44 protein-coding genes, 1 pseudogene and 1 riboswitch (1 of these 46 only partly in view) are annotated in these 57671 nt (G+C 41.8%); of the genes and pseudogenes, 25 read left to right on the forward strand and 20 right to left on the reverse strand.

The features are described from left to right. Positions 1-550, forward strand: a pseudogene (locus tag HMPREF3208_RS04270) (hypothetical protein); the annotation flags it as partial. A 4-nt stretch (positions 551-554) separates the two neighbouring features. Then, complete coding sequence (locus HMPREF3208_RS04275; protein WP_064347389.1) at positions 555-4367, forward strand: hypothetical protein; 3813 nt, start codon at positions 555-557, stop codon at positions 4365-4367. Between the two features lie 164 nt (positions 4368-4531). Here HMPREF3208_RS04275 and HMPREF3208_RS04280 read toward each other — a convergent pair whose 3' ends face one another. From HMPREF3208_RS04280 to HMPREF3208_RS04290, 3 genes are all read right to left on the reverse strand, one after another. After that, entirely contained in the window at positions 4532-4837 is a 306-nt protein-coding gene (locus tag HMPREF3208_RS04280; protein ID WP_064347391.1) for a YhbY family RNA-binding protein, read from the reverse strand. 210 nt (positions 4838-5047) lie between these two features. Next, a complete protein-coding gene (locus HMPREF3208_RS04285; protein WP_064347393.1) occupies positions 5048-7381 on the reverse strand; it encodes an energy-coupling factor transporter ATPase in 2334 nt (777 codons plus the stop codon). Positions 7382-7401: 20 nt separating this feature from the next. After that, entirely contained in the window at positions 7402-7971 is a 570-nt protein-coding gene (locus HMPREF3208_RS04290; protein ID WP_064347394.1) for an ECF transporter S component, read from the reverse strand. A 6-nt stretch (positions 7972-7977) separates the two neighbouring features. Next, positions 7978-8124: riboswitch (FMN riboswitch) on the reverse strand. A 72-nt stretch (positions 8125-8196) separates the two neighbouring features. Between HMPREF3208_RS04290 and HMPREF3208_RS04295 the strand changes: the two genes are divergently transcribed. From HMPREF3208_RS04295 to HMPREF3208_RS04305, 3 genes are all read left to right on the forward strand, one after another. Continuing rightward, on the forward strand, positions 8197-9228 hold the full coding sequence (locus tag HMPREF3208_RS04295; RefSeq protein WP_081091179.1) for a glycosyltransferase family 2 protein: 1032 nt from the start codon (positions 8197-8199) through the stop codon (positions 9226-9228). Positions 9229-9324: 96 nt separating this feature from the next. Next, entirely contained in the window at positions 9325-10095 is a 771-nt protein-coding gene (gene ppgK, locus HMPREF3208_RS04300; protein ID WP_016636647.1) for a polyphosphate--glucose phosphotransferase, read from the forward strand. An 88-nt stretch (positions 10096-10183) separates the two neighbouring features. Then, entirely contained in the window at positions 10184-11374 is a 1191-nt protein-coding gene (locus tag HMPREF3208_RS04305; protein ID WP_064347400.1) for a pyridoxal phosphate-dependent aminotransferase, read from the forward strand. Positions 11375-11392: 18 nt separating this feature from the next. On the opposite strand, the gene HMPREF3208_RS04310 is transcribed toward HMPREF3208_RS04305, so the two are convergent. Both HMPREF3208_RS04310 and HMPREF3208_RS04315 read right to left on the reverse strand, forming a co-directional pair. Continuing rightward, positions 11393-13627: a beta-carotene 15,15'-monooxygenase gene (locus HMPREF3208_RS04310; protein WP_081091180.1), complete on the reverse strand. Its 2235-nt coding sequence runs from the start codon at positions 13625-13627 to the stop codon at positions 11393-11395. 48 nt (positions 13628-13675) lie between these two features. Next, a complete protein-coding gene (locus HMPREF3208_RS04315) occupies positions 13676-15277 on the reverse strand; it encodes an ABC-F family ATP-binding cassette domain-containing protein (protein WP_064347402.1) in 1602 nt (533 codons plus the stop codon). Positions 15278-15539: 262 nt separating this feature from the next. On the opposite strand from HMPREF3208_RS04315, the gene uvrA reads away from it, so the two are divergent. Both uvrA and uvrC read left to right on the forward strand, forming a co-directional pair. Further along, positions 15540-18494, forward strand: coding sequence for an excinuclease ABC subunit UvrA (uvrA, locus tag HMPREF3208_RS04320; protein ID WP_196227882.1), 2955 nt, complete (start codon positions 15540-15542; stop codon positions 18492-18494). Between the two features lie 147 nt (positions 18495-18641). After that, a complete protein-coding gene (uvrC, locus tag HMPREF3208_RS04325; protein WP_016636642.1) occupies positions 18642-20897 on the forward strand; it encodes an excinuclease ABC subunit UvrC in 2256 nt (751 codons plus the stop codon). Positions 20898-21177: 280 nt separating this feature from the next. Here uvrC and HMPREF3208_RS04330 read toward each other — a convergent pair whose 3' ends face one another. After that, on the reverse strand, positions 21178-21762 hold the full coding sequence (locus HMPREF3208_RS04330; RefSeq protein ID WP_016636641.1) for a hypothetical protein: 585 nt from the start codon (positions 21760-21762) through the stop codon (positions 21178-21180). A gap of 402 nt (positions 21763-22164) precedes the next feature. On the opposite strand from HMPREF3208_RS04330, the gene HMPREF3208_RS04335 reads away from it, so the two are divergent. The 17 genes from HMPREF3208_RS04335 (at position 22165) to HMPREF3208_RS04415 (ending at position 37320) form a co-directional block, all read left to right on the forward strand. Further along, entirely contained in the window at positions 22165-23295 is a 1131-nt protein-coding gene (locus HMPREF3208_RS04335; RefSeq protein ID WP_016636640.1) for a GuaB3 family IMP dehydrogenase-related protein, read from the forward strand. A 318-nt stretch (positions 23296-23613) separates the two neighbouring features. Then, positions 23614-25674, forward strand: a complete 2061-nt coding sequence (locus tag HMPREF3208_RS04340) for an AMP-dependent synthetase/ligase (protein ID WP_064347404.1) — start codon at positions 23614-23616, stop codon at positions 25672-25674. A 47-nt stretch (positions 25675-25721) separates the two neighbouring features. Continuing rightward, positions 25722-26210 (forward strand): peptide deformylase, encoded by a 489-nt coding sequence (locus HMPREF3208_RS04345; protein WP_016636638.1) that lies wholly within the window; start codon positions 25722-25724, stop codon positions 26208-26210. Positions 26211-26517: 307 nt separating this feature from the next. After that, positions 26518-27336 (forward strand): 30S ribosomal protein S2, encoded by an 819-nt coding sequence (gene rpsB / locus HMPREF3208_RS04350; protein ID WP_032814360.1) that lies wholly within the window; start codon positions 26518-26520, stop codon positions 27334-27336. Positions 27337-27436: 100 nt separating this feature from the next. After that, the gene (gene tsf, locus HMPREF3208_RS04355; protein WP_064347406.1) at positions 27437-28288 is read left to right on the forward strand and encodes a translation elongation factor Ts; all 852 of its coding nucleotides are present in this window, start codon (positions 27437-27439) and stop codon (positions 28286-28288) included. 286 nt (positions 28289-28574) lie between these two features. Next, positions 28575-29324 (forward strand): UMP kinase, encoded by a 750-nt coding sequence (pyrH, locus tag HMPREF3208_RS04360; protein ID WP_032814353.1) that lies wholly within the window; start codon positions 28575-28577, stop codon positions 29322-29324. 131 nt (positions 29325-29455) lie between these two features. Then, positions 29456-30010: a ribosome recycling factor gene (gene frr, locus HMPREF3208_RS04365; protein ID WP_016636634.1), complete on the forward strand. Its 555-nt coding sequence runs from the start codon at positions 29456-29458 to the stop codon at positions 30008-30010. 51 nt (positions 30011-30061) lie between these two features. Next, entirely contained in the window at positions 30062-31084 is a 1023-nt protein-coding gene (locus HMPREF3208_RS04370) for a phosphatidate cytidylyltransferase (protein WP_016636633.1), read from the forward strand. A gap of 45 nt (positions 31085-31129) precedes the next feature. Further along, the gene (gene lgt / locus HMPREF3208_RS04375; protein ID WP_064347408.1) at positions 31130-32047 is read left to right on the forward strand and encodes a prolipoprotein diacylglyceryl transferase; all 918 of its coding nucleotides are present in this window, start codon (positions 31130-31132) and stop codon (positions 32045-32047) included. 80 nt (positions 32048-32127) lie between these two features. Further along, complete coding sequence (gene rpe / locus HMPREF3208_RS04380; RefSeq protein ID WP_032814362.1) at positions 32128-32793, forward strand: ribulose-phosphate 3-epimerase; 666 nt, start codon at positions 32128-32130, stop codon at positions 32791-32793. Positions 32794-32917: 124 nt separating this feature from the next. Next, a complete protein-coding gene (locus HMPREF3208_RS04385; protein ID WP_016636630.1) occupies positions 32918-33532 on the forward strand; it encodes a CDP-alcohol phosphatidyltransferase family protein in 615 nt (204 codons plus the stop codon). Between the two features lie 6 nt (positions 33533-33538). Then, on the forward strand, positions 33539-34582 hold the full coding sequence (locus HMPREF3208_RS04390; RefSeq protein WP_064347410.1) for a DUF881 domain-containing protein: 1044 nt from the start codon (positions 33539-33541) through the stop codon (positions 34580-34582). Positions 34583-34584: 2 nt separating this feature from the next. After that, positions 34585-34917, forward strand: coding sequence for a small basic family protein (locus HMPREF3208_RS04395; protein WP_016636628.1), 333 nt, complete (start codon positions 34585-34587; stop codon positions 34915-34917). Between the two features lie 3 nt (positions 34918-34920). Continuing rightward, positions 34921-35757, forward strand: coding sequence for a DUF881 domain-containing protein (locus tag HMPREF3208_RS04400; protein ID WP_016636627.1), 837 nt, complete (start codon positions 34921-34923; stop codon positions 35755-35757). A gap of 18 nt (positions 35758-35775) precedes the next feature. Continuing rightward, positions 35776-36216: an FHA domain-containing protein gene (locus HMPREF3208_RS04405; protein ID WP_016636626.1), complete on the forward strand. Its 441-nt coding sequence runs from the start codon at positions 35776-35778 to the stop codon at positions 36214-36216. Beyond that, positions 36194-36844, forward strand: a complete 651-nt coding sequence (locus HMPREF3208_RS04410) for a MerR family transcriptional regulator (RefSeq protein ID WP_016636625.1) — start codon at positions 36194-36196, stop codon at positions 36842-36844. The genes HMPREF3208_RS04405 and HMPREF3208_RS04410 overlap by 23 nt, the downstream gene beginning before the upstream one ends. A gap of 89 nt (positions 36845-36933) precedes the next feature. Beyond that, positions 36934-37320 carry a hypothetical protein gene (locus HMPREF3208_RS04415; protein ID WP_064347412.1) on the forward strand — a complete coding sequence of 129 codons (387 nt, stop codon included), beginning with the start codon at positions 36934-36936 and terminating at the stop codon, positions 37318-37320. Positions 37321-37464: 144 nt separating this feature from the next. Here HMPREF3208_RS04415 and HMPREF3208_RS04420 read toward each other — a convergent pair whose 3' ends face one another. The 12 genes from HMPREF3208_RS04420 to hisS all read right to left on the reverse strand — a co-directional run bounded on the left by HMPREF3208_RS04420 (position 37465) and on the right by hisS (position 52564). Then, positions 37465-38205 carry an HAD hydrolase-like protein gene (locus tag HMPREF3208_RS04420; protein WP_016636623.1) on the reverse strand — a complete coding sequence of 247 codons (741 nt, stop codon included), beginning with the start codon at positions 38203-38205 and terminating at the stop codon, positions 37465-37467. Then, the gene (locus tag HMPREF3208_RS04425; RefSeq protein WP_016636622.1) at positions 38198-38545 is read right to left on the reverse strand and encodes an RNA polymerase-binding protein RbpA; all 348 of its coding nucleotides are present in this window, start codon (positions 38543-38545) and stop codon (positions 38198-38200) included. Before HMPREF3208_RS04425 ends, HMPREF3208_RS04420 begins: the two co-directional genes overlap by 8 nt. 95 nt (positions 38546-38640) lie before the next feature. Beyond that, positions 38641-41142 carry a DEAD/DEAH box helicase gene (locus HMPREF3208_RS04430; protein ID WP_419471011.1) on the reverse strand — a complete coding sequence of 834 codons (2502 nt, stop codon included), beginning with the start codon at positions 41140-41142 and terminating at the stop codon, positions 38641-38643. Between the two features lie 226 nt (positions 41143-41368). After that, positions 41369-41707 (reverse strand): hypothetical protein, encoded by a 339-nt coding sequence (locus HMPREF3208_RS04435; RefSeq protein ID WP_016636620.1) that lies wholly within the window; start codon positions 41705-41707, stop codon positions 41369-41371. A 1-nt stretch (position 41708) separates the two neighbouring features. Beyond that, complete coding sequence (locus tag HMPREF3208_RS04440) at positions 41709-43634, reverse strand: helix-turn-helix transcriptional regulator (protein WP_016636619.1); 1926 nt, start codon at positions 43632-43634, stop codon at positions 41709-41711. 295 nt (positions 43635-43929) lie between these two features. Then, a complete protein-coding gene (locus HMPREF3208_RS04445; RefSeq protein ID WP_016636618.1) occupies positions 43930-45357 on the reverse strand; it encodes a UTP--glucose-1-phosphate uridylyltransferase in 1428 nt (475 codons plus the stop codon). 224 nt (positions 45358-45581) lie between these two features. Then, entirely contained in the window at positions 45582-46724 is a 1143-nt protein-coding gene (locus HMPREF3208_RS04450) for an amino acid ABC transporter permease (protein ID WP_032818717.1), read from the reverse strand. A 5-nt stretch (positions 46725-46729) separates the two neighbouring features. Next, a complete protein-coding gene (locus HMPREF3208_RS04455) occupies positions 46730-47407 on the reverse strand; it encodes an ABC transporter permease subunit (RefSeq protein WP_016636616.1) in 678 nt (225 codons plus the stop codon). 1 nt (position 47408) lies between these two features. Next, positions 47409-48242 (reverse strand): glutamate ABC transporter substrate-binding protein, encoded by an 834-nt coding sequence (locus HMPREF3208_RS04460; protein ID WP_050567760.1) that lies wholly within the window; start codon positions 48240-48242, stop codon positions 47409-47411. A gap of 73 nt (positions 48243-48315) precedes the next feature. Beyond that, positions 48316-49086 carry an amino acid ABC transporter ATP-binding protein gene (locus HMPREF3208_RS04465; protein WP_032814368.1) on the reverse strand — a complete coding sequence of 257 codons (771 nt, stop codon included), beginning with the start codon at positions 49084-49086 and terminating at the stop codon, positions 48316-48318. A 188-nt stretch (positions 49087-49274) separates the two neighbouring features. After that, complete coding sequence (gene aspS, locus HMPREF3208_RS04470; RefSeq protein ID WP_064347415.1) at positions 49275-51071, reverse strand: aspartate--tRNA ligase; 1797 nt, start codon at positions 51069-51071, stop codon at positions 49275-49277. A 92-nt stretch (positions 51072-51163) separates the two neighbouring features. Continuing rightward, on the reverse strand, positions 51164-52564 hold the full coding sequence (gene hisS / locus HMPREF3208_RS04475) for a histidine--tRNA ligase (protein WP_064347417.1): 1401 nt from the start codon (positions 52562-52564) through the stop codon (positions 51164-51166). Between the two features lie 95 nt (positions 52565-52659). On the opposite strand from hisS, the gene HMPREF3208_RS04480 reads away from it, so the two are divergent. Then, positions 52660-54030, forward strand: a complete 1371-nt coding sequence (locus HMPREF3208_RS04480; RefSeq protein ID WP_016636611.1) for a DUF349 domain-containing protein — start codon at positions 52660-52662, stop codon at positions 54028-54030. A gap of 113 nt (positions 54031-54143) precedes the next feature. Here the strand turns inward: HMPREF3208_RS04480 and HMPREF3208_RS04485 are convergent, their stop codons facing one another. Both HMPREF3208_RS04485 and ligA read right to left on the reverse strand, forming a co-directional pair. After that, positions 54144-55277, reverse strand: a complete 1134-nt coding sequence (locus HMPREF3208_RS04485; RefSeq protein ID WP_016636610.1) for an Mrp/NBP35 family ATP-binding protein — start codon at positions 55275-55277, stop codon at positions 54144-54146. Positions 55278-55281: 4 nt separating this feature from the next. Continuing rightward, a protein-coding gene (gene ligA / locus HMPREF3208_RS04490; protein ID WP_016636609.1) for an NAD-dependent DNA ligase LigA crosses the window boundary here: on the reverse strand, positions 55282-57671 show its 3' portion. The gene runs 529 nt beyond the window's last position; 2390 of the gene's 2919 nt are visible here — the last part of the coding sequence; its start codon lies off the right edge, out of view; the stop codon is at positions 55282-55284.

Here is a 57671-nt window from a genome sequence, read left to right on the forward strand (position 1 = left end):
GGGGGGGGGTGCTCACAGTTTAGCTTTACAAGCGGTGAAGAAGCGCGATAATCAACTTATTTTTGTTACATGTGCTGATGCTAATAATGTAATTCTTCAAGAATCTAAGCTTACAGTGTCGTTGGCTGGTGGATTAAAGATTCAAGAGCAGCATAGCAATAAAACTGATAATACTGATCATAATAATACGCAAGATAATCATGATTCGTATTCTTCAAGCAGTGATAATAATAATCAAAATGCAAGCTCTGAAAATAACAGTTCTCATGTGTCAGATAAGTCTCATAATAACGGCTCAGCTATAGATAAAGGAAACGAGACTCAATCTGCTCATAATAATGCAAACAATTCTAATAACAATTCAAATTCAAATATTCATGATGGTTCACATTCGTCTTCTCAAGTAGCAAAACGGAAACATTTTGTTAGCGTATTGTCAGCTACAGGTGTGGGTATGACGTGCATTGTGTTAGTTGCGGCAATAGCGGCTTCTGTAGGAATGAGTATGCGATTGAACGTCAATGGTGTGCATGCTAAGAAGGAGAAGTGAGAAGATGAAACGCAATACAATTTTTTGCAATATCATGCGTATGATTCACAATACTGCTTTTGTTTATAAAGCATTTGTGAGTTTGATAACATTTTCTATGATTGTTTGTATCGCTCCAGCAAATATTGCTTATGCTAATGATGCAAATGCTGACAGTGAAACGAATATTAATGTTGATGCCCGTGCCAGGGTTCCGTATCTTGAAGCATCGAATGAATCCAAAGATAGCAAGGATAATTCTATATCGACAGACAGTAATGCAACGCTTGGTTTACCTGGCGCGCATGGATACAGTAGTGCACTGGTTCGCGTGAGTGTATTCAATGCGAATAATGATACAACTGTGTATGTTGATGGTGCTCCTGCATTACAAGTAGCTGCAAAACACGATGCTTCACAAACAGTGTTAGCTCATGTTGCAGATGGTAAGCTTCATGTGTATGCTTCTCAAACAGTTCAGGCTCGTGTTGAAGTTGTTGCATTCTTACAATCAAAAACTGTTGCAGCAGCTAAGAATCAGAAGCCAGCTTATGTTCCTGGCGCAACTGTTTCTTTAGCGAAACCAGTAACTCGTATGGATACTAATCAGAAAGTATCCTGCACAAGTATGAGTTCATCTGCACATTGCAAAGTTGGATTACTTGGCTTAGGTAATATTCCTGGAGAGTATGTGCGAGCAGCATATGTGACTATGAAAGTTGCTATGAAAAATGCTGGAAATGTTAAGGTAGCTGGGCAAGAGATAGCTCTTCCACAAGGTGATTCTGTAGTTTCTACAATAGTTGTTCCAAGTTCTATAGATGGCTCAATTAGTGTTGAATCAGAAAATGCTGCTTCTGCTGAGTTGTATGTACGCGGATGGGTTGCAGGAGCTATGCCAAGTATGGCTCATGCTAACGTAACTGGAAGTTTTGTGCCGTCAATTGCTAAGAATTGGGTTGAATCAACAACAGAAAAAGATAAAACTTCTACTGTTGCTTTAGGTAAACAATCAAACGATAGTGCCTTTGAACTTGCCTTAGTTAGTGCTCATGCTTCTGGTAAACGTGCATTTGTTGAGTATGGTAAACCTGTTCAAGGCAGATCTACTGGTGCAGTAGTTGACGCGAAAGAAGGAGCACTACCTCAGCTTGATTTCGTGGACACTGACGCAACCAATGCGAAAGTATCTGCTCGAGGAAGTAACGTATCTTCTCAAGTTTTGATGCTCGGTAGCATTCTTGGCAGTAGGGTTCAAAACGATAAGGCTGAAACTGTTACTGTGAAATGGACTTCTCCTAAGGAAAATGCTTCTATTGATTTCTCTAAGGGTAAGAAGTTAACAATTTCTGGTACTGTTGACGCAGCTTCGTCAGTTGACTATGTGAATGTAACTGTTCATTCTTCTGATAATAAGACAGTTGATTTAGGTAATGCTGCTGTTTCTTACGATGCTCATGGCAAAGCAATATGGAGTATGGAGATTACCATACCGGTTGCTGGTAAGAATGCTATACACGTTAAAGCTGTATCTCGTACCAACAATAGTTTCGGTACTGCTCAGCGTGACGTGAATACTCAACTGCCGGATGCTAAGAAAACTATTATTAGTGACAAAGCTAAAGTTGTGATGCCTGACGAGTTGAGCAATGATATTACTGCTGTTAATCCTGATTCATTAGTGTTTAACAAGAAGCCTCAATACAAGGCTGGTGATATTTTAGCTTCCACTCCTGGAAAGAATGCTCCGAGGGGCTTCTTACGTAAGGTTGTTGGTGTAACACAGCAAGGTAATACTTGGGTTGTTGTTACTGAACCTGCAATGCTCACAGATGCTATTTATCAAGCGGATATTAGCGAAGATAGACCATTTTCTACTGCAAGGCAACTCACAGTTGATGATAGTAGCGCTCATATCGACAGTAACTATACTGAGCTGGTAAAAAAACCTGGCTCGATGATCTCTGTTAGCGATTCCACTAAACCAAGTAATCGTGATATTGATGTGGACAAGAATCCACTTGATAAAACCATTTCTGCTTCATGCTATGCTGGTTGGCAACACAAAGATGAAAAAACTCAATCAAAGGCTACTTGTAGCCAAAATGATGAGGAAGTGAAGAAAGCCATTATTGAAGCAGACATGGAAGCTAAACAGTCTGCTGGCGCTTCAGTGTTTGCTAAATATTCAGCTTCTTTTGGTTTGCATTTTGAATTGCATGTTCGTTTCTTGGGAAGAGTAGAAAAATTTGAAACCTACCTGTATTTCAAATCAAATACAAACGTTGATGCAAAAGCATGGGGTGCTATAAATAGGTCATTTAATAATGAGCTAGGTAAGTTAAATTCTGATTTTGTGATTACAGTAGGTTTTATTCCTATTACTGTAAATGTCGAAACAAAGTTAGGAATTAAAGGTAATTTCAATGCTAAAGTTAATGCCAGTACTAATCCACACTGGTCGCAGGATATAAAGTTAGGCGTTAGCTACGAGAATAACTCTTGGAATCTGATTAATGAATCAAATAATAAATTAGATAATGCTGCTAAACAAGCCTGTGGCAATAGTATCAAAGCAAATGGTTCTTTAGATACTGGAGTTGGCTTGTGGGTTAAACCGACATTGTACATCTTTGATTCTGCAGGCGTTGGTCTGGATGGATCAATTGATGCCATTTTGCATGGCGAATTTAAGACTAATGATTCAGGGGATGCGCATGCTGCTCAAGCGTGGATGAAACTATCCCTTAAGCCTGTCGTAGCTGCAAGTGTGCATTTGCGTATCACTCGTTATGGTCCAAATTTGCTTTCTAAAGAATTAGCTAGTTGGACGCATGAATATGAGTTATTCAACAATAAGGATAATCCGTGGACGATTGGTAATTGCTCTGCCGATACTGCATCTCAATCACAAAATGAGATTAGCGATGCAGTTCTTGCTCAAGCTGGTCGCGCTTATAAAGACGTGCTAGCTAATCTCAACGGCAAGTATAAATTCGGTGATGCAGATAAGTATTACTACTCTCTTTGGGATATTAATAATGATAAAATACCTGATTTAATTGTTACTGCTACAAAATCTGAAAAATCTATAGAGTCAAGTGATGGATATATTGAAGGTTACAGTCCAACATCAGCTCGAGTATTTTCATATGATGGGAAAAAATTAGTTACGCCTTCAACAATACTTAGTTATGGTTTTGCAACCATGATGTTTGACAAAAATCACAATGGTATTGTTTTCCTCGAAAATAAAGTACCAGATGGTGGTTATTCTGAGATCCATAACTGGTTGGAAGATCCTCATTTCCCATGGGGAAAAACAATATATAAACTGCAAAATAATGATTTTGTTAAAAAAACTTATCTTGTTGAATATCCTATCGACACAAATCTAACCAAGGGTAGTAATGAGTTAGGTAAAGTAACTGCACCAAATTATTTGGAATCTGATGATCTTAGTGAAATTAATAAGTTAATTAATATAACTAAGTTAACTTCTAAAGAACGTCAGCATGAAGCAGAAGTGCTGAAATGGCGAGAAAAGGGTTATCAAGTCTTCTCTGGAAGAATGTCTGATCGTAGTACATTTATGTTTGACAAACGCCTGCTCATTGTTACTAATTTTCATGGAACTGAATCTGGTTTTTCAGCTCCAGGAACTAGATTGACAAAAGGTCTGATCTTCTACAAAGATTATGTTGATAGGTATCTTTCAACTTATGTAAAAACTGGAAATAGATTTACTATAGCAATTAACGATTCCAGATACTGTTCTTGGGATGAAGATCTTGCTGAAACTCCAGCAGTTGATGATGAACTGCATATCGTTCCATGATATGTAAACATAGCAAATATTTGGTTATTTTAATAAAATAACCAAATATGCTTAAATGAAAACAAAATGCTCCATGAATGTCGAACTGCCTCTGCAGTTTTGCAATCATGGAGCATTTTTATTTACGAAGTATCGCAAAAATATAAAAATACTAAGAGAGAGTTTTATTCACGCACGAGCATAATGTGGTCAACGTTGTCGAGTGGAGAGACGCGGAACAGCACAAAACGATTGCCGATGACTTGCACAACTTCAGCGCCAAGCTTTTGAGCAAGTTCGTCAGCAGCTTCTTTGGCGCTTAATCCGGAACCATCTTGCACAGCGCACTTCATGAGCTCGTGATACTGCATGGTTTCGTCTGCTTGTTTCACAGCTGCATCAGTGATATCGTTTTTTCCCACATACAACAGTGGACTTAACGTATTAGCGAGCGCGCGCAGTTGCTTCGTCTGCTTTTTCGTCAATGCCATAAGGCGTCCTTTCAAATACCCAGTATAGGTAATCTTAAAAGTAGTACTTCAGGTACATCAGTGTTATATAAGTGCTTAACGGATTATACAGTATCTTGCGAACTGTTGCATGCGCTAATATAAATTTATTTATCGCGTATTTATCGCACATTTATCCCGTATTTATTGCGCGTGCTGCAAAAGTGTGAAATATTTTCAAAATTTTTATTATCAAGGTAGCATGTTGCACACAATAATCGCGCTTACAACACAAAGAGTAACTACTAGTAGCAGCACGTCTTTGATACGTATTTTCCATGAGTACAAGTGAGTTCTTTCAGCTCCAGGCGTGTAGCAGCGTGCATCTAATGCGAGCACAAGAGTGTCAGCATGGCGAATGACTCCTGCAAAACCTGGCACTATTAAAGCTGTTATAGCGTGTACTCGTTGTTTAAAAGAACCATCTCGAATGCTACTTCCGCGAGCGATTTGCGCTAGTGCCACAGAGTGCGCTTCTGCACTGAGTGTTGGTAAGAATCGTAGCGCTAGGCTCATAATAAGTGCTATTTCTTGCGTTGGTATTCCAATATGTCGAAGTGGTGATAGTAATCGTGTGCAAGATTCGCTCAGCGTTGTTTGACTCATTGTTAGTACTAGAATTGCTCCAATGATAATAACAAGCGAGAATCGTGTTGCAAAAAGTATTGCGTAATTAATTCCATCAGTTGTAATAGGAATAGTTGCAATATTTGCTAGTACTGTGCCGGTTCGCACTGTCAGAATGTTCAGTAGTCCGGAGAAAACAAATACTGCAATAATCATGTGCAGTGAAGCAATAAGCTTAACAAATGGTATTTTTGCAGCAACAGTTAGTGTAAATGTCGTAAAAGCAAGAATAGCTAGCTGTATGTAGTTAGTAATGCTAAAAGCACTTAGCATAAGAATAAAGCATGATAGCAGTGTTGCGCGTGGGTCAAAAGATTGAAGTAGTGAAGTTGTTTTTGCTTTTGTGGAACTTTCTTTCTTTATGCTATTTTCAGTATTTTCAGTATTGTTTGCTTTATTGTTTGCTTTTAATGTTACTAATCTTGCGCCTAAATCTTCTGCTTCTTGAAGATTATGCGTAATAAGTATAATGGTTACGCCTTGATTGTGTAGCATTTCAAGAATTTCTCGAATACGCAACGCAGCTTCAAAATCTAATCCGGCTGTTGGCTCATCCAGTACGAGCACGCGTGGCTTGTAAGCGAGAACGCCAGCTATTGCAACAAGACGCTGCTGACCTCCAGAAAGCGCAAAAGGTGATTTTTCAGCCAAGTTCTCAAGGTTCAGTAAGCGTAGGGTTTCATCCACGCGTTCTTTGAGAGCATTGCCTTTTAGCCCAAAATTTTTTGGTCCGTAAGCAACATCATTTCGTACTGTATCAGCAAAAAGCTGTTGTTCGGGGAGCTGCATAACGTAGCCAATTGTTTGATGTAGTTTTTGTCGTATTATTCTAGATGTTTTAGCTTTAACAGATATGCCATGCACTGTTATGTTTCCTGAATTGGCTTTTAATAATCCGCACATTGTTTTGGCAAGAGTTGATTTGCCGCAGCCGTTTTCGCCCATTATTGCAATTGTTTCTCCGCTTGTAACAGTGAGTGAATAATTATTAATAACAGCTGGCGAAGTTTTATCATATTGAACAGTTAGTCCGGAAATTTCTACAGCGATATCTGACTTATTTTCTTTGCATCTACTATCTGTTAAGTTTTTGTTCTTGCTCATGTTAGTTACATGATTATTTGCCAACTCAATATGAGAAAAGTAAGTTTTTAAACCATTCAAGCTTACTTCTTTGAGGATGCCATTTTTTAGTAAAAGTATGCGATTTGCGCGCTTGCATTCCTCAAAATTGTGTGTAATTTGAACGATAGTAGTGCCATTTTTGTGCAAATTATCGAATAATGCATCTACGTCTTTGCGTGCGAACGAGTCGAGCATAGAAGTAGGTTCGTCAAGAACAAGCAGTTTAGAATTCATCGCAATAGCACTTGCTAAGGCTACTCGTTGCTGCTGTCCGCCGCTCATAGTGCTAGGGTCATCGTAACGCTTATCTTCCATATGAACGGTTTTTAAAGCCTCGTTGATATGCTTATGCATTGTTTCTTGAGGGAATTGCAAATTTTCTAGTCCGAAGGCAACATCTTCTTCAGTAATTGTAGTAATAACCTGATCTTCAGGACTTTGGAAAAGTGCGCCAATATATTTTCGCGCGTTTTTGTAAGCATCAGCATAAGCAGTAGTATTTTCAAACACTTTTTCGCCGCACAATTCAACATAGCCGCTATCTGGAGCGACTAGTCCTGCAATAATTTTTGCCAATGTTGATTTACCAGAACCGTTTTTGCCAACAATCGCTACGCGTTCACCAGGGTGAATTGTAAGATTTAGTTGCTCAAGCGTCCAAGTTTTTCCATCATCGTAGCTAAAGCAAATATTTCGCAACACTACTTGTGCATTGTTTTCAATCATGTGCTTTTTAGCTTCGTTCGTACTGCTGCTTGTGCTGATATTATGCATAACTATGCTGCTTAGGATGATTAGTTATTTTTGTGTAGTAGGTTGGAAATTGGTTTGTAAATAAGCATAGTTACTGCTACGTGCAAAGCAAGTTTAATAATATTAAACGGCAGTAATGCTGGAAGAATAAGAGCCGCAACTTGCGAAACAGTCATATGGGCGTAAAGCGGTGTAATAACAAGGTTTCCTGCTATTGCGAGCGCAATTGCAACAATAGAGCCTGCCAAAAGTGCAATGATTGCGCCTTTTCTGGTGTGCATTTTCTTGTACACGATTGCTGCTGTAACGCTAGCTCCTAAAGAAACTAGTACTGCCATAACTGTGCCGAGTGGATTGGTAAACAAGTGCGGTGCAAAGCCGAGTATGCTTACGATTGCTGCAGCTGCAGGACCATACGCGAATCCTGCAACTAGGCACACGATTCCAGAAGGATCATATTTTAAATACGACAAGTCTGGAATAAGTGGAAATTCTATGAAGCTTACTGCCATTGAAAGTGCTACAAATAGCGCATATTTTGCGATTTTCTCACTAGACCAGCGTGCGTTTGAAGAGTTTATTTGGTGATTATTGGTATGAGAAATGCCCATGATGGGTCTCCGTTTCTTTCATCCGGACTGTAACCGTTGGCTTCGGAATTTAACCGAATCAGCAGCTTGTAAGCCGCTCGCGGGCTTCAAAAACGCATGAAACACGTATTTTGTTACCGCCAGTAAGGATTTTCACCTTCCCTGAAACTAACTATTCTTTTGTATCTCATGCTAAGAACATTGTTGCAATCATTGTGTGGCGAGGGTAGGTGCGAGAATACAAGTATGAGCAATATGGGAACAAAGAAAATTGTGCGCAGTAAAGCTAAGAGTATTGATAAGCTTGCTGTTGTTGTAGTTACGTATAAGCGTCAAGAACTTTTGGAGAATTTATTCCATTCTTTTGAATGTTTGAACGAGTGTCCTTGGCGAATTGTTGTTGTGGACAATGAGTGCAGCGATAAGACTCGCGAAATGGTTGCTCGTCTTGAAGCTTCTTTAACTAATCGTTGGGGAAATGCAGAAAAGGACGCTGAAGGCAATTGTTTTCACGTTGTTTACGCTCCTCAAACTGAAAATCTTGGTGGAGCCGGTGGTTTTAGTGCTGGTGTAAAGAAGGCTTACGAACTTGGAGCTAAGTGGTTCTGGGTTATGGATGATGATGTTGAAACAGTGCCTGAATCTATTGAGCGTCTTGCTCCTTGGACGAAGCGTCACGCTGTTATTCAAGGAAGCCGCTTAGATTATGATGGTGGTAATTTCTACTGGCAGTATGATTTTTTGGTTCCTCTTGGTATACCGAATCCTATTGCTCCAGCCGCTTTCGGAAGAGCTGGTTATCGTGTGATGAATACGATGTGCTTTGAGGGTGGTTTGATTCGTCGCGATATTGTTGAAAAAATCGGCTTCCCAGATTCTCGCTACTTTATTTACTGGGATGATACTACCTATGGGTATCTTGCTAGTAAAGTTACGAATCCTATTGTTATTCCTGATATTATTCTTCGTCGTACTCGCGATATTCCTAATTGGGATATCGCTGGAGTGCGTCAACTCAACTCAACATCAGATATGAACCGTTACCATATTATGCGAAATCGTGGGTTTATGGCTCGCTACTTTATGGTTCATGGTGATTTTCGCCCGTTGATGTTTGCGCTTGGAACTGCTTTAACAGCTGCTAAAGAGCTTATTCGTTTGGTTGCTGTTGACCGTGAGCATATTGTTTCTGGTATTACCAAATTATTCACCGGTTGGTTGGCTTCTCGTAAGATTTTGCACGACGGAACGTGGAAACCTATGCCGCCAATAGCATAGAAGCTACCAACATAGTAAGCGTGTCGCACTGAATATACGGTAGAATACTGTTGAATATCCTGTTACAGCACACATTCAGAGGGGAGTGTTAGTGAGATGATTGACACTGCACAAGCATTTGGCGTCGATATTGGTGGTTCTGGTATTAAAGCTGCTCCAGTGAATTTGGAAAAAGGCGAGTTTGCAGAACCTCGTTATAAGATTCTCACTCCTGCAGTTTCTACGCCTCAGGCGGTTGCGGATATTGTTCGTCAGCAGCTTGAACATTTTGAAGTTCCTGCAGATGTTCCTGTGGGAATTGCATTCCCAGCTCCGATTAAGCCGGGTAAGAAGCTTGATTTTATGGCTAATCTTGATCAGTCTTGGATTGGTGTTGACGTTACTGAAGTCTTTAGTGAGGCTTGCGGTCGTCCAGTAACAGTTGTTAACGATGCTGACGCTGCTGGTTTAGCTGAACAAAAGTTCGGTGCCGCTAAAGATAAGGATGGCTTAGTTATTGCTACAACGCTTGGAACCGGTATTGGTACAGCTTTGATTTACAACGGCGTGCTTATTCCAAACACTGAGCTTGGTCATATTCAGCTTGAAAAAGGTAAGGGCGATGCTGAAAAGTATGCTGCTTCTTCCGTTCGTGAAAAGCTTGATATGGGCTATAAGAAGTGGGCTAAGCGCTTAACAAAGTACTACGGTTTGATGGAAAAGTACTTTAACCCTGACTTGTTTGTTGTTGGTGGTGGTGTGAGTCGCGTAAGCGAAAAATTCCTTCCACATATTGATATTAAGACTCCTATTGTTGTCGCTTCTTTGCATAATGAGGCTGGTATTATTGGTGCAGCTTATTATGCAAGTCAAAAGCAGCAGCATTAAATAGTTATTGATAAGATTACTGGTAGAAGCTGGGTGTGTGGTTTATGCACTGCCCAGCTTTTGCTATGCCAAGTGTTAGGGTAGTTGCGTGCGATTTTCTTCCAGAGTAGATGTAAGCGAACCGAATCCTATTATTGTAGCTCAGCGTAAAGCTGTATCCCAGGGTATAAAACTCACTAAATTAAACGACTCTAATCCTACTGTTCACGCTCTTGCTCCTGAATGTTTATCTGGACGTTATACTGCCGATGCAAGAGGTCCTCAAGAAGCTAGGGAGCTTATTGCAGACTTTATTAACAAGCGCGACAATCGCACGAATACTTCTACTCCTTCAACATTGAATCCAGATCGTCTTTACGTGCTTTCTTCAACGTCTCAAGCTTACGCATGGCTTATGATGCTTCTTTGCGACGCAGGAGATGCTGTTATGGGACCGACTCCAGGCTACCCGCTTATTGAGTCGATTGCGCGCTTGCAATGCGTGAACGCAATACCGTATCCTTTGCATTACGACGGTTCTTGGACTATTGACGTGCCTCGCGTTCGAGAGTTATTAGAAGATGCGTCTTTGAGAATTAAAGCGCTCGTTCTTATTAATCCTAATAATCCTACAGGCTCCTATGTTAAGCAAGAAGAAAGAAAAGAATTATTGCAATTATGTCATGATAATGACGTTGCGATTATTGCTGACGAAGTGTTCTACGACTATTCGTTAGAGCCTTTTGAAACGAACGCTAGGTTTGCTGGAGAAGCTTCAACGCTTGTGTTTGCGTTGGATGGTTTTTCTAAAATGCTTGCTGCTCCTCACGCAAAAGTTGGTTGGATTGAAGTTTCAGGGCCGGAAGATGACGTTTATGAAGCTCAAAAAAGACTTGACGTTATAGCAGACGATTTTTTGCCAATTGGAACAACGGTTTCGCAGCACATTCCCGAGTTGCTGGCATACGCTTCTTCGCAGACTCAAAAGGTGCGAAATCGCGTGAATAACAATCTTGCAACTCTTCGTAAGACCTTAGCTTCTTGGCCGCATTGTTGTGTAACTGCTTTGCGCGCAGAAGGCGGTTGGAATATTTTGTTGCGTGTACCATCTTGCATTGACGATGATGTGTTAGCATTGCGTTTAATACAGGATTATCACTTAGTTTCGCAGCCAGGCTACTATTTTGATATGCCGGCAAACGGGTATCTTGCACTTTCGTTACTGCCGGAACCAACGCAGTTTATTGAAGGTTTGAAAGCACTTTTACAAACTGTCGATACTCTTCTTTGCGAAGAATGATTTGCAAAGAACGTTTCGTTAAAAAAGCGTAAGCCACGAACGAACTACATACCATAAGTCCGGGTTAAAGCGGAGCGTACTATCTTCGCGACCTGTAACGAACCAGCTGAGTGCTGCAATAATAATCGAAGCAAAAAGCAGCGTTACTATCAAAAAATGGATACTGTATGAAAGAGTTTTCTTCTGCCAAGAAGCATTTTTGCGAATTGAAATAGCATATTCTAAAAGTAATGTAACACCAACTACTGCAATAATGGCAAAAGACCAAGCAAAATCAGCAATATAGCGCCAACCAATGCCAGCTTTCAAACTATCGAATACGATAAGTACAACCCCAATTATGAATGCTATTATGCTGGCATGCCATGCAAGACGAACGTGGCAACGTTTATACATTATGCAGGCAGCAGCTACTGCAATGAGCGCTAGTGGTGATAACGTAAACATTCCGCCAATCATAGGTTCAGCATACTGCCATCTGTCAAAAGCAACAGGCTGAATACCAATCCAAGGAAAAGTTGGAATAAAACGCAAAGGTAGCGCAATATAGCTAAAAATAGATGGCAAAATATTTTGTAAAGGCAAACGCATAGTAGTCATATCGGTAATAGTGATCTGATATTCGTTGCCAAAGTTGAAGGGTGAGCCAAAACGGAGCAAATTGTATAATCCGAAAGGTATAGCAGTAATCATGCAAGGAAGTACCCAAGCTGCCGCATATTTCAAAAGGTTATGCCATGAATCAGATTGGCAGGAGTGTTGAAGAATACTGTTTATATTTTCTTTCACGCGCGAATAGATAACAGGAATTGCGAAAAGAACAGCTATAACAAATGTAGGACGACAACCTAAGTTCAGCGCAATAAAGAAAGAACCGAGCATAATATTTCGCAATAAATGTGTTTTATTCGTTCCAAAATAACACCATAAGCCAAGAGTTGTGAAGAAAAGTGAAGCAGCCATAGGAACTGAATAGAATGAGGTCCTAAACCACAAATACACAGTATTCGAGGTAATAAAGAATAATGCTAACGCAATTGATACGGTTCCTAAAGACACGTTTTGTGCAGTATGTTGAATGATGCGAAGAACAAGTAAAGAACCTGCAATAAGAAAACCAATAAGAAACACAAGCGTGGCAACTGTAGTTGGAAGCATTGTGCCACCGGGTATCCATAATCCAGTAATAAGTTTATACGGTAAAAACAGCAATACTGCTGGTAACACGCCAAAGTATGAATACCAGTGTCCCTGATAGTACGCGTAATCCCAGTACATGTGATGCACTGAATGATTAAGGAGATTGTTTCTAGCTGTTGGATCGTAAGGATTCGCTAATTGTGCTAATTCGTGAGGAACTGGCAGATTAAGATGAACTTTGCCACTGAGCAACGCATCAGCTGTGTGCGCGTATTGGTCAAAATCATAGGTGTAATTACCTGCAGTGTCGAAATGCATAGGAGTAGCATTACGCAAATTCCAAATAATTGTTACTATGCCAATAGTAACGAATGGTAGCCATGATAATGCAAGATAGCACCGTTGACGTAGGCTGTTAGTGTCAAGCTGAATATGCCATATTTTTGACCATGGATTCCACAGAGATAGTAGCAATGCGAAAATAACTAGTAGACTTACACGTCCCCAAGACCAGCTAAACGGTGCGCGGACGTTAGCACGAGCATCTTCAATATCAAGCACAGCGCCTACAGGATGTTGTAGCCATACGCGCACAATACAATGCTGATCAATTGCTTCATGAGGTAGCATCAGCAATGAAGCATCAAGTGCTCTAGGGTTTGTGCTTTGTGGCTTGCTCACATATTTATTAGCTTCAATACGCGTGTGAATATCATCTGTAATTTGCTGCTTTTTATAAAATTTGCTTTTAATATGCGACGGTTGAAGACGAATATAAGGCGAGCTTCCATCTGAAATTACTTCCAAATACGCTTCTGAGGGGTCAGTTATAAGTAAACCGCCGGAGTTTAAACGTCGAACACCACTACCAAGAGTATTGTGGACGGATGCGCTATCCGTGCTGCCAGTAATGCTATTCCAAAAGGGAAGATTACCAATTGAACATTCAAAAAGTATGACGAACGCAGCGATAAGCAATGGTATGCGCAAAAAATGCCATGCGCAAGGTAAGCCATGAGCGTGAGTTGTATTGCTCACGTAGGTATTAGCATCTTGTGATTGAGCATGCTGTGATTTCTTCGACAAATTTTGAGCCGTGGACGATGCAACCATCACATAACCATTCTATTGCAAAGCTTCGAGTAAACAGTGAACGAATACTTATTCTTCAGCAACCAAGTCAAGATACTCATCATTCCACAAGTCTTCATCACCATCAGGCATGAGTAGTACGCGCTCAGGCTGCAATGCTTCAACAGCACCCTCATCGTGAGTAACAAGCACAATTGCGCCCTCATATTTTGCAATAGCTTTAAGAATCTCATCGCGAGATGCCGGATCTAAGTTGTTTGTAGGCTCATCGAGAAGCAGTACGTTAGCTTGTGATGTAACAAGTGTTGCGAGCGCAAGACGAGTTTTTTCGCCGCCGGAAAGTACTCGTGCAGGCTTCATGGCGTCATCACCTGAAAATAGGAAGCTTCCAAGCATAGATCGTGCTTGAGTGTCATTTAAGTTTGGTGCAACATGCTGCAGATTTTCGAGTACCGTAGCGTCTAAGTCTAAAGTGTCGTGTTCCTGTGCAAAGTAGCCAATTTTGCAGCCGTGCCCATACTGCACTTCGCCAGTATCGGCTGTTTCTTCACCTGCTAAGATGCGTAAAGTTGTGGTTTTTCCGGCACCGTTATATCCCAAAATAACAACTCTGGAACCCTTGTCTATTGCAAGATTAATACCTGCAAAAACAATGTTAGAACCGTATGCTTTAGAAATATCTTTAGCCATAATTGGTGTGCGACCACATGGTGCTGGTTCTGGGAAGCGAATGTCGGCAACTTTTTCTTGTTTTTGAGCTTCGCTTGTTTCGCTCAGCAAACGTTCGGCTCTGCGCATCATGTTTTGTGCAGCAACAGCTTTTGTGGCTTTTGCGTGCAAGCGAATGCCTTGTTTCATAAGGCGTTCTGCTTTCTTTTCTGCAACTTCTCGTTCGCGGCGGCGGCGTTCCTCATCTACTACGCGTTGATGTAAGTATGCTTTCCAGCCCATTGAATACATGTCTATTTGTGCGAGTTGAGCATCTAAATGCCAAACCTTGTTTACTACTTCGTCAAGCAGTTCCGTTGAGTGGGAGATAACAAGGAATCCGCCTTCAAAGCGTTTCAGATAGTTGCGTAACCAAATAATCGAGTCTGCGTCCAAATGGTTCGTAGGTTCGTCGAGAATTAATGTGTCCGCGTCTGAAAACAGGATGCGTGCAAGCTCAATGCGTCTGCGTTGTCCGCCGGAAAGAGTGCCAAGAGCTTGTTGCATCACTTCTTGCGGTAATCCTAAGCTTGTTGCCATTGAGATTGCTTCGGATTGCACTGCGTAGCCGCCTGCTTTTTCAAAATCTTGCATAGCTTTGTCATAGCGGTTCATGGCTTTAGTCATCACGTCCGGATCGGGATCGGTCATCTCTTTTTCTGCTTTACGTATACGCGAAACAATAGAAGCAATGTCGCGAGCGCTCATAATGCGGTCGATGACGCTTTGTTCAGGGTCTGCTGCGTGAGTATCTTGTGGCAAATACCCCAAGCCACCACTTACTCTCACGGATCCGCCTGCTGGAAGCATATCTCCAGTAATAACGCGAGTAAGTGTCGTTTTGCCTGCGCCGTTTCTACCGACTAAACCGATTTTGTCTCCCTTTGTAACATGAAAATCGGTAGGGTTTAACAGCGTGCGCGCACCAATTTGAATGGTTAATGCTTGTGCGTCAATAGGCATAATGTATGTTCCGTTCCCCCGAAAAAGTAGGCTTCTTATCTATATGTACTAAGTAAAGTATTAGCCAAACTCACTATTATACCGTGTAGTAGTCACGAACGTTTATATGCGTAATCTTTCTGAGTTTTGTGTACTCGTATTCGTAAAGAGTATGCTGAAGCAAACTTTACTTTTTGAACGCTTGTTCTATGATTGCTATTTATCGAGTACGTGCATATTGGTTGGGAATATGCGGATGATTATGAGTGAGTGCGGAGGTTTTATGAGTAGGCAACTTTATACGCAATCTGACACATTGCAAGTATTACTTGATAAAGCGCCTTTGTGTGATAGTAATGGAACACTGATATCTGATTTATCTCATGTACCTACAGAATGGAAAATAACTATTCAAGGAGCGCGCGAGCATAATCTTAAGAACGTGAGTTTGTCGATTCCTAGAAACCGTATGGTTGTTTTTACGGGACTTTCTGGTTCAGGCAAATCTTCGCTTGCTTTTGATACGTTGTTTGCAGAAGGTCAAAGGCGTTATGTTGAGTCGCTTAGTGCGTATGCTCGCCAATTTTTAGGACGCATGGATAAGCCGGATGTAGATTTCATAGAAGGCTTAAGCCCAGCAGTCTCTATTGACCAAAAAACCACCAATCGTAACCCTCGATCTACTGTTGGAACCATTACTGAAATATACGATTATTTACGATTACTGTTCGCTAGAATTGGAGTTCCTCACTGCCCTGAATGTGGTGAGTTGGTAAGTGCACAAACTCCTCAACAGATGACTGATACTTTGCTAGCTATGCCCGAGCGTACCCGTTTACAAATTTTGGCACCTGTTGTGCGAGGACGCAAAGGAGAATTCAAAGATACGCTTGAACTATTGAGAGCAGACGGGTATGCGCGCGCAATTATTGACGGTCAAATGCATGAACTTTCTGAAGATATTACGCTTGAAAAACAGAAAAAACACACTATTGAAGTAGTAATCGATCGAATAGTTATAAAAGAAGGTATTCGAGTTCGTTTAACAGACTCAATAGAAACAGCATTACAACTTTCTCAAGGAGTGATGGTTGCAGATTTTGTTGACGAGCCAGAAAATTCTCCAAACAGGCGCCAATCATTTTCCGAACACAGGTCTTGCCCTCATAATCACAAGCTAGATCTTGAAGAAATTGAACCTAGAACATTCTCATTTAACGCGCCATACGGAGCGTGCGCAGAATGTTCTGGAATAGGCTACAAACTTGAAATTGATCCTGAACTTGTTATTCCCAACCCAGACAAATCGCTCGCACAAGGAGCTATTGAACCTTGGGCAATGAACAAAGCTGCAGGAATGTACTATCAGCATGTGCTTTCAGGGCTTGCTCAAGATATGGGATTCAGCATGAATACGCCTTGGAAAAATCTTCCAGAAGACGTACAGCATGCAATCATGTACGGACATGATTTTAGCGTAAAAGTCTCCTACAAAAACAGGTGGGGTAGGCAGCGCGAATACTCAACAGGCTTTGAAGGCGTAGTCAGAACGCTGATGCGCAAACATGACGAAACTGATTCAGAGCAAATGCGCCAATACTACGAATCATACATGCGCGAAGTTCCATGCCAAAAATGTCATGGAAAACGTTTACGTCCAGAAGTACTAGCAGTTACAGTAGCAGACACATCAATAGCTGAAGTTTGCGATATGCCAGTAGAACGTAGCCTAGCATGGGTTAACTCACTACAATTAGAAGGTTCCAAAGCACTTATCGCAGGAGAAGTGCTCAAAGAAATACGTGCGCGACTTGGCTTCTTAAACGACGTAGGATTAAGCTACTTAACCCTTTCAAGAGCTGCAAAAACCTTATCAGGAGGCGAAGCACAACGAATCCGCTTAGCTACACAAATAGGCTCAGGATTAGTTGGCGTTATGTACGTGCTAGACGAACCATCTATTGGATTGCACCAGCGAGATAACGAACGTCTTATCGAAACCTTGCATCACCTAAGAAACCTAGGAAATACGCTTATTGTTGTAGAACATGATGAAGAAACTATTCGTGAAGCAGATTGGCTAGTTGACATTGGTCCTGAAGCAGGAGAACATGGCGGAGAAGTAGTGTACTCTGGACCGTCAGCAAATATTGTGAAAGCACAACGCTCAATTACAGGCGACTACATTGCCAGAAGGCGAACAATAGAAGTACCAAAAAATCGTCGCTCAATAAACTCAGAGCAAATGTTACACATTATTGGCGCTCGCGAACATAATCTCAAAAATATAGACGTGAGTATACCGCTAGGAGTATTTACTTGCATTACAGGAGTATCGGGATCTGGAAAATCAACTCTTATTAACTCAATCCTATACCCAGTTCTCGCAGATAAACTCAACGGCGCTCGCATAGTTCCTGGAAAACACAAGTGTGTGGAAGGCTTGGAATATTGCGATAAAGTAGTTCACGTTGATCAAAATCCTATTGGTCGAACCCCGCGTTCTAATCCTGCAACGTACACGGGTGTGTGGGATAAAATTCGTACACTGTTTGCTCAAACTCCTGAAGCAAAAGTTAGAGGCTACGGTCCTGGAAGATTCTCATTCAATGTTAAGGGAGGCAGATGTGAAGCATGCCATGGTGATGGCACGCTAAAAATTGAGATGAATTTCCTGCCGGACGTGTATGTAGAATGCGAAGTTTGTCACGGAAAACGCTACAATCGTGAAACCTTGGAAGTCACCTATAATGGAAAGTCAGTTTCTGACGTTCTTGACATGCCAATTTCAGAAGCTGCAGTATTTTTCAAAGCATACCCGTCTATTGCGCGATATTTGGATACTTTGGTTCAAGTTGGATTAGGTTATATTCGTTTAGGTCAAAGCGCTCCTACGCTTTCTGGTGGAGAGTCTCAGCGTGTAAAACTTGCTACAGAATTGCAGAGAAGATCAACCGGCAAAACAGTGTATATTCTTGACGAGCCGACTACTGGCTTGCATTTTGAGGATGTTAGAAAGTTGCTGAATGTTTTACAATCGTTGGTAGATAAAGGCAATAGCGTTATTGTTATTGAGCATAATCTCGATGTTGTAAAGTCTGCTGATTGGATTATTGATTTGGGACCTGAAGGTGGAGATTCTGGCGGAACAGTTGTTGCGGAAGGAAGTCCGGAAACTGTTTCACTATGTGAGGCAAGTTGGACTGGCAAATTCCTTAAGCCAATACTAAATGCTTAAAAAAAATTAGTATTAAGAAATTTCTGAACATAAAAAATATAGCGTTAAACTCTATGAATATTGCGCAAATATTATTCAATAAAAGGTTTATAACAAGATATTCATCAAAGGGTATTTACGAAAGGGTGTTTACGAAAGGAGGTGAAAATGCAGGATAATAACTCTCGTGAAAATTCATATCAATTAGCTAGTAGACATGAACAAAATCGAATACAAACTCCTCAAAAATGGCACAAAACAAAAGTTATGGAAGATAAACAATTGTTGGAAGATTCAGAAGTTGACAGCAAAAAAGTAAATGCTTTTGGAGCACCATTATTGGGGGATAGTCGCGACTTATTTCGCCCAGCTTCTCAAGATATTCCGGCGCAACCTGGTGTATACAAGTGGCGTGATGGCGAAGGGAGAGTTATTTACGTTGGAAAAGCAAAAAATTTGCGCAACCGCTTAGCAAATTATTTTCAGCCTCTTTACCAATTGCACCCTCGCACGCAATCAATGGTGCTCGCCGCTAGAAGTTTAGAATGGACTGTTGTCGCAACGGAGTTTGAAGCACTTACTCTTGAATATACGTGGATCAAAGCATTTGACCCACGTTTTAACGTTGTTTTTCGAGACGATAAAACGTATCCGTATGTTGCAGCATCGGTAGGTGAAACTTTCCCTAGAGTATGGATTACTCGAAATCGCGGAGCACGAAATACGCAATATTTTGGACCATATGCGCAAGTGCGACCATTGCGTCACAGCTTAGATTCTTTACTCAAAACATTCCCGGTGAGAACATGTTCAGCAGCTGTTTTTCAGAAAGCTCATAGAACAGGACGCCCCTGCTTACTTGCATCAATTGGTAAATGTTCAGCCCCGTGCATTGGCAATATTAATCCTACTGAGCATCGTGATTTAGTTAAACATGTAGTAGGAGTGCTTACTGGCAGTATAGGATCATCGTATATTACTCAAATTATGCGTGATATGAAGCAAGCAAGTGATGATTTAGAGTTTGAGCGTGCAGCTAAATTGCGTGATGAGATTGCAGTTTTGCGTACTGTTTTGCAGCAGAATGCAGTAGTTTTTGACGAAGATGTAGAAGCTGACGTATTTGGTTTTTGCACAGATGAGCTTGAAGCGTCAATTCATGTGTTTTTTGTGCGCGCAGGCATGATTCGTGGCGAGCGTAATTGGTCAGTAGAACGCAATGAGCAGGTTCATGACGGTGAACTCATGGCTGATTTAATCACTCATGTCTATGCAGAATATGAGCAGCAATCCTCTTTATCGTTGCAGCGTGACTCTCTTCATATTACGCAAGTTCGAGATGCTGTTGGCAGCACGCAGCAATCCACTGCAACGGATGTTAATTTACGAGCGCAAGCTACTAAAACTCGCCGTGAACGTCAAGAGATTACAGGTCGTGAAGATTTACTTGCTCCAATTGCTCCAGTTCCGCGCGAAATTATAGTACCAGTTGCAATTCCTGAAGATCGTCAGCAAGAACTTGAATTGTGGCTTAGTGCTATACGTGGTTCTCAAGTGAATATTCGAGTGGCTGAGCGAGGTGAAAAGCGTGCTCTTATGGAACGAGCAAACGATAACGCTTCGCAAGCGTTAACACGCATAAAATCAAGCCGAATTAATAGCATAGCCATGCGAACTGAAGCTATGAATGAAATCGCAAAAGCTCTTGGTATGAAAGAAGCGCCTTTGCGCATTGAATGTTACGATATTTCAAACACTGTAGATGGCAGTTATCAGGTTGCTTCTATGGTTGTGTTTGAAGATGGGATTGCTTGCCCTAGTGAATATCGTCATTTTGTTATTCGTGGTAAGAATGGTGTTGGTAAACTTGATGATTTAAGTGCCGTGTATGAAACTATATCTCGAAGATTTACGCATGTTGATGTGAAGGTTGGAACCGGGGGTGGGTATCAGCATTTTGCTTATAAGCCTCAACTCATTATTATCGATGGTGGAAAAGAGCAAGCCAAATCTGCTAGGCGAGCGATGTTAGATGCTGGTATGAGCAATATTACTGTTTGTGGATTAGCTAAGAAACTTGAAGAAGTGTGGCTTCCTGACGAAGATTATCCAATTATTTTGAAGCGTAGTTCAGAAGGGTTATATTTGTTGCAGCGAGCAAGAGATGAGTCTCATCGTTTTGCTATTACTTATCATCGTAAGCGTCGCAGAAAAGGTGCATTGTACTCAACTTTTGACACTATTCCTGGAATTGGTACAGTATATCGCAAACGGTTGCTTGCTGTTTTTGGATCTTTAAAAGCAGTGAGAAAAGCTTCAATAGATGAATTGCAAAAAGTTCCTGGTATTGGTGAAAGTAAAGCGCAAACTATTTATCGCTTCTTACACGAGCATGAAGATGCTACAGATAAATCTGAGCTATGAATAATCTGTTTTAGCAATGTGCAGTTTATCAATTCGTGCGATGAAAATCTTGAAATATGAAAAGAAGTGTTATTGAGAAGGTTGTTTTGAAATTTTGATCGAACTCCTTCTTACGTTCTTATAATTATGCAATATCGGTAGTGCAAAATTAAGCCGCAAGAAGGAGTTTCTGTATGTAGTTGTAATCTGTTGCCGAACATATGTACACAAAATACTTATTTTTCTATTTCTAAAATTACGTGTTTTAATTACGTGCTTGTTTTCTTTTGTAATATGCTGGCTAACCTAAGTCTGCATATGTGCAAATCCATTTGTTGTACCGTAGTTCCAAGGCTAATGAAACCCAATATTGTGTTTGTCCTGCAATAATATGCACAACTCCTTCAAAATGAGTCGGACTTACTAGCATGCCGTTAAATAACACTGGAACCGCAGGAAACTTTCGTATTGCTGAACGAGATTCTGTATCATGTTGATCGCTAAAGTACTCATCCATTAGTTTCCACATATTGGACAGTTTATTCATGCATTTCGGAGTGAGCAATTTAGACATTGCTGGAGAAATAGGTCTACCGCGAGAAATATCTGCAGCAATACACGCGATTTGGCAAGTTTTCAACGCCAAATTAATAAATGCTTCCTCATCGCGATTATCGAAATAGCACATGCCAACGTGATATTCTAAATAGCCGCGCGAAAAACCAATACGCAATTTTCCTTCATGAACAGGCAAATAATGTTTGATAGTAGTAATGCGTGGTATGCGTTCGCGCTTGTCGTGACTATTGTGCATCGACTCATCGGTATGCTCATCGTCGTCATCCTGGTTTTCCATGCTGTACGCATCAACAAAATCAATTTTCATATTCTTCTCCTATCCTTTCTCTTGGTAAAAATTGTTACTATTGAGCGCCTGCTGAACTTGTATTTTGTACATGCAGCAAGTTTAGATAAAAGCTTACAAGGTAATTTTTGCTGAACTGAGGAATTAACAAAAATGTGGATAAATTACAAAATATTTATTCAATGCTTTGAAAATAAACGGGTTTGAGTGTGTTGAATTATACACATTACTGTTTGCAGGGAGTATCAAAATGCTATAAACAAGCACTAATCATATCTATTATACAGTTAGTATTTTGTAAAAACCTGAGAAGTTCTGTAAATTTCGCATAAAATCTTGTTTTTCTTGCAATTATGCTACAAGAAATAATATGACATCGTTGAGCGCGACACTTCGTCAGTATAAGGCACTAGCCTAAGAAGTATGTCTCAGGAAATTGAAATTGGTTTGGGCAAAAAAGCCCGAGTTGCATATTCGCTCGACGATATTGCTATCCTTCCTTCGCGCCGTTCGCGTGATCCGCAAGCTGTATCTACTGCATGGCAAGTAGATGCCTACACGTTTGATATTCCAATCCTTGCTGCTCCAATGGATTCAGTAACAAGTCCAGATACAGCAATTGCAATCGGTCAAATGGGTGGTCTTGGAGTTCTCGATTTGGAGGGCTTATGGACTCGCTACGAGAATCCAGAGCCGTTGTTGAAGGAAATATCTGAGCTTCCATCTGATATTGCAACTCGTCGTATTCAGGAAATCTATGCTGAACCAATTAAGCCGGAATTAATCGTAAAACGATTGCACACTATTCGTGACGCTGGTGTTACTGTTGCTGGAGCTCTTTCTCCGCAACGAACGCAGGAATTTTATAACACTGTTCTTGAAGCTGGCGTTGACTTATTTGTTATTCGTGGAACTGCTGTGTCTGCAGAACATGTTTCTCAAGATCATGATCCTCTTGATTTAAAGAAATTTATTTATGATCTTGATGTGCCAGTTATTGTTGGCGGTTGCGCTGATTACACTTCTGCTTTGCATTTAATGCGCACCGGTGCTGCAGGTATTCTTGTTGGATTCGGCGGTGGTGCTGTGTCTGCAACTATGAATACTTTGGGTGTACAGGCTCCTATGGCTACTGCAATTGCTGATGTTGCTGAAGCTCGCCGAGATTATATGGATGAGTCCGGTGGTCGTTACGTGCAGATTATTGCGGACGGTGGAATGGGTAATTCTGGCAACTTTATTAAGGCGCTTGCTATGGGTGCGGATGCTGTTATGCTCAGCACTCCTTTGGCTCGTGCTACTGAAGCTCCAGGTCGTGGCACTCATTGGGGTGCTGAAGCTCGTCATGCAACACTGCCACGCGGTATGCGTACTCATGTTGGCACAGTTGCTCCTTTAGAAAACATTCTTTTTGGACCAAGTCACGAAGCTGACGGTACTACAAACTTTGTTGGTGCGCTGCGCCGTACCATGGCATCTACTGGCTATGTAGATGTAAAAAGTTTCCAACGTTGTAGCGTTGTATTCAATCCGTTCCATCAGGATGTGCGCTAATAACGTGTAAATAAAAATATGTATTTGTAATAATTTGCAATAATACAATTTACGGCTTAGTGGTAATTCGCTAAGCCGTTCTTTTTAAGAAAGAGGTACTATGAAAATTTTCAGTACTGGTGCATAATATGACGAAACTTTTTTGTGTATACCATTCTGTACGCCATTGTGTATCCCAAGTGCCAAATAGTATACATGCGTGAATTAAGTTCCAACTTTTTCATTTCTTATTATTTTGTTTGTAAATAACAATATTAAGTACAATTTTTTGTAATAACTGCAGTGGTGTCGACTTTGCTATCAAGTACAATGAATACTATGCTCCGAGAATTTGCTGTAGAAGCCATTCACCCAACTCAAGACGGTGATACTATTTATTCCCTCCTCGCCAACCGTGCTATGCGTGATCCTCAGGGAGTTATTGCGCAATGGCAAGATGAAGATACTCGCCAATGGCATGATGTTACTGCTGCTGAGATGCTCAATAAAGTTCGTGCTACGGCGCGTGGCTTAATTGCGCTTGGTGTACATCACGGTTCAAAAGTTGTTATTTATGCTGCTACTTGCTATGAGTGGGGTATTGTTGATTTCGCTTGTGCATGCATTGGTGCTGTGAGTATTCCTATTTACGAGACTGACTCTGCGCTGCAAGCTGCAGATATTATTGATGAGGTGAAGCCAGTTATTGCTTTTGCTGGTGATGACGTTCATGCTCAGTGTTTAGAGCGTGTACGCCAAGATCATAAACGTATCACGTTGAAAACAGTCTTTAACTTTAAAGCTGGCGGCTTAGAAGCTGTGATTGATTTTGGTAAAACTATTGATGACGATGAACTTAATCAATGTGTTGCTGCAGTTAAAGCCGACGACTTAGCTACGATTGTGTACACTTCTGGTTCTACTGGCAAACCGAAGGGTGCTATGCTTTCGAATCGTAACTTTACGCATATTGTGTATGCTGGGTATGACGTGTTAAGTGACATGCTTTGTAAGCCTAACCGTTTACTGCTATTCCTTCCTTTAGCACATTGTTTTGCTCGCTATATTCAATATGTTGCGATTGGTGCGCATGGTGTTATTGGTTACGTTCCGAACGCAAAACATTTATTAGCTGATTTGCGTAGTTTTAAGCCGACTTACTTACTTGGTGTACCGCGAGTTTTTGAGAAAGTGTACAATGCTGCATCTCAAAAGGCTGGTGCCGGTATTCGCGGTCGTATTTTTGCTAAGGCAGTTAAGCATTTCATCCAATGGTCTCGCGATAACGTCGATGGTAAATCTCACTCACTCGCAGCTCGCATGAATCATGCTCTGTATATGAAGACTGTTGGATCTTCTATTCGTTCAGCTTTGGGACCAAATCTTTCTTGGCTGGCTTGCGGTGGTGCTCCAATTAATGCTGATTTAGCGCATTTCTTCAACGGTCTTGATGGAATTACGTTTATTCAGGGCTATGGTATGACTGAAACTGCAGCTCCATGCGTTGTTAATTTTGAGCATGCAAATCAAGTTGGTTCAGTAGGACGTCCGGGTCCTGGAATTACTATTCGTCTTGCAGATGATGATGAAGTTCTTATCAAAGGCCCTAACGTTTTTATGGGTTACTATAATAATCCTGAACTTACTGCTGAAGTTCTTGATGAAGATGGCTGGTTGCATTCTGGCGATCTTGGTGAGATTGATGATGAAGGTTTCCTTTCTATCACGGGGCGCAAGAAGGATATTATTATTACGGCTGGAGGCAAAAATATAAGCCCAGCTCCTATGGAAAGTATCATTTCACAATGCCCATTAGTTTCTCATGCAGTAGTTGTTGGTGATGGTAAGCCGTTCGTTTCTGCACTTATCGAATTAGATCCAGATATGGTTCATTCATGGCTGAAAACGAAGGGTATGGATATTAATCTTCCTATGAGTGAGATTGCTGCAAATGATGCTATTCGTTCAGTTGTACAGCAATTTATTGATCAAGCTAATAGCACGGTTTCTCGCGCAGAATCGGTTCGTAAGTTTGTCATCTTGCAGGATGAATTTACGCAGGATGCAGGAACTTTGACACCAAGCATGAAAATTGTTCGTCCGAAAATTCTTGCACAATATGCTGATATTATTGAGACACAGTTGTACGCTCCAAAGCCGAATATTCGACCATTGCCAGCAACCGTTAAGATTCTTGATAAAACTACTGAAACAGTGAAACAGGCGCAAGAAACTGTGAAGCAAGCTCAGGAAGTTATGACTCCGCGTGTTCGTCAGGCTATTGATCAAGCTGCAACTCATCTTAAGCATTTTGGTGAGGAAGCAGCTACTGATTCTTCTTCGACCTCTCGTGATAGTAAAGATACTAAAGATAACAAAGAAGAATCTGTTAATCTGTAGTAGAAACTAATTTTTACGAAGGTTACTTGTACAATGAAGGAGTTTGAGTGACTGTTAGAAAAATCCGTGTTGTTCCGGATCCTGTGCTGCGCACGCCTTGCGATGAGATTCGCGAGATTACGCCAGCTGTGAGGCATTTAGTTGAAGATTTGCTAGAAACAGTGAATGATCCAGGGCGAGCGGGATTATCAGCTAATCAAATTGGTGTAAGTCTTAGAGCTTTCTCCTATAATATTGATGGTCGTATTGGCTATATTTTGAATCCAGTTCTTGAGGAACTGAGTGGTGAGCAATACGATGATGAAGGTTGTTTATCTGTTCCAGGATTATGGTACAAAACTCGTAGGTATAATCATGCTCGTGCGCGTGGTATTGATTTAGATGGCAAGACTGTGGTGCTTGAAGGTGAAGGACTTATGGCACGCATGCTGCAGCATGAGTGTGATCATTTAGATGGTCATGTTTATTTAGATAGACTCGAAAAAGATGTTCGTCGCCAAGCTATGAGGGAATTGCGCAACAATATACGATCATAGTTTTGTATGTAATCGTTTGTGCGCAATAGTAATGATATAAGAACCGGTATTTCTGTTATGACATAGAGCAGAAGTATCGGTTTTTTAGTATTGAGTATCTGTTACAATCGCGTTTGGCGTGTCCGTTTTGAGCATGAGTATTGTCGCGTTATATAAGTGCTCGCTTTTATTGTCTACAAGGATTCGCAAATACGCGCCATGTACGCGTCCGTTCGTGTCGGTCGGCTTGGGTTAAGACAGTATGTCAAGCCAAGTTGCATGCGAACAGGCATGGCCAGGCAAGAACCGACAAGAAAGGTATAAAGATATGGCACAGATTACCATGAGCGAAATGCTGAAGGCTGGTTTGCACTTCGGTCATCAGACTCGTCGCTGGAATCCAAAGATGAAGCAGTTCATTCTTACTCAGCGCAATGGTATTCATATCATCAATTTGTTCAAGTCTCTCGACATGATCGACAAGGCTTATGACTTCGTTAAGCAGACTGTTGCTCACAACGGCACTGTTCTTTTCGTAGGCACTAAGAAGCAGGCTCAGGAAGCTGTACAGAATCAGGCAACTCGCGTAAACATGCCTTACGTTTGCGAGCGTTGGCTTGGTGGTATGTTAACTAACTTCCAGACTGTTTCTACTCGCGTAAAGCGCTTGAAGGAACTTGAGGAAATGGACTTCAGCGATGTTCGCGGCTCTGGTTTGACCAAGAAGGAACTTTTGCTTCTCGAGCGTGAGAAAGATAAGCTTTCCAAGCAGCTCGGTGGTATTCGCAACATGAACCGTACCCCATCTGCCATGTTCGTTGTTGATATTAACAAGGAAGCTTTGGCTGTTGAGGAAGCTCATAAGCTTGGTATTCCAGTTGTGGCAATCGTTGATACTAACACCGATCCTGAAGCTGTTGAGTACCCAATCCCAGCTAACGATGACGCTATTCGTGGCGTTGAATTGTTAACCAGCTTGATGGCTGATGCTGTTGCTGAAGGCTTGCTTGAGCATGCTGGTAAGGGCGCTAAGTCCGAAGGCGCTGAAGCTCAGCCAATGGCAGCTTGGGAAAAGGAACTTCTTACCAAGGAAGGCGAAGCTGAAGCTAAGCCTGCTGAGGAAGAAAAAACTGAGGCAAACGCCTGATAAGCTAATTTGCAACCAGATTCTTACATAAAGCTGCAAGATTCAATGAATGAGTTGTATTTTGCAGCTTTAAGAATCATATTGATACGAGGAGAACAAAATGGCAGCAATTACTGCAGCGTTGATTAAGCAGGTGCGTGAAGAAACTGGCGCCGGCATGATGGACGTTAAAAAAGCTCTTACTGAAGCTGAAGGCGACGTTGCCCGCGCTAAGGAAATCATCCGCGCAAAGGGTATTCAGGCCGCTGGTAAGCGTGAGGGTCGTAAGGCTCAGGAAGGCACCATCGCTTCTAAGGTTGTTAAGTCTGCTGAAGGCGAAACTGGTTATGCAGTTGAGTTGAATTCTGAAACTGACTTCGTGGCAAAGACCCCTAAGTTTGTGGAATTCTCTAACACTGTTCTTGACCATGCTGTTGAAGCTAATGCTTCTACTGCTGAAGAAGTACTTGCAGCTCCAGCTGATGGCGCAACCGTTAAGGAATCTGTTGAAGAAGCAGCAGCTTTGTTTGGCGAGCACGTCAAGGTTGGTCAGGTAGCTAAGGTAAGCGGTCCACACGTTGAGATTTATGCTCACAAGAAGTCCGTAGAATTGCCTCCAAGCATCGTTTCTATGATTGCTACTGACGAAGCTGGCGCAAAGGTTGCTCACGAGGCAGCTTTGCAGATTTCCGCTATGGGTGCTCAGTGGCTTCGCCGCGAAGATGTTCCAGAAGAAGTTTTGGAGTCTGAGCGTCGCGTTGCTACTGAGAAGTCTTTGGCTGAAGGCAAGCCAGAGAAGATTGTTCCGAAGATTGTTGAAGGTCGTATGAACGCCTTCTTCAAGGAAACTGTTCTTCTTGAGCAGGTTTATGTCAAGGATCCTTCCAAGACTGTTGGTGACTTGTTCAAGGAAGTTGGCGGTACTGCTTTAGCCTTCGCTCGTGTTGAGGTTGGCAAGGGCGCTGCTGAATAAGCATTGCTTATGCTAAGAGCCAGTTTTGGCGCTTAATTATAGGGTTGTGTGTACAAGTTGCACACAGCCCATTTTTTATATTTCATTGCTAGCTTAATGTGCGTAATATTGTTGGCTAGTATTGAGCAGCAGGGATTATTTTGTAGAACAGATAGAAACTGAACAATATCAAGTAACTTTTATGGTGATGAAACAGTCAATTAAATTATGTGTTTTGAGTGTCGTGAATAATAGATAGACTGGCAAAGATATGCTTGCATTCGCCATGATGACTGGAGGAATCTGTATGGCTATTGCGCAAACGAAGGGAAGCAAGTCCCGTAGGGTTTTATTAAAGCTTTCTGGTGAAGCATTTGGTGGCGGTGCTGTCGGTATTGATACTCATGTTATTCGTAGAATTGCTGGGGAAATCATGACTGCAGTACTTGATGGCGTTCAAGTTGCTATTGTTGTCGGCGGCGGTAACTTCTTTAGGGGAGCGGAATTGCAGCAGGCTGGTATTGATCGCAGTCGTGGTGATTACATGGGTATGTTAGGTACTGTTATGAATTGCTTAGCTCTTCAAGATTTTCTTGAGCAGGCAGGTCAAGCGACGCGCGTTCAAACAGCCATTACTATGGGTCAAGTTGCCGAGCCGTATATTCCTTTGAAAGCTATTCGTCATCTTGAAAAAGGGCGAGTAGTTATTTTTGGTGCTGGTGCTGGTATGCCATACTTCTCTACAGATACTGTATCTATTCAACGTTCTTTGGAAATTCACTGTGATGAAGTTCTTATGGGTAAGAATGGTGTTGATGGAGTTTACAGTGCGGATCCTCGTAAAGATTCAAATGCTAGAAAATTTGTCACACTTAGCTACCATAAGGCTCTTGTTGATGGTTTAGCTGTAATGGATGCCTCAGCGCTCTCTATGGCTCGCGATAATAATCAAAAAATTCGCGTATTTGGTTTAGAAGGTGAAGGCAACGTAACTCGCGCGCTTGTTGGTGAGTCTATTGGTACGTTAGTGTCAGATGCGGAACCTACATTTGCGTAACAACAATCCGAATAGCGCTTGATATGTACGCAATTGTTGAGTACATACGAAATGAAATTTACGCATAAGTTTATGCAAGTTTATTTTCGAGTATATATGTGAAATATGTATAGAACACAAAAGGAGAATATATGTCAGCAATCATTGATCAAGCAAAAGAACAGATGAATAAATCTGTAGAGGCAACCAAAGAAAATTTCATGGGTATTCGCACTGGTCGTGCTAATCCTGCTTTACTGAATGGTATTATGGTTGATTATTATGGTGCGCCAACGCCAATTAAAGCTGTTGCTTCGATCGGTGTTCCTGAGCCTCGCACCCTTGCTGTTACTCCTTTTGATGCTTCTCAAGCAAATGCTGTTGAGAAAGCTATTCGTGATTCTGATTTGGGTGTCAGTCCTAATCGTGATGGCAATGTTATTCGCGTGACTATGCCTGAACTTACTGAAGAACGTCGTAAAGAATATGTCAAACTTGCTAAGAGTAAAGCCGAAGAAGGAAAAGTAGCAGTACGTAATATTCGTCGTAAAGCTAAGGAATCTATTGATAAGTCAGTTAAAGACGGTGATCTTGGTGAAGATGAGGGTGATCGTTTACTGAAAGAACTTGATAAAGTAACTAAGCAAGTTACTGATTCTTTAGATGTTTTGCTTGAAGGCAAGCAAAAAGAAATTATGGAAGTCTGAGTCTTGTAATTATTCCTCGATTTTTGTAATTTCAATCTGAATGGGTGTCGTATGAGTCAACAAAAACAGCATGATTTTGCCAATGTAGTCAGTCAAGCGCGTGTTGATAACGCTGTAAAAGAAGCTATTGCCACCTCTGGTGAAGCAGCACACGGCACCCACGAGACTTTGTCAGATATTAATCGTCGCACAGGTCGTAACATGCCTCAAGCAATTGCAACTGCTGTCGTGCTCGTGGCAGCAATTATTGCTTGTTTGCTTATTAGCATTGATGTTTTTGTCGTGTTAATGGCTATTTTTATGGTGTTGGCACTATGGGAGTTGCATGTTGATTTTGCAACGCTCGGATTGCGTATCCCATTCGTAACGCTTTCTTTATGCTCACTGCTTACTATTTTTGCCACTTACTACGCAAAATGGCATGCAGTCGCTATGGCTAGCGGTATTACAGCGTCGTTAGTGCTTACCCTTATTTGTGCAACGTTGAGCAATACTGTTTCGGCGAGAACTATGCAAGCTGTAGAAAAAAAGCTTCAAGGTTCTGCGCATATTGCTTATGAGCATACTTTATTTACCAATACATCTGTTTCATTATTTGTAGTGTTGTACATACCGCTACTTGCTTCTTGTATTGTGTTAGCTCTTACGAGTACTCGTTATGCGGTAGCTCATGCCATGCTATTGGTGTTTTTGCCAGCATTAAGCGATACTGGCGGATTGTTTGCTGGTGCTTGGCTTGGTAAGCATAAGCTTTCACCTCGCATTTCGCCGAAGAAATCTATTGAAGGCTTAGTCGGTTCTATGCTTTTTGCAATCATAGGCGCATACGCAATTGTTGCTGGCTTCTACGGTTCTGCTTGGTTTACTTGTTGGTGGATGCCTTTAGTAATGGGTATTGCCTCAGGAATAGTGGGCACTTTTGGTGATTTGTGTGCTTCGATGCTTAAGCGAGATATTGGTATTAAAGACATGGGTCATTTACTGAAGGGTCATGGTGGGGTGCTTGATCGTGTAGACTCCATTCTGCTATGTGGTCCTGTGTTGTTAGTGTTGTTACAGCTTGCGCATCTTTAAGATGTGTTTTGAGTTCAATCACGAGTTTTTATTAAAGTTGGCATTATGACGATTTGTTATATTCCTTCACCAAGCATTTCACAGTTGACGCTTGGATTCATACATATTAGATTTTATGCACTATCTATTCTTGCTGGAATCTTAATAGCAATGTGTATTACTACGCGTCGATGGAAACGTGTAGGTGGCGATTTTAATCAGGTTCTTGACCTTGTTCTCGTAAGCTTGCCTGCTGGAATAATTGGTGCACGTTTGTATCATGTTATTACCACTCCTGAAAAGTTTTTTGGTTCGCATGGCGATTTCTTTGAAATTTTCAGAATCTGGAACGGCGGTCTTGGCATTTGGGGAGGAATATTCTTAGGATCGCTGGCAGCATGTGCTTTATGTAGATATCGCAAATATCCTATTGGTTTACTCGCTGATGCGGCAGCTCCTGCAATACTTATTGCGCAAGGTGTTGGTAGACTTGGCAATTGGTTTAATCAAGAACTTTATGGCGCACCAACAACATTGCCTTGGGGTTTGAAGTTGAATTATGCTGCTACTCAAGCTATTGGTCACAGTGAGCGCTGTTATGATGGGTTAACCTGTCCTGCTGGCACACTGTTTCATCCAACATTCTTGTATGAGATGATTTGGAATTTCATTGGTGCAGCCTTGCTTATTGGCTTTGGTAAAGTTCTTGTTCAAAAGTTACGTGCTGGTTCTTTATTTGCGCTATATGTTATGTGGTATACCGCAGGCCGAGTTTGGATTGAAGCACTGCGTATTGATTTTTCGCATGTTTTCTTAGGTGTGCGTATTAATGTATGGGTTTCAATACTTGTTTTCCTTCTAGCGGCTTTGTGCGTTATTTTATTGCAGCGTAGTGCTAGTACGCGCGATGAGCTTGTTGAGCGTCTTATCGATGTAACATCAGATGAAAAAGAACGTGAAGCGCAGTGTACTTCTCATAAGTAGTTGGTATGTAATAGCAAGTTCATGTGTGAGTCTGCTGTTATATGGTGTAATCGTCGCTTGCATTTCCTAGAATGGAACGTATGAATATACAAATAGCACCTAGTATTCTTTCCGCAGATTTTTGTAATCTTGAACGCGATCTTGATGCAATTTCTAATGCGGATCTTGTTCACGTTGATGTGATGGATCATCACTTTGTACCTAACTTAACTTTGGGTGAACCAATTGTTAAGCGAATTTGTGAGGTTACTAAACTTCCAGTTGACGTACATTTGATGATTGAGGATCCAGATCGTTGGGCTCCAGAGTACGCTAAACTTGGCGCTGCCTCTGTCAGTTTCCATATGGGAGCTACTCATGCTCCTGTGCGTTTAGCACGTCAGCTTCGCGATATGGGTTGTAAAGCTTGCTTCGCTGTGCGCCCTGCGGAGCCGGTAGAACCTATTTTTGATATTCTCGACGAGTTTGACATGGTTCTGATTATGACTGTTGAACCAGGTTTTGGTGGTCAGAAGTTCCTGAGTAATCAAATGAATAAGGTTCGTCGCTTGCGGGATGAGATTACTCGCCGTGGCTTGTCGACGCATATTCAAGTTGATGGTGGTGTGAGTCCTTCCACTGCTGCAACAGTTGCAGAAGCTGGAGCAGATGTGCTTGTTGCTGGTTCTGCAGTTTATGGTGCTGCAAGTCCAGCAGAGGCTATTGAAGCTATACGTAACACTGCGCAAGCTGCCTGGCGCGCGTAGCGGAAAAATTGGGGGCATGAAAAATGTCCCCGATTTCTTAAAAAACGTTGCCAGCAATACAGCATACGCATTGCGCGTATGCTGTCATATTTCTATATGACAATATTGGACGAAAGAAGATACCATGGCTAAGTTCATAATGAACCAGGAATACAGTCCTGCGGCAATGAATCGCGTGTTGACAGTGCCTAATGCCATTAGTTTCTTGCGTATATGTTCGATTCCGTATCTTGCTTGGCTTATTACTCAACGGCACATGATGGTAGCTCTTATTGTATTAGCCATTTCAGCTTTTTCTGATTGCGTTGATGGGTATATTGCTAGGCGTTGGAATCAAGTAAGTAAATTAGGTCAGATTCTTGACCCTATAGCAGATCGCTTACTTATTGTCTGTAGCACATTAGCCTTAGCAATAGCAAAAGTTATACCATGGTGGGCATTAATACTGGTAGTATTGCGCGATGTTGTTATGGCTGTACTGGTGATTGTACTTGCGCAATATGATTATGGTCCATTACCAGTTAATTTTGTTGGTAAAGCTGGTACTGCGTTACTTATGTTAGCTATAGTTTCTTTAATGATTGTGTATGCTGTAGCTAGTGAGTCAATGCTCGTGCTTTATGCTGCTGCTCTAGCATGTGGAGTGTGGGGTATTGCTCTCTATTGGTATGCAGGACTTTTATATTATAGGCAAGCTTATGCTTTGCTCTCAAAGTTATCAGTGCGTCAAGGCATGTAGGTACGTATGACACAGCATGACGTGTTTGATAGCTCTCGAAGTAGTGCGAACAATATAACATTGAATTCGCATTATAAGAATATACCTGAGACTTTTTTGCCCTCTGCTGGTGCAATGTTATCTCGACGTCGCGCGCTCTTTTCTCGTTCATTTGCGAATCTTGAAACACATCATGTTACGTTGAATGCTCATAGTTTTACGCATCATCACGACCGTAGTCGCTATATTGATGATTATGCGTTACGCCTTATTGATGATTTAACTAATCGTCCTGTTGATCCAATGTTTATGGATGCTCGCTTGAGTAAGCAACCGATACGACCGTTACAACTTTGGTTGACACGTATTGTTGTGTTTTTATTGTGTATTGCTATTGGTACCGTTGGAAGCCAATTTGTTCGTAAATTACATACTGATCCTCGCAAAGCTATACGTTCGTCACTGGCTAATGAGTTAGTTGGCTATTCAACTCGTTTTGACAAGCTTGTGAGGGAAGTTACTGATCTTCGTAACAATGTTGATCACGAATCTCAGCGCATTACTACTCCTGAAGAAGACGAAGTCAGTAAGTCGGATGATATGCTTAATGGTACTCGCGCTGCAGAAGGCGCTGGTATTACAGTAACGATTGCCAATCCTCTTTCTGCTGGAAGTGATGCAGGTACTGGTTCATTGCCTCGCGAAAGTAATGGTGCTCGCATGCGTCTCGTGACTGATCGAGATATTCAAATGTTTGTGTTGTCATTATGGGAAGCTGGAGCTGAAGCAATTGCTGTTAATGGACATCGTATTGGTGCACAAACTTCTATTCGTGTTGCTGGTCAAACAATTCTTGTGGGAGTGAATCAAACACAAAATCCTTATGTTATTGAAGCAATTGGTGACACTGCTGATTTGATGCGCGCTTGCAATGCTTTAAAACATGCTCAATGGTATATGTCTTTGTTGAATGCTGGTATTAATCCACAAATTTCGCCTTCTAGGGTTATACGACTTACTGCGGCGAGTATCGGTGATATTAACTTTGCTAATGAGAGAACTAGGAGATAAGCATGGCTGCAATTCTTGGCTTAATTTTAGGTGCGTTAATTGGCATTGTGGTTCATCCAGATATTCCTGTTGTGATACAACCGTATTTGCCGATTATGGTGGTTGCAGCGTTAGATGCGTTGCTTGGTGCTGCACGCGCATATTTTGAGCGAAACTTTTCTGATAAAGTTTTTGTTATTTCTTTCTTCTCGAATGTTATTGCAGCAACATTGCTTGTGTTGCTTGGTAACCAGCTTGGAGTGGGTGCACAGTTGCAGACTGCAGTTATTGTTGTGCTCGGTATTCGTATTTTCTCGAATGTTTCAGCAATTCGTCGATTCATCTTTAGGAGTTAGCGTATGGTTTCCCCATTTTCTCATACTCCACAAAATGATGATCTTCCTCATAAGTTACGTCGGCAGCATGCACACGATTGTGAAAGTGACGCTACGCAGACCGGTTCTTTCCCGGTAATTCGCCATAAAGTAAAGCCATCGTTAAGCGGTCACATTACGCGTGCTCGTATGCTTACCGGCTTGCTTATGATGTTATTGTGTGCGTTGCTTGGTTTTGCTTATATGATTCAGGTTAATCGTAGTACTTCATTGCTGTATGAAACTATGAGTGAAGAAGAGCTGACTAGGCTTATTACAGAGACTCATTCTCAAATTCAGAGTTTGGAACGTCGAAAAGGTGAACTAACAGGTCAGCTTAGTTCTTTGCGCGCTGCAGTAGATAAGCAGGATGAGGCTCGTCGTATTGCACAGCAAAATGCTCAAACGAATGGTCTTATTTCTGGGCGTCTGCCTGCTGTAGGCAAGGGAATTATTATTCATATTACTGCTGGCGAAAAAGAAAATATTGATGCTGCTACTATGTTTCAGCTTATTGAAGAATTGCGTAATGCTGGCGTAGAAGTTATGTCTATTAACGATGTGCGCATTGTTACGTCAAGTTATATTGCGCAATTAAAGCACGGTCTTTTGTGTGATAGTGTGATGATTGATCCTCCTTATATTGTTAAAGCGATTGGTGATCCACAGAATTTGCAGAATGCAGTGAATATTGCCGGTGGTGTCGGATCGCGTTTAAAAATTAAATTTGGTGCTTCTGTTATGGTTTCTGTGCCTGATGAAGTAGAAATTACTACGACACGCGAGCCAAAACAGTATGAATATGCAAAACCAGTCGAGTAACAAGGTAGAATAGCAAGTATGACTGAACCGATTCCTAGCGCTGGCGAAACCACGATTATTGGTATGCCAGCTATTCATATTCCAATGAATGCAACTTCAGATCGTCCTTTGCAGCAGGACGATTTTGAGACTATAGCAAAATTGCTGCCTGGAACTGCTTTATTAATTTCTACTAGGGGAGCAGTGTCTGGTTCTCGTTATCTTCTTGACGAGGATTTGGTGTCAGTTGGCCGTGATTCGCGCGCTGATATTTTGCTTGACGATTCCACAGTATCCCGTGCTCATGCAGTGTTTAAGCGTCATGACGGTGTATTTAGCATTGCTGATGCTGGCAGTCTTAATGGCACGTATGTGAATCGTGAACGTGTTGATGAAGCTGTGTTGCATAATGGTGATGAAATTATGATTGGCAAATTCCGGCTGGTATTTTTCGCTCATGACGCAGTTACAGTCCGATGATTCAGTCGAGGCGGTTCAGGGGGAGTTGTTTAATCTTTCTCTCTCTGTTCATCGGCTTGACGGATATCGTGGTAGTGTTGCTATGAAAGTTGCCGGTATTACTTACCGGCAACTTGATTATTGGGCGCGTAAAAGTATTATAGAGCCGTCAATTCATCCATCTAGTGGATCTGGTTCACGTCGCTTGTATTCTTTTAAAGATATTGCAATCATGGCTGTAGCTAAAAGATTACTTGACGCTGGCGTGAATCTTATCAATGTTACGACTGCTATTATTTTTCTGAATCGCTATTCTGAAGAGCGTTTGCGTCATATGACTATTATTTGTGATGGTCAGTCTGTCCAAGAGTGCGATGAGAATCAAGATAATATGCGTCGTATGCTTGCCTCTGGCTTAGCGGTGTTTGCTATTGCTGTAGGTCGTATTGTTTCTCGCGTGGAAGAAGATTTAGCTGCCGAAAGTCCTGTTCATGATACTGCGAATAATAGCGAGTCTTATGAAAAGCAGAAACATGCGCACAAATCTTCTGTAAAGCCTCATTTATCAGTAGATCAAGTATCATCCCAGGTAAAAGATAGTTTTGCAAAAAATAGCTCATGGAATCTTATTCAAGAAACATGGGGATAATTAAGCTTCTGTATTGAGTATGTAGTGGGAAGCATGCTGGGATGTAATGTTGCTAATAATGACTTTTTCTCATCTATGAGGTTCGGTATATGTTGCATATAGGTGTTATTGCTGCTGTGGTTATTTGCTGGTTGGCTGCTGTTGCACTATTTGTGTACAGTCTGCTAGTAACTATTCGTGTTTTGTGGAAGTTGCAGCAAAGATGTTTTGCAGAAGTAAGCAATAATAATCGTCAATGTTGTAATATTACGCGATTAATGCCTTGGAGTATTGTTGTTACGCATTGTGCTGGCTTGTCGTGCGGCATGCTTGCGTATATGGTATTGCATATTATTTGCGATTTTGGATTCATTCAGCGTAATTCTTGGTTATTGTCGAATTCAGTGTTCATGCCATCGTATGTGATTATTATTGTGCTTATTGTTTTGAATCTTTCTGCTATGGTATATTGCGCGTATAAAAGCTGTAAATCTTAATACGGCATATGCTGGCAGAGCACAATTGTAGGTTATATGCTCCAACATAATTTACTCATTCTGATATGCATATACAGCTAATTTGACATAACGTACATTATCGGATAAATATTAGCATACACAAACGGATCAACCTTCAAGCATTTATGCGAAATATTGGTGAACTGCTGTAGATAGTTCAGTTACATTATCAATAATTCTATAAGCACCGTGTGATGCGAGTTCACCTGGCTCTGCATAACCCCAAGCGCATCCTAAGCAATCTAATCCGCAATCCTTTGCTCCGTCAGCATCAGTCCAGCGATCGCCAACCATCAGTGCTTTGTCGCCTTGGGTAGGATCATAACCAATCTCATCAAAAACATAACGTATAACTTGAGCTTTCGTAATACGCGTCATATCTTTGCTTGCGCCATAAATCCCATCAATAAGCTCAGTCAACCCAAAATAATCACAAATAGGTTTTACTTGATATTCGGGCTTACAAGATGCAGTTGCTAAATAAAAGCCTGCGTTACGCAATGCTATAAGCTGTTCAGGAATACCATCGTATACTCTATTTAATAAGCAGCCTGGAATTTTGTTTCCTGGAATATTTGGATCGTCAAATGCAGCAATTTCAGAATAATATTTGCGATATATAGCAAGACCTTGCTGCTGTAGATTTTCAGGAACATTAATTCGCTGGAAGGATTCTAAAATTGACGGCCCAATAAAACGTTGCATTTCAGCATCGTCAGGAATAGGTTGTTGCAACTCTTGTAAAGCAAGCTTAGCACAAGTAATAATACCCGCATCAGATTGAGTTAACGTGCCATCAAGATCAAGCAATACAATACGATGTGTACGAGAGCTTGTACTTGAATACGTTGAGGATTCACTCATAATCAGGAATCCATCCCTCATGATGCATTGTTAAGCGCTTATTGAGTAAAGTTTTTAACTCTTCTTCACTGCGGCGTTCAAGTAGCATATCCCAATGGGTGCGTGATGGTTTATTGAAATCATCATCAGGACGATCATTATCGCCTTCACGATGCGCAATCATACCGCATCGGCATTCCCATTCTTCAGGAATCTCTGCGCCTTGAGCAAAAGGAAGAATCGTACGGTGACCTTTTGGACATACGTACGCTACATCATTACGTGCAGCAAAATCCACATTATCGTCGGATTCCAATGATTTTGCGCCAATGCTCATACCGCGCAAACTGCGTTCTGCCATAGTATCTCCTTGTGTAGTACCTTATAAAATTACCGAATTGCACGGACGAGATAATTACGCCTATCAATTCTTAGCATAGTAATTTCCATATATTGTTATACATCTGAATACGCTACAACGCCACGATTTATAAGTTTCGCAGCTTCGTGAGCAGATGAAGCAAGATGGTCGTCAACACCATCAATGTTTTGTAAATATTCTCCTGCATTAGCAAGCTGAGTAAGCAAATCAATAAGGCGTTTTGCTTGGCGCACAAAATCACCGCCAGTAATGTCGGTATTACGTATAATTTCAGCCAAATCAGCACCATTAGCCCAATCGTACATAATGTCTACAGCACCAAATTCAAGCGGTCGTAACACAGGCAGATGTGCATTAGCGCATAAAGCGCTGATACGCATAAAGAGTTCTTTCATGTGCAAAACTGTAGTAAATACAGTTCCATCTTCTCCTCCAGGATACCTTCGAGGCTCTCCGCCAGAAGGGCCTCGAGATTCATAAACCAATGCTGATAAACAAGATAACAACTCAAGCGGAGTAAGATTATTAAAGATCCCTTCACAAAGAGCTTCAGCAAACACGATGTCTAACTCATTGTACAATCTTCGTAACAGTTGCCCGCGATTGGTAAGAGATATTATGTTGTTGCGTTTATCGGCACTTGCCGGTTGCAAATAGTTCAAATACGTAAGCACATCGCAAATATGGTCAAACGTGCGTGCTACAGAACCAGTGCGAGACTCATAGCGTTCACGCACTTGTTCAAGTTCTTTATGCTCGCGCATCCAGTGGTATCCCCAACGCAAATGCTGCTGAATATCTGAGCAGCCAGCGCACGGATGTGTGCGTTCCTGTTCACGTAAACGTTCAATGGTTGCGTCTAATGCTTTAAAGGCTGCAGTACGTTCAGCATCAGTATGGAATAAGGTATGTTTAAGTTTACGACGTTGCTCATGTTGAGCATCTTTAAGTTTAATTCTAAGCTCCAAAAACTCAGCAAAATTGCCCTGATCACAATGGAATGCTTCTTCATAACCTTTGAGTGCTTCTTCAAGCTTGCTCATGCGTTCATGTAAACGTTGTGCGGAGGCATTAGCTTCCCATTGTGCAAAAGAACGATCCAGTGTAGTTCTAGCAGTGTCTGCATCGCTGGAATGAAGCAAATTCACAGCCATATTAAACGTTGGTACGAAACTAGAATGTAAAGGATACACGCGTTTACTAGAAAGTGCTGCAGCTTGTTGAGGTACAAAATCAGCGTGATCTACAAGCACAGCGTGGCCAATATCATCAATTCCGCGCCTTCCAGCACGTCCTGTAAGCTGAGTAAATTCGCCTGGAGTAAGAGGCACGTGTCCTGTGCCATCAAACTTTACTAGCTTTTCTACAACAACGCTTCTTGCAGGCATATTTAAGCCCAAAGCTAGTGTTTCAGTAGCGAAAACAACTTTAATAAGTCCACGCTCGAACAGTGTTTCAACAATATGCCTAAATAGTGCAATCATTCCAGCATGATGTGCTGCAAATCCTTGCTCAAGTGCAAAACGGAAACGTTCAAAAGAAAGTGCATGTAAATCGTCTTTTGAAAGTTGATTGGCGACCATGTTGTCAACAATTTTGCGAATTTCATACATTTCTTCATCAGACGTCAGTATTAATCCAGCATTCAAGCATTGCTGGACAGCTTGATCGCATCCTGAACGAGAAAAGATAAAGTAAATTCCAGGAAGCATCCTTAAGTAATCTAATTCGTCAATAACAGCCCAGCGTTTAGGAGTATGACGACGAGCAGATGTATCTGTCTCAGCCACTCCCCTTTTAACAACGTGCTTCTTACCTTTTCTATAGCGGTATTTACTATCGCTGTACGACTCTTTACGACGACGCGCTCTATGCTCCCAATCGTTAAGTTTTCTAGTTAACGTTGGGTTGACGCGTTGAGTAATATTGCCTTTTGAGTCATGATCATACAAATCTAGTAATTCAGGCTCCGTTTCAGAATCTTCTTGAATAACAACATGTCTTTCAAGAGGCACAGGCCTATGCTCGTTAACAACCAAATGAGTTTTTCCACGCACAGATTCAAGCCATGCAGAAAAATCTTCAACATTTGAAACCGTTGCTGACAACCCAATAATTTTTACCGATGTTGGAAGGTGAATAATAACTTCTTCCCACACTGCGCCGCGGAATTTATCTGCCAAATAATGAATTTCGTCTAAAATAACAAAGCCAAGAGATTGCAACGTAATCGAATGCTCATATAGCATATTTCTCAAAACTTCGGTAGTCATCACAACAATGTCGGCTTCAGGATTTACAGAAGTATCCCCCGTTAATAAGCCCACTTTGTCAGTGCCGTACAGTTCGCAAAAATCATGATATTTTTGATTACTGAGAGCTTTAATTGGTGTAGTATAAAATGCTTTTATATTACGTTGTTGAGCAAGGAAAACAGCAAAATCTGCAACAACGGTTTTTCCAGCACCTGTAGGAGCTGCAACTAAAACATTATCACCAGCTTCTAAAGCATCAATCGCTTCATGCTGAAAGTCGTCAAGATTAAAAGAGAGTGAATGCTCAAAGCGTGCCGCCATTGAGTGTTCACGTTGTATTACGTTGCGAAAAGCAGCAAAACGTTGTGCTGGAGATAGTGCAACATTATTATGTTCACAATCATTCGTGTTATTCGCACAAGATTTGCTAGTTTGCAACCGCGATGAATGAGACATAAACAACATATCGCTTTCTCATAAAATTACGGAACGAAGAAAGTTGCAATACTAAGTAGGTATTGCAAAACGCGCATCTTACTATCAACAGCTATAGTTGAATATCTTCTTCACGTAACGATTTTTTATCCCAATGCAGCCATATTGCGCGATGAATTTCGCGAATATGTTGATGACGCTCAACAACCTTTTCTCTAGTACGCTCATAGCGTTCTGCAGATTTTTGAATAGGCAACGTAAAAAGAGGATCTGTAGGCTCGTCGTCGTTCTCATGAGTCTCGTTTAAGGCTTCAAACTTAGAGGCTGCACTATCTGTAAAACTAAAGCAAGTCTTGGCTAGTCGCATTGCACTTAAAACAACTACCACTATTCCGGCAGCAATCATGCATAGCATAAACATTGTAATGACTAGCCAAATCCACCACGGCATACTACTCCTCCGTATTTGCGTTATCAGCGTGATTAACACTTAATTCACGCTGCGCACGAGCAATAATCATGCTGCGCAATGTTTCTGGAGCAACAGCGGTAATATGTCGTGCATGCGCAATACAAAAAGCTACAAACCAAGAATCTGACGAAACAGTAAGACGAACTTTTACACCGTTGCCGCAAGGTTCTACAGTAGCGCCAGAAAGATTCTTTAAGAAATTCAACTCTGTTTCATCAGTCATAAAGCATGTTTCTGTACCATTATCAAAACTCCACTTACGTAGTTCGCTAACTGGCACGTCAGGAATCGTCACTGGAGAAACAGGTGACACAACTTCTGCACGCTCAATACGTGCTACACGCAAAACTTGCCAAATACGAGGCAAACCGTTAGCTTTATTAATCGTCGTGTCTTTAGTAACAAATTCGCGCTTATCTTCTGGCGTCTGCTGCTCAACATCAGTCCACACAGCAACGTAGTACACGCCTTCATCAACATAAATCTTTGAAGGCGCTACAATCTTACGACGAATACGTCCGGCTCCATCAGTGTACTCCATATCTAACAGCGATTGAGTATTAATAGCGCTGCGCACAATAGAGCAATTACGAGGTTCAATCTCGTATCCAGTTAGACTTAGCCATGGTGTTTGCCCTGGCAGCACATGGCGACGAAGACGCTTATATAACGATTCTGCCTGTTCGCGCTGTTCAACAGGCAAAAGCAATGAATGAGCCAAATAATTTGCTGATGCTGTGAGCATACTCAAATACTGTTGCGAAATACCAGCAAGACGTTCTAAGCCCAAAGAATTTGTAGCAGAAACAATATTCTCGTTCTCAAGAAGAGTCCAATCAATATCGAAGAATTGACTTCCAGCCATTTCACCATCATCAGAAACGGTGGTTAGTGTATTAATATCTTTGTGAAGAATAGTAACAAAACGATGAAGTTCATCATCATTCTTCGGTTTACCAATAAAACGTTCTGCAAGCTCATTTAACGGGAATTCTTCACCAAGATGTGCAGATAAGAACAGCATTAATCGCAAACGACGATCTACTTCACTGCCAGTTTGGAACGATGAACCTTTCTTTGAATGTGCTTTACTAGTGTCACTCTCTTGAGTATCTGAAGTACCTCGTGCTACTTCTACACTATTTTCTGCATCAATTGACTGTTCTTGTTCATCGTAGGAAGCAAATTCAACTGCTGCATGCAAGCGACGATGGAATGCATCAACAGCTTCCTGTGGACTTACCACACTTGAACCAGGATGCTCCAATACAAACATTGCTAAATCATCAGCATCTGTATAAGCAACGTTTAAATGCTCCCCATCAACATCTACTGTTGCTGCAAAACGACGCGAATCGATAACTTTCACCAAAGAGTCAGGTAGTGTCTGAGTGCCAAGACCTGGAGCAATAGAATCCAAACCTAACCCTGGAATCGGTGTTTGTGGAACGCGAGGAGCCGTACGAGAAGTGCGTTGCTGTTCATGCTGATCGGATTCGAGCGAAGAAATAGACATAGAACGAGCAAGATAATTCGCAGCTGCTAATACTGGCAACTCCGCTTGATCGAAGCGCAGACGCACACGAGGCTCATCACCCAACTGCAAACGATACGACGCAAAATCTTGACCTTCTGACTTTGAAGAATACTCAGGTTGCCTAGATTCAATTGCGATACCCATAGCAGCGAGCTTTGCACGGTCACGCTGGAATTGTTTTGCGAACGCTGCTTTAGCTGCTTGATCTGCAAGCTCACCATATGAATCTGCATATGCTTTTACGCGTTGCGCAATTTGCCGCGAAGTCAGCCATTGCGGGAATGCGGAAGACAATACAGCGAGCACATCAAGCTCGTGTTTGCCCCATTTGTCGGAAAAACGTCGCCTTCCGTTGCTTCCTTCTACCATTAGTCCTCACGTATCGTTATTAGTTCTGTTTATATATATATGTGCTGCGCATAAAGTATCGCTGTGTTGCAGATTTACTTCTTGCGTTATATTGCACACGCTATTCTATTTTAATGGTGTTTTGCGGTACGTGTGGACATTTTTCAAAAAAGTTGTGATATTTCTCGATTTTTTATTCACGCGCACAGCAACAACGTTGAAAATACGCCATTTTCATGCGACACGCCATATTAACTTTCGTGGGAATTGTATTTCTTACGAGCCTAGAAAGCCACAGCATGCGCATATTATGGTATTACACCCAAGAATCTGGCTCAATTCCTTGCGGTCCTACAAACTCTCCATTTGGCACATAACTTGGTTCTCCTGTATCTTCTAACACTGCATCAGCAAACATAGAGACTTGATTGCCGAAAGTCCAGTCACCTCGAATAGTTACTGATTTTGCTGCTGCTAATGCAGGCACAGAGTATGGGAAACGCTCATTAAAATCGTTGATATTTTTGTAATATCGCGGATCTAAATCTATGTCAGGAAAGATATAGTTACCATCTTCCATTTCGTAAGAATCAGTAAGATGGAAGCGATCTGAACGCATAATAAACAAGTCGTTAGTGGTTTTTACTGGCAAGAATCGCATGCGGTCAACTTCTACACAAATTGCATCATCAAATAATGAAGCTACAGCGCCCATAGCAGTTTCTAATTGGATTACCGGCGTGCTGTTGCTATCTGTAGGATCAACAGTTTTTCGATTGCAAATAACGGGTAGTGGCAAAATGCCGTTGTATTCTTCCAGCTTTTTTTGCAACGCATCGACGCGAACCCAAATATTATTAGTATTAAAATATGGATGCTTTTTAATACTTTGTGCGCTTCTACGATCTTCAGGATGAACCTGTGTCATTTCACGAAGTATTAAACGCCCAGATTGTGCATCCCGAACAATATGACCACCCTTACGGTCAGCTTGGGTACGTTTCGCTACTTCAATCATGATTGGAGCGCCTGTATTTTCAAAATGCTGCGCAAGAGTGCGAGAAGGTCTGGCGCCTAAATTGTCAGAATTTGAAATAAATAAATACTTAATTCCGTGCTTTTGCAAAATGTGCAGCAGATCAGATTCCCAAAGTGTTGAGAAAATGTCTCCATGCCCTGGAGGACACCATTCAAGAGAAGGATCATTGCTATGTGAAACTGGTTCTCGAGTTTCTTCTACTAATTTAGGTTCTTGATGCTGAATAATTTCTACAGGAATATCGTTTTGCGTAAATTTGCGGTTGCGTTTAAGCACTTGCAAAGTATCGTGTGAAGTTCGGAAAGAATTCATAAAAATAAGAGGAAGCTCAACTCCTAAACGCTGACGCGCTGTAAGAACTTGACCAATAATAATATCTATAAAACGCATTTGCCGTGCTTTATGCCTACGGACAGGCAGTAAGGATTTTGCGCAGGACAATCCCATAGAAGTTCCCAAACCACCATTAAGCTTAATAAACGCTGTTTTAGCGAATGCATTTACAGCTTTATCGTGGTCAATAGTTTCGTAAATTTCATGGAAGGTTGGCACAGTTTTTATTGGTTCTACTGTATTCTCTCGAATAAATTCACTTGATTGATCGTTTCGCCATACATCGTACAAGTGAGCAAATTGTTCAATAGCAGTATCGCTCATATTGTGTTCGCGCATCTTTGCGGCGGACAACTCAAATGCGTCATCCATGTAATAGCCTCCTCGTATGCATGTGACCTTAACAGTTTAGCGATTTGTACGGCTGTTCGCAAACGTGCTTCACTGTAAACGTATTACGTGATTATTACTGTTCCATTATTTTGTTCATGAGGTTGAGTTTTATTACGACTACGTATTCTTCTACTGAGTATTAAAAAATAAAAAGCGTAGTCAATAAACAATGTTATTGACTACGCTTATGAATTCGCTACGGATTATGCTTTTGGATCATCTTTAAGATGATGTTTTGATGTATTTTTTGCATTATCCTTGCGATTACTTTTTGTAGTATTTTTACTATTTTCTTCTGTTTCATCACCAGTTTTTAGATGATGCTCATCATAACCCTGCAAGTAGCGTGTATGACGCCAATGATGAATAGAAGCGTTTGTGCCACGATGATGAACGTGATACTTACGAGGTGTGCCACCATAAGGTAGCTCTTTAACTTCGTCAGCCACTGCCATCTGGTTTACGTTAGAAGGATCCATAATTGCGATTGGTGCAACTGGATCCGCTTCTGTTGGCGCTGCAGTGCGATTCTTCAAATGCGAAGGCAACCATTCTGCGAACCAAGACAAAGCAAGGCAAATTAAGAAGTAAATAACTGCTGCGACGCTTAAGGTTTGCAAAATATTAAAGTACATTGATCCAAGTCGGCGAGATTCTTGGAGCAAATCAGTGTACATAATAATTGAACCAAGTGCAGTATCCTTGAGGACAACTACAAGCTGAGTTACAGCTGCTGGCATCATAGCAATAATAGCCTGTGGCATTTCAATTTGCGTAAGAGACTGATACTCGCTTAAACCTAACGCTAGTGAAGCTTCACGCTGACCGTTTGGTAAATTACCAACGCCAGACCGCACTAATTCTGCAACCACGGAGCCGTTATACATAATCAATGCCAACACTACAGCCCAATATGAAGCCTCTTTCATTCCGGAAAGCGCAAAAGCTCGCCACAAGAAAATCATCAGCATTAACACTGGCACAGCTCGGCAAAATTCAACGACTACTGCAGAAGCGCTACGAATAATAAAATTCGGTAGCAAACGGCATAATCCAAAGAATAAACCGAAAACAATAGAGCCAATTACTGCTAGCAAGGATGCTTTTAGTGTCATCCATAAGCCTGGTAAATAGAAATCAATCCAAGCTTCGGACTCTAATGCTGGATTCCATAAAACCCAAGAAAGCTGATTTTCTCCTTCAGGAGGATTGCTTAGTCGCATGAGTAAAGCAATAACGCAAATAGCAAATACGCAAGCTGCAATAATATTTGCAATTCTAATTTTTTTAAGTGCTCTTGGACCAGGAGCATCAAATAATAATGATTGTTCACGTTGTTTAGCCATCGCTATCACCTTCTCACTGCAAGCTTGTTAGACAGATACGTTGTCAAAATGCCGATAGGAATAATGAGAATGATGTATCCGCAGGCGAAGATTAAGAAGATTGGAACAATTAAATCCGCATGTTTTTCAATCATCTCGCTCATCATAGTGGAAGTCTCTGTAGCAACAGAAGCTGCTGCAGCAACTGTGGAATTTTTCAGCAACGCAATAAACGTATTGCCTAATGGTGCTACGGAACCGCAGAAAGTTTGTGGCAAAATAACTTGCGTTGCAGACTGGAAGAAATTCAAACCGAGAGCACGGCAAGCTTCAGCCTGACCAACAGGTACAGTATTAAGTCCGGATCTTAAAGATTCACACACAAATGCTGCCGTGTACAGAGACAAGCCAGTAATTGCAAGCCAGAAGAAATTCACTTCAAAAATTGATGAGAATCCCAGTTTAAGCTGAGCGTACACACCTAAAACCATGAAAACCATGATAATTGTAAGAGGCATGTTCTTAAACAATTCAACGTAAGCAGTTGCGACCATGCGCAGAGACGAAACTGGGCAAATGCGCATAGTAACAAGTATTACGCCAATAATGGTGGAAAAAAGTACACTCCACAATGTGATTTCAATATTAACCAAGAAGGCTCCTGGAATATTGTAGGAACTAAAAAGTTGCACGAAATCTTGCATGTTAGTTCTCCCCTTCTTGAGGAATTGGCGGATTATACTTAGCATTTGGTTTAAAACCAGTTCCGCGCAAATTGTCGTTTAGCGCTCGCTTCCACGAGCCGTTACGCATCATGTCTTTTAAGGCTGCATTAATTCGCTTTGCTAAGCGAGTGTTACCTTTTTTGATTCCAATGCCGTAATATTCTGCGGTAAATGGTTTGTTAACAAGCTTTAAGCGACCTCGTGAAGCGGTTGCCAAACCTGCGAGAATAATATCGTCGGTAGTTACAGCATCCACAATGCCCGAGAATAGTGCAGTTGCGCACTCAGCATAACCTGGTTGCTGCATAAGTTGCACTTTTGAAGAGAACTTCTCTTTAATAACGATTGCAGATGTTGAGCCAGATACTGAACATAAACGCTTTCCGTCTAAATCGTTTGGACCGCTCACCTTATGCTCATCTTTGCGAACTAATAAGTCTTGACCAGCAACGAAATATGGTCCTGCAAAAGATACGATATTCTTGCGAGCGTCCGTAATCGAATATGTTGCTACAATCATATCGACGTCACCGTTTTGAAGCATTGTTTCGCGCTGCTTAGATGGTGATTCTTTCCATACGATTTGATCTTCCGAATACCCGAGCTTTTTGGCAACATATTTAGCAACGTCAACGTCGAAACCTACGTAAGTTCCGGCTTTTTTGAAGCCCAAGCCCGGCTGATCAAACTTAATGCCAATTCGTATTACTTTTTTACCGTCGCTGCGGTCGCATGCTGTAAGAGGCATGACGCAGCAAACTGTACAAAGTACTGCTAATATCGCACGAAAAATGCGATTATGTAATATTTTCATATCTTTTCCCTTCATAAGAACTGTTTTTCGCATGTTTTGGCGTTTAAGCTAAAACGAAATTGAAAAAGCACTATTAGTGCGTGAGAATCTTGGAAAGGAAATCTTTAGCTCGATCGGTTTTTGGATGCTCGAAGAATTCTTCAGGAGTACCCTGCTCAAGGATTTGACCGTCAGCCATGAACACGATGCGATCTGCAGCTTTACGAGCAAATCCCATTTCGTGTGTAACGCAAATCATGGTCATACCTTCTTTAGCGAGCTCAACCATAACATCCAATACTTCGTTCACCATCTCTGGATCAAGAGCAGAAGTTGGCTCATCAAAAAGCATGACTTTTGGTTGCATAGCGAGAGCTCGAGCAATGGCTACACGTTGCTGCTGACCACCTGAAAGCTGTGAAGGCATTTTCTGCGCTTGACTATCAACGCCTACTCTAGTAAGTAGTTCCATAGCTAAGGATTCAGCGCTCTGCTGATCCATGTGACGAACTTTCATTGGAGCAAGTGTTACATTTTCTAGAATCGTTTTGTTTGCGAAGAGATTAAACGATTGAAATACCATGCCAACTTCTGCACGCAAAGCGGCAAGTTCTTTACCTTCTTGCGGAAGTGGCATGCCATCGATACGAATATCGCCAGAATCAATGGTTTCTAGACGATTGACAGTACGGCACATGGTTGATTTACCAGAACCAGATGGACCGATAATAACTAAAACTTCCCCTTTATTAACGGTAAGGTTAATATCTTTAAGCACATGCAATTTCCCAAAATGTTTTTCAACATGGCTTAATTCAACGAGGGGATTTGCCGCTTGTTGCACTTTAGCAGTGCTAATAGTCATATCCTCGGCGTTTGGATTTGACTTTGATACTTGCTTATCCATAACAAGAAGTCTAGCTAAACTGTGTTACGGTTATTTATCACTATCGTTACGTTTTGTAACTCTTACGTTACAAATAAAGCCGTTAATTGCGATTATTAAACCAACAATCAACGGCTTCGTAACAATTAAATTTTACAAGTAACTATTTACTCGTCTTCTTCTGGATCGTAGTCAACACCAGTTTCTGCGCGCTGTTCGTCTGAAATTGGAGCTGGAGCACCAGTTAGAGGGTCACGACCGCCACCAGCCTTAGGGAAAGCGATGACGTCGCGGATTGAGCTTGCACCTGCCAAAATTGCAGCAGTACGATCCCAACCCAAAGCAATACCAGCGTGAGGTGGAGCACCGTACTTAAATGCTTCAAGCAAGAAGCCAAACTTTTCGTCTGCTTCTGCTTTATCGATTCCAAGAACGTTCAAAACACGATCTTGAATATCATCGCGGTGAATACGAACTGAGCCACCGCCCATCTCGTTACCGTTGCAAACAATATCGTAAGAATCGCTCATGGCGTGCTCTGGATCTTTATCGAACTTATCAATCCAATCAGCAGATGGCATGGTAAACGGATGGTGCATAGAAGTCCACTTTGAGTGACCAACAGCAACATCGTCATCATCTGGATCATCCGTGCGCTTAAACAGTGGGAAGTCAACAACCCAAGTAAAAGCAAACTCATCTGGGTGAAGTAATCCTGCGCGGCTAGCAAGTTCAACGCGTACTGCGCCAAGCAAAAGCTGGGAAGATTCGCGAGAGCCAGCTGCAAAGAACACTGCGTCGCCATCTTCAGCGCCAACAGCTTCTTTCAAACCTGCGCGTTCTTCTTCACTAAGGTTCTTAGCAACAGGACCTTTCAGCTCGCCATCTTCGCCGAAGACTACATAAGCTAAGCCCTTAGCGCCACGCTGCTTAGCCCAATCCTGCCAAGCATCAAACTGGCGGCGAGGAGTTGCAGCGCCTCCCTTAAAGAGCACTGCGCCAACGTAAGAAGCTTGGAATACGCGGAATGGAGTGTTCTTAAAGAAGTCAGTCAACTCAATAAGAGGGTTACCAAAACGCAAATCAGGCTTATCGGAGCCGTACTTATCCATAGCTTCCTGCCATGTAATACGAGGCAAAGGAAGAGTAATCTCATGACCTGCTTCCTTCCAAATAGCCGCAATGACGCGCTCCGCCATAGCCATAACATCTTCCTGGCTTGCAAAGCTCATTTCCATATCGAGCTGAGTGAACTCAGGCTGACGATCGGCACGGAAGTCCTCATCGCGATAGCAGCGCGCAAGCTGATAGTAGCGTTCGACGCCAGAAACCATGAGCAACTGCTTTAAAAGTTGAGGAGACTGTGGAAGTGCGTACCAAGAGCCTGGAACCAAACGTGCTGGAACAACGAAGTCGCGTGCGCCTTCTGGAGTGGACTTAATAAATGTTGGTGTTTCAACTTCAGTAAAGTCCATATCTTCCAAAGCGTGACGAGCAGCCTTAGCCATATCGGAACGCAATTTCAAATTGCGCTGCATGGATGGGCGACGCAAATCAAGATAACGATACTTCAAACGAACATCTTCACTAGGAAGCTTGTTTTCGGACTCGTTTTCCAAAGCTGTAGAAACTTGGAATGGTAAGGCATCAGACTTTGCAAGAATGGTAACTGTTTCTGCAACAATCTCAATTTTACCGGTTGCTAGATGATCATTCTCGTTACCATCTGGGCGCAAACGAACTTCGCCAGTTACTTGTACAACGAATTCGCTACGTAACGGACGAGCAGTTTCTTCATCATAAATAACAACCTGCACTAAGCCTGTGTTATCACGGACATCAACGAAGGCAACTCCACCGTGATCACGGCGACGGTCAACCCAACCAGCAATGGTCACTTTCTGCCCGACCAAGTTCTCAGTCACTTCAACGGCATGATGTGTACGATACGCCGTCTGGCTCATAAGTCCACTTCCTCTACGTTCTAATATTGATATATTCATTTGTTTTATTGACATAATTTTACGCGCAGTATTCAGGCAAATTCGCGAGAATATTATTGAGCGCATGAAACTGTCTGCCGGGCATAAACAGTATCCGGTTGCCACGACGTGGCATCTGCAGATTCTTGGTCACCCGTAATAATATTCTTTACTTCATCATGAGCGGAGTCAGATTCAGTACTATCCGCTGGGAACCATACGTAAGGAATGCCCAGTTTGTCAGCATATTTGATTTGTTTACCAAGTTTCGCTGCAGTTGGTGCGACGTCAGCTGCAATACCGCGTTCGCGAAGCTTTCTAGCAATTTCATTGCATGCGGGACGATCTTCTTCATTCCATACTGCAACCATTACTGCAGCAGGAGAAACGCGAGAAACTGTAGCACCTGCTGTATGGAGCATGTAGGAAAGTAAACGTGACATGCCGATTGAAAGACCTACACCCGGATACTTTTTCTTGCCTTGTGAAACAAGATTATCGTAACGTCCTCCAGAACAAATAGAACCAAGCGATGCTGCGTTATCAAGGAAAGTTTCGTAAACTGAACCAGTGTAATAATCAAGTCCACGAGCAATCTTTAAATCAGCAACAACGGCACCTGGACGAATACGTGCTGCTTCGTCAACAATCATCGCAAGCGTTTCAACACCTTCTGAGGCTAAAACATACGATTCATTATCTTCGCTTCGAGAAATATCATGCTTATCACATAATGCGTCGAAACGAGATTTTAATTCTTCGCCTGTTTCCGCAGTAAGTTCTGCTAATTCTAAGCATGCTGCAGCTTGAGAATCTGTAGCTCCACACTCTTTTATGAGAAGCTTTGACACCTCTTCGGCACCAATTTTGTCAAGCTTATCGATTTCGCGAAGTACGCCCTCTATATCTGTTAAGCCAATGCCACGGTAAAAACCTTCAGAAAGTTTGCGATTATTAGCGTGTACAGTTGCTTTAGGGAGACCAAATTTGCGTAAGCGTTCAAGAGCTTCAACCATAACTAATGGTAATTCAACTTCATAATGAGCTGGCAAATCACCATTACCAACTACATCAATATCTGCTTGCACAAATTCGCGGAAACGACCTTCTTGAGGTCGCTCCCCTCGCCAAACTTTTTGCATCTGCCAACGTTTGAACGGGAATGCTAAATCACCCGTATGCTCAACAACGTAACGGCTAAGCGGAACTGTTAAATCAAAATGCAAGCCAATTCGTTCTTCTACAGGAGTGTCAGATTCGTGACCAACTTCTTGCAATCTTGATAATAAATAAATTTCTTTACTGGTTTCACCTTTTTTTAGTAAACTTGAACCCTGTTCAACGGCACGTGTTTCAATGCCAATAAAACCGTTGAGTTCAAAGACTTCTCGTAGTGTATCGATTACTTGCTGTTCAACAGCGCGTTCACTAGGAAGCCATTCAGGGAAACCTGATATTGATGAGCCTTGTACCATGTCCACTATAATAGGTGGTGTTGCGGAAAATCATGGCTTACCGTCATACTTATTCGTAACACTGTTATTATGCATTTGCTGTAAGGAGTCGTCCCGTGACCGAACAGACTAAACCTGAAGAAACTATCCAATCCAATGCCACACCAAAGCCGCATGTGCCATCACCAGCTAGCTTTGCTCATAAGGCTCGTGTTGTTGCGCAAGCTCCAACTATTTCCTATAGTGAAGAGGATATTAAATCGGCACAAAACTTTGGTCGTGTTGATGAAAATGGTACCGTATATGTTCGTGAAAATGGTGCTGAACGTGAAGTCGGTCAGTATTCTACTGGTACTCCTGAAGAGGCTTTAACTTTCTATATTCATCGTTACCTTGATTTGAAAATTAAGCTTGATTTGTTTGCTAAGAGACTGGAATCTTCTAACGTCAAAGCAAAAGAAATTGATGAAACGTTACATGCTTTGCAAACTGAATTAGAAAATCCTGCGGCTGTTGGTGATCTTGCTGCTTTGCGTGCACGACACGCCGAGCTAAAGGCAAAGGGTGATGAAAAGAAAGAAGCACTTGCGAAAGCGCGTAAAGAAGCTCTTGAGAAAGCTCTCAAGGAGCGAGCAAATATAGTAGAACGTGCTGAAGCATTAGTCGCCCACATGAGTGAGTCAACAAATTGGCGTGAACTCAATGATAAGTTGCGTGCTCTTTTTGATGAGTGGCAGGAACATCAGCGTACAACTATTCATTTAAATAAGGCTGACGCTGACGCTTTGTGGCAGCGCTTCTCTAAAGCGCGTTCTGCATTTTCTCAAGCTCGTAATTCTTGGGTTAAAGAGCGTGAGCATGTGCGCAATAATGCTAAACAGCTTAAGGAAGCTATTATTGCTGAGGCAGAAGCACTCAAGAGCTCTACAGATTGGCGTGAAACTTCTATGAAGTTTAATGCATTGATGGATCGTTGGAAGAAAGCAGGAAATGCGGGTCGTCAGCATGATGATGCTTTGTGGACTAAGTTCCGTGAAGCTGCGGATGCTTTCTATCACGCACGTCAAGCTGATCGTGAAAAGATGAACGCTGGAGAGCACGAGAACCTTGCTAAGAAGGAAGCGTTGCTTGCAAAAGCTGAAGCTCTGCTACCTGTCGAAAATGAGGAAGCTGCTAAGAAAGCTCGTAAAGCATTGTCTGCAATTCAAGAAGAGTGGGATGCTATTGGGTACGTTCCTCGTGAGGATATGCGTCGCATCGAAACACGCCTGAATGATGTTGATAAGAAGATTAAGGCTGTTGAGGAAGCTGCTTGGAGGGATGCTGATCCTGAAGCTAACGCTCGTAAGTCTAGTTTTGCTTCGCAGTTGCAGGCACAGCTTGATGAACTTGATGCCGCAATTGCTAAAGAAAGTGATGCAAAGCGTAAAGCTAAGTTGGAAGCTGAAAAAGCTACTAAAGAGCAGTGGTTGAATGCTATTAAGTAATTTGCTTCATAACAGAATCAACAGGTTCTAAGAAATTGAAAGAAAGTATGGGGTTGCTTGAAGAATCAAGTGGCCCCATACTTATTTTTATTATTATTTTCCGAATATTTTCTTTATTCAGATTTTTCTATTAACGATTGAGCAAGTTTTACGAAAGTACGAGCTAATTGGGAATCATCTAGTTTGCCTTTTTCATTGAGTACTGCTGGACGTCCGCACTCGCCGATTTCCCTGAGCATCGGGTCAAATGGAAGTTGAGCTAAAAGAGGTACGTTGCTGTGGAGAGCATTACAAAGTTGTTCGCTGACTCTTTTTCCTCCGCCGGAACCGAATATTTCTAAGCGTTCGCCATTATTTTCAAACCAGCTCATATTTTCAACAACTCCACGCACACTTACCGGAATTTGTAGAGCCATCAGCCCTGCTCTTACTGCCACGTCTGATGCACTTGGTTGTGGAGTGGTAACAACAACAAGTTCAACACTTGGTAAAGATTGTGCCACTGCTAATGCCATGTCTCCTGTGCCTGGAGCTAAATCAAGTAGTAAAACGTCTGGGTTTCCCCACCATACGTCCGAAAGAAATTGTTCCAGTGAACGCTGTAAACGCGGTCCTCTCCACAAAATTGCGCGATCAGTGCCAGCAAACATGCCAATTGAAATAAGCTTTACTCCCCAACCAACCACTGGCATCAGCATGCCATTAAGATTTGTAGGCTGTGAGTTGATGCCGAACATGCGCGGTAAAGAAAACCCATATACGTCAGCGTCAATAGCTGCAGTATCATAACCTAGTGCGGCAAAAGTTGCGGCTAAATTAGCAGTTATCGAAGATTTACCAACGCCACCTTTACCGGAAGCAATAGCGAAAATTCGTGTGCGTGTGCCAGCTTTGTTAAACGGGTTTTCTTTACGCTCAGCTTTTAAATCTGCTACTAGCTTTTCTAACTTACTTTTGCTCATAGCAGTAGCAACAACATGAGGTATCAGTGTTGCTTGAGGATATTGAGCTACAACGTCTTGAACTCGTCCTGTAATAATTTCTGCTAATGGGCAATTTGGTACAGTGAGCTCAAGGTTAATTTCTACATCATAAGTTGGTTTAATTTTGGTTGATGCTTCAATTTTTTCTTTAACGTGCACGCCAGTTACCATATTGAGTTCTGTAACTGAACGTCCTAATTCTGGATCAATAACGCTACCCAGCAAATCGTAAACGCGTGTTTCGAGTTCGCTTGTGTTATTCATTACGTTAATGTTCCTTGCTAGTATCAACAGTAAGCTCAGGTTGATCTGTTGATTGTAACGCAGTCTCTACACTGCCGGTTTCTAGCAGAATGTTAAACTGCTGTACGGTAAGCGTTGGAATACCAAGTTCTTGCGCTTTAGTTGCTTTAGAACCAGCGTTTTCGCCAAGAATTACGCAATATGTGTTTTTGCTTACTGAGCCTGAAGCTTTGCCTCCTCGAGATACAATCGCTTCTTTTGCAGTGTCTCGAGTAAATCCTTGCAAAGTTCCAGTAACAACAACAGTTTTGCCAGATAATGTTTGTGGTAGTGTTGAAGTTTCGATTCTACCAACTACGCCAGCTGCTTTCCACGCGTTAAGTACTTCGCCACGCCAATTGTTCTCCAATTGGGCTTTTTGGAACCAGTCATAAACAGTTTGCGCTATTTCCGATCCTACTCCATCAATGTTGGTAAGTTCATCTACTGTTGCGTGAGCAATATTGTCAAGCGAGTGGAATCGCGCAGCAATAAGCCTTGCTGTTGGAGGTCCTAGTCTGCGTATAGAAAGAGCCACTAGCACGCGCCATAGTGGCGCATTTTTGCCTTTTTGGGTGATTTCTTCGAGCATGCAACGTGTGGTTTCTGAAGGTCTTGAGTAAGTTGGTGCTTTAACTATTATAGTTTCGCCATCTTTTTTGATGCGTTTGTCTGTAGTGCCGTTAACATAAGCATCTGCTGGAACATGGAACTGCGGGTATTGAGGATTCCACGATTCTTGAGGTTGCTCTTGTGTTGCCTTTTTGTCAGCCATACTTTCATTGGTTGCGTTTTCTGTACTACTTCTCTCAACATATGATGCTGTAAGAGTACGAGTCCAGAAAGCATTTACTTGCCTCCATAAGCCTGAGCCACCAACCTTTTTGGTGTGTTTCCGTAATTTTCCGTCCTTATCAATTTCTTCCCATTCTTCGATATGAGGTATTTCTTTCCATACTTTTACGTTTCGCAAGTCGTTTGCAGTAATGTTGAAAATCCCAGCTTCGCTTTTTAATACAGGTTTTTGTGGTTCTGGAAGTGGTAATACGGTTTGTGGAATATATGGTTTTGGGGTTTCACCGCGACGGGTAACTATTTTGTCAATATCTTTGCAATAAACTTCAGCGGTAGTAGGTCTAGAGTCTTCCGGATTAGTTAACGCTAAAGCAGCTGCTTCCCCGAGATTTTCAATGTCGAAAGCTTGCCTAGAAGCTAAATTGATAATGCGCTCAGTAAGCTGAGCTGGGCAATTTTCTACATTTGGGCAGCGAATATCTTTATCTCCTTCTTTTGCAGGAGCTAATTTTGTGCCGCAAGATGGACAATATTCTGGCATAACGAATTTACGTAACTGGTTTTCTCGCCCTTCGCGCGCTTTAAGCACTGGTCCGACTAGTTCCGGAATTACGTCGCCTGCTTTACGAACTACGACTGTGTCACCAATGAGTACGCCTTTGTGCTCAACTTCGTAAGCATTATGAAGCGTTGTTCGCGAAATGGTTGACCCGGCTACTGTTACAGGCTCTAGTACGGCTACTGGTGTAACTCTTCCTGTTCTTCCAACTTGAACAACAATATCTTTGAGAACAGTGTTCACTTCTTCTGGAGGATATTTATATGCTATGGCCCAGCGTGGTGCGCGAGAAGTTGCTCCTAGTTGACGTTGCAAAGCACGATCATCAACTTTAACTACAATCCCATCCAAAGCGTGCAAAACTTTGGCACGATTTTCGCCATAATAGTCAATCATGTCTTGAATTTCAGCGAAATTGGAAACGTTGCGCGTATATGGAGAAACTGGTATTCCCCATTGTTGATAAAACTTATACGCGTCGGATTGATTAAACGTTGTTTCGCTATGAATATGACTCGTGTTTTCTTTCCATTGAAGCTCACCTAATCCGTGTGCGAAAAAACTTAATCTTCGAGTCGCAGTTATGCGCGGATTTTTTTGACGAAGCGAACCTGCTGCAGCATTTCTAGGATTAGCAAAAGGAGCTTTCCCAGCATTTTCTTGATCTTCGTTAAGCTTACGAAAATCAGCCCACTTCATGAACACTTCCCCGCGGATTTCTACAAATTCAGGAATATCGTCAGGATTTTCAGCATGAAGTTGCGTAGGTATTGCTTCAATTGTTCTCACATTGAGTGAAATATCTTCACCTGTTACGCCGTCTCCACGAGTAAGACCCTGCTCAAGAGTGCCGTTTCTATAAATAAGATTCAGTGCAAGCCCATCAATTTTTACTTCGCACGTCATTGGTAAAGGTTTTGACTCAGGCCAGTGCAAGTCGCGCAACACACTATCGTACCAATCATGCAATTCGTCAAGAGAAAAAACATCATCCAGACTCATCATGCGCGAAGGGTGCTTTA

The sequence above is a fragment of the Gardnerella vaginalis genome, from assembly GCF_001546485.1.
GTDB classification, from domain to species: domain Bacteria; phylum Actinomycetota; class Actinomycetes; order Actinomycetales; family Bifidobacteriaceae; genus Bifidobacterium; species Bifidobacterium vaginale_D.

Coding starts and splice junctions, on each gene's coding strand:
- HMPREF3208_RS04455 (WP_016636616.1), bottom strand. CDS start 47,407: ATGCAAGATTTCGTGCAACTTTTTAGTTCCTACAATATTCCAGGAGCC.
- ppgK (WP_016636647.1), top strand. CDS start 9,325: ATGATTGACACTGCACAAGCATTTGGCGTCGATATTGGTGGTTCTGGT.
- HMPREF3208_RS04435 (WP_016636620.1), bottom strand. CDS start 41,707: ATGCCGTGGTGGATTTGGCTAGTCATTACAATGTTTATGCTATGCATG.
- HMPREF3208_RS04315 (WP_064347402.1), bottom strand. CDS start 15,277: ATGCCTATTGACGCACAAGCATTAACCATTCAAATTGGTGCGCGCACG.
- HMPREF3208_RS04335 (WP_016636640.1), top strand. CDS start 22,165: ATGTCTCAGGAAATTGAAATTGGTTTGGGCAAAAAAGCCCGAGTTGCA.
- rpe (WP_032814362.1), top strand. CDS start 32,128: ATGAATATACAAATAGCACCTAGTATTCTTTCCGCAGATTTTTGTAAT.
- lgt (WP_064347408.1), top strand. CDS start 31,130: ATGACGATTTGTTATATTCCTTCACCAAGCATTTCACAGTTGACGCTT.
- HMPREF3208_RS04390 (WP_064347410.1), top strand. CDS start 33,539: ATGACACAGCATGACGTGTTTGATAGCTCTCGAAGTAGTGCGAACAAT.
- HMPREF3208_RS04370 (WP_016636633.1), top strand. CDS start 30,062: ATGAGTCAACAAAAACAGCATGATTTTGCCAATGTAGTCAGTCAAGCG.
- HMPREF3208_RS04465 (WP_032814368.1), bottom strand. CDS start 49,086: ATGACTATTAGCACTGCTAAAGTGCAACAAGCGGCAAATCCCCTCGTT.
- HMPREF3208_RS04460 (WP_050567760.1), bottom strand. CDS start 48,242: ATGAAAATATTACATAATCGCATTTTTCGTGCGATATTAGCAGTACTT.
- HMPREF3208_RS04415 (WP_064347412.1), top strand. CDS start 36,934: ATGTTGCATATAGGTGTTATTGCTGCTGTGGTTATTTGCTGGTTGGCT.
- uvrC (WP_016636642.1), top strand. CDS start 18,642: ATGCAGGATAATAACTCTCGTGAAAATTCATATCAATTAGCTAGTAGA.
- HMPREF3208_RS04440 (WP_016636619.1), bottom strand. CDS start 43,634: ATGGTAGAAGGAAGCAACGGAAGGCGACGTTTTTCCGACAAATGGGGC.
- uvrA (WP_196227882.1), top strand. CDS start 15,540: ATGAGTAGGCAACTTTATACGCAATCTGACACATTGCAAGTATTACTT.
- HMPREF3208_RS04275 (WP_064347389.1), top strand. CDS start 555: ATGAAACGCAATACAATTTTTTGCAATATCATGCGTATGATTCACAAT.
- HMPREF3208_RS04445 (WP_016636618.1), bottom strand. CDS start 45,357: ATGGATGACGCATTTGAGTTGTCCGCCGCAAAGATGCGCGAACACAAT.
- frr (WP_016636634.1), top strand. CDS start 29,456: ATGTCAGCAATCATTGATCAAGCAAAAGAACAGATGAATAAATCTGTA.
- HMPREF3208_RS04410 (WP_016636625.1), top strand. CDS start 36,194: ATGACGCAGTTACAGTCCGATGATTCAGTCGAGGCGGTTCAGGGGGAG.
- HMPREF3208_RS04385 (WP_016636630.1), top strand. CDS start 32,918: ATGGCTAAGTTCATAATGAACCAGGAATACAGTCCTGCGGCAATGAAT.
- HMPREF3208_RS04420 (WP_016636623.1), bottom strand. CDS start 38,205: ATGAGTGAATCCTCAACGTATTCAAGTACAAGCTCTCGTACACATCGT.
- rpsB (WP_032814360.1), top strand. CDS start 26,518: ATGGCACAGATTACCATGAGCGAAATGCTGAAGGCTGGTTTGCACTTC.
- HMPREF3208_RS04280 (WP_064347391.1), bottom strand. CDS start 4,837: ATGGCATTGACGAAAAAGCAGACGAAGCAACTGCGCGCGCTCGCTAAT.
- HMPREF3208_RS04330 (WP_016636641.1), bottom strand. CDS start 21,762: ATGAAAATTGATTTTGTTGATGCGTACAGCATGGAAAACCAGGATGAC.
- HMPREF3208_RS04290 (WP_064347394.1), bottom strand. CDS start 7,971: ATGGGCATTTCTCATACCAATAATCACCAAATAAACTCTTCAAACGCA.
- HMPREF3208_RS04285 (WP_064347393.1), bottom strand. CDS start 7,381: ATGCATAATATCAGCACAAGCAGCAGTACGAACGAAGCTAAAAAGCAC.
- HMPREF3208_RS04405 (WP_016636626.1), top strand. CDS start 35,776: ATGACTGAACCGATTCCTAGCGCTGGCGAAACCACGATTATTGGTATG.
- HMPREF3208_RS04400 (WP_016636627.1), top strand. CDS start 34,921: ATGGTTTCCCCATTTTCTCATACTCCACAAAATGATGATCTTCCTCAT.
- HMPREF3208_RS04425 (WP_016636622.1), bottom strand. CDS start 38,545: ATGGCAGAACGCAGTTTGCGCGGTATGAGCATTGGCGCAAAATCATTG.
- HMPREF3208_RS04340 (WP_064347404.1), top strand. CDS start 23,614: ATGCTCCGAGAATTTGCTGTAGAAGCCATTCACCCAACTCAAGACGGT.
- HMPREF3208_RS04395 (WP_016636628.1), top strand. CDS start 34,585: ATGGCTGCAATTCTTGGCTTAATTTTAGGTGCGTTAATTGGCATTGTG.
- HMPREF3208_RS04295 (WP_081091179.1), top strand. CDS start 8,197: ATGAGCAATATGGGAACAAAGAAAATTGTGCGCAGTAAAGCTAAGAGT.
- hisS (WP_064347417.1), bottom strand. CDS start 52,564: ATGGTACAAGGCTCATCAATATCAGGTTTCCCTGAATGGCTTCCTAGT.
- tsf (WP_064347406.1), top strand. CDS start 27,437: ATGGCAGCAATTACTGCAGCGTTGATTAAGCAGGTGCGTGAAGAAACT.
- HMPREF3208_RS04485 (WP_016636610.1), bottom strand. CDS start 55,277: ATGAATAACACAAGCGAACTCGAAACACGCGTTTACGATTTGCTGGGT.
- aspS (WP_064347415.1), bottom strand. CDS start 51,071: ATGAGCCAGACGGCGTATCGTACACATCATGCCGTTGAAGTGACTGAG.
- HMPREF3208_RS04430 (WP_419471011.1), bottom strand. CDS start 41,142: ATGGCGGCACGCTTTGAGCATTCACTCTCTTTTAATCTTGACGACTTT.
- pyrH (WP_032814353.1), top strand. CDS start 28,575: ATGGCTATTGCGCAAACGAAGGGAAGCAAGTCCCGTAGGGTTTTATTA.
- HMPREF3208_RS04450 (WP_032818717.1), bottom strand. CDS start 46,724: ATGGCTAAACAACGTGAACAATCATTATTATTTGATGCTCCTGGTCCA.
- HMPREF3208_RS04310 (WP_081091180.1), bottom strand. CDS start 13,627: ATGGTTGCATCGTCCACGGCTCAAAATTTGTCGAAGAAATCACAGCAT.